This is a genomic window from Polaribacter filamentus (genome assembly GCF_002943715.1).
GTDB lineage: Bacteria > Bacteroidota > Bacteroidia > Flavobacteriales > Flavobacteriaceae > Polaribacter > Polaribacter filamentus.
In genome coordinates this window covers 2,365,172-2,422,842 of sequence record NZ_MQUA01000013.1, presented here as the reverse complement: position 1 = coordinate 2,422,842, position 57,671 = coordinate 2,365,172, and the positions used below count along the sequence as shown (strand labels likewise).

Annotated in this window: 50 protein-coding genes (2 of these 50 running past the window's edge); 33 read left to right on the top strand and 17 right to left on the bottom strand. The window is 32.0% G+C overall.

Going from position 1 to position 57,671, the window contains the following annotated elements; translation table 11 throughout:
- A protein-coding gene (locus BST83_RS13030) for a branched-chain amino acid aminotransferase (protein WP_104810161.1) crosses the window boundary here: on the bottom strand, window positions 1-943 show its 5' portion. The gene continues 113 nt to the left of window position 1, outside the view; only the first 943 of its 1,056 coding nucleotides appear in the window; the start codon lies at window positions 941-943; its stop codon lies off the left edge, out of view.
- Between the two features lie 110 nt (window positions 944-1,053).
- On the opposite strand from BST83_RS13030, the gene BST83_RS13025 reads away from it, so the two are divergent.
- From BST83_RS13025 to BST83_RS12995, 7 genes are all read left to right on the top strand, one after another.
- Window positions 1,054-1,554, top strand: coding sequence for a DUF4920 domain-containing protein (locus BST83_RS13025; RefSeq protein ID WP_104810160.1), 501 nt, complete (start codon window positions 1,054-1,056; stop codon window positions 1,552-1,554).
- A gap of 411 nt (window positions 1,555-1,965) precedes the next feature.
- On the top strand, window positions 1,966-2,664 hold the full coding sequence (mnmC2, locus tag BST83_RS13020; protein WP_104810159.1) for a tRNA (5-methylaminomethyl-2-thiouridine)(34)-methyltransferase MnmC2: 699 nt from the start codon (window positions 1,966-1,968) through the stop codon (window positions 2,662-2,664).
- Window positions 2,665-3,126: 462 nt separating this feature from the next.
- A complete protein-coding gene (gene ruvC / locus BST83_RS13015) occupies window positions 3,127-3,678 on the top strand; it encodes a crossover junction endodeoxyribonuclease RuvC (RefSeq protein WP_104810158.1) in 552 nt (183 codons plus the stop codon).
- A gap of 77 nt (window positions 3,679-3,755) precedes the next feature.
- The gene (locus BST83_RS13010; RefSeq protein ID WP_104810157.1) at window positions 3,756-4,118 is read left to right on the top strand and encodes a four helix bundle protein; all 363 of its coding nucleotides are present in this window, start codon (window positions 3,756-3,758) and stop codon (window positions 4,116-4,118) included.
- Window positions 4,119-4,224: 106 nt separating this feature from the next.
- On the top strand, window positions 4,225-5,352 hold the full coding sequence (gene hemW / locus BST83_RS13005; RefSeq protein WP_104810156.1) for a radical SAM family heme chaperone HemW: 1,128 nt from the start codon (window positions 4,225-4,227) through the stop codon (window positions 5,350-5,352).
- A gap of 105 nt (window positions 5,353-5,457) precedes the next feature.
- The gene (locus BST83_RS13000) at window positions 5,458-6,207 is read left to right on the top strand and encodes a cyclase family protein (RefSeq protein WP_104810155.1); all 750 of its coding nucleotides are present in this window, start codon (window positions 5,458-5,460) and stop codon (window positions 6,205-6,207) included.
- Between the two features lie 3 nt (window positions 6,208-6,210).
- Entirely contained in the window at window positions 6,211-7,152 is a 942-nt protein-coding gene (locus BST83_RS12995; protein ID WP_104810154.1) for an alpha/beta fold hydrolase, read from the top strand.
- Window positions 7,153-7,534: 382 nt separating this feature from the next.
- On the opposite strand, the gene BST83_RS12985 is transcribed toward BST83_RS12995, so the two are convergent.
- A complete protein-coding gene (locus tag BST83_RS12985) occupies window positions 7,535-8,515 on the bottom strand; it encodes a CorA family divalent cation transporter (RefSeq protein ID WP_104810152.1) in 981 nt (326 codons plus the stop codon).
- Window positions 8,516-8,585: 70 nt separating this feature from the next.
- Between BST83_RS12985 and BST83_RS12980 the strand changes: the two genes are divergently transcribed.
- Window positions 8,586-8,942 carry an MmcQ/YjbR family DNA-binding protein gene (locus BST83_RS12980; RefSeq protein WP_104810151.1) on the top strand — a complete coding sequence of 119 codons (357 nt, stop codon included), beginning with the start codon at window positions 8,586-8,588 and terminating at the stop codon, window positions 8,940-8,942.
- 54 nt (window positions 8,943-8,996) lie between these two features.
- On the opposite strand, the gene BST83_RS12975 is transcribed toward BST83_RS12980, so the two are convergent.
- The gene (locus tag BST83_RS12975; protein ID WP_367889165.1) at window positions 8,997-9,881 is read right to left on the bottom strand and encodes an AraC family transcriptional regulator; all 885 of its coding nucleotides are present in this window, start codon (window positions 9,879-9,881) and stop codon (window positions 8,997-8,999) included.
- Between the two features lie 112 nt (window positions 9,882-9,993).
- Here BST83_RS12975 and BST83_RS12970 point away from each other — a divergent pair, with 112 nt between their 5' ends.
- The 7 genes from BST83_RS12970 (at window position 9,994) to BST83_RS12940 (ending at window position 18,183) form a co-directional block, all read left to right on the top strand.
- Window positions 9,994-10,908 (top strand): dihydrodipicolinate synthase family protein, encoded by a 915-nt coding sequence (locus BST83_RS12970; RefSeq protein WP_104810149.1) that lies wholly within the window; start codon window positions 9,994-9,996, stop codon window positions 10,906-10,908.
- 126 nt (window positions 10,909-11,034) lie between these two features.
- Entirely contained in the window at window positions 11,035-12,615 is a 1,581-nt protein-coding gene (locus tag BST83_RS12965) for an aldehyde dehydrogenase (NADP(+)) (protein WP_104810148.1), read from the top strand.
- A 2-nt stretch (window positions 12,616-12,617) separates the two neighbouring features.
- Entirely contained in the window at window positions 12,618-14,354 is a 1,737-nt protein-coding gene (locus tag BST83_RS12960) for a DUF885 domain-containing protein (RefSeq protein WP_104810147.1), read from the top strand.
- Window positions 14,347-15,357 (top strand): 4-hydroxyproline epimerase, encoded by a 1,011-nt coding sequence (locus BST83_RS12955; protein ID WP_104810146.1) that lies wholly within the window; start codon window positions 14,347-14,349, stop codon window positions 15,355-15,357. The genes BST83_RS12960 and BST83_RS12955 overlap by 8 nt, the downstream gene beginning before the upstream one ends.
- A 72-nt stretch (window positions 15,358-15,429) precedes the next feature.
- A complete protein-coding gene (locus BST83_RS12950) occupies window positions 15,430-15,693 on the top strand; it encodes a DUF3781 domain-containing protein (protein ID WP_104810145.1) in 264 nt (87 codons plus the stop codon).
- Window positions 15,693-16,940 carry an NAD(P)/FAD-dependent oxidoreductase gene (locus tag BST83_RS12945; protein WP_104810144.1) on the top strand — a complete coding sequence of 416 codons (1,248 nt, stop codon included), beginning with the start codon at window positions 15,693-15,695 and terminating at the stop codon, window positions 16,938-16,940. The genes BST83_RS12950 and BST83_RS12945 overlap by 1 nt, the downstream gene beginning before the upstream one ends.
- A 34-nt stretch (window positions 16,941-16,974) precedes the next feature.
- Entirely contained in the window at window positions 16,975-18,183 is a 1,209-nt protein-coding gene (locus tag BST83_RS12940) for a M24 family metallopeptidase (RefSeq protein WP_104810867.1), read from the top strand.
- On the opposite strand, the gene BST83_RS12935 is transcribed toward BST83_RS12940, so the two are convergent.
- Together BST83_RS12935 and BST83_RS12930 are read right to left on the bottom strand one after the other, a co-directional pair.
- Window positions 18,180-18,653, bottom strand: a complete 474-nt coding sequence (locus BST83_RS12935; protein WP_104810143.1) for a GNAT family N-acetyltransferase — start codon at window positions 18,651-18,653, stop codon at window positions 18,180-18,182. The genes BST83_RS12940 and BST83_RS12935 overlap by 4 nt on opposite strands.
- A gap of 127 nt (window positions 18,654-18,780) precedes the next feature.
- Window positions 18,781-19,212 carry a YybH family protein gene (locus BST83_RS12930; RefSeq protein WP_104810142.1) on the bottom strand — a complete coding sequence of 144 codons (432 nt, stop codon included), beginning with the start codon at window positions 19,210-19,212 and terminating at the stop codon, window positions 18,781-18,783.
- 111 nt (window positions 19,213-19,323) lie between these two features.
- Between BST83_RS12930 and BST83_RS12925 the strand changes: the two genes are divergently transcribed.
- Entirely contained in the window at window positions 19,324-20,520 is a 1,197-nt protein-coding gene (locus BST83_RS12925; protein WP_104808119.1) for an IS4 family transposase, read from the top strand.
- A 104-nt stretch (window positions 20,521-20,624) separates the two neighbouring features.
- On the opposite strand, the gene BST83_RS12920 is transcribed toward BST83_RS12925, so the two are convergent.
- On the bottom strand, window positions 20,625-20,939 hold the full coding sequence (locus tag BST83_RS12920; RefSeq protein WP_367889195.1) for an amidohydrolase family protein: 315 nt from the start codon (window positions 20,937-20,939) through the stop codon (window positions 20,625-20,627).
- Window positions 20,940-21,623: 684 nt separating this feature from the next.
- Here BST83_RS12920 and BST83_RS12915 point away from each other — a divergent pair.
- The 4 genes from BST83_RS12915 to BST83_RS12900 all read left to right on the top strand — a co-directional run bounded on the left by BST83_RS12915 (window position 21,624) and on the right by BST83_RS12900 (window position 23,704).
- Window positions 21,624-22,106, top strand: coding sequence for a T9SS type A sorting domain-containing protein (locus tag BST83_RS12915; protein WP_104810141.1), 483 nt, complete (start codon window positions 21,624-21,626; stop codon window positions 22,104-22,106).
- Window positions 22,107-22,114: 8 nt separating this feature from the next.
- Complete coding sequence (locus BST83_RS12910) at window positions 22,115-22,414, top strand: DUF8740 domain-containing protein (protein WP_104810140.1); 300 nt, start codon at window positions 22,115-22,117, stop codon at window positions 22,412-22,414.
- On the top strand, window positions 22,390-22,968 hold the full coding sequence (locus BST83_RS12905; RefSeq protein ID WP_170062790.1) for a hypothetical protein: 579 nt from the start codon (window positions 22,390-22,392) through the stop codon (window positions 22,966-22,968). Before BST83_RS12910 ends, BST83_RS12905 begins: the two co-directional genes overlap by 25 nt.
- Window positions 22,969-23,038: 70 nt before the next feature.
- Window positions 23,039-23,704 carry an Lcl C-terminal domain-containing protein gene (locus tag BST83_RS12900; protein WP_104810138.1) on the top strand — a complete coding sequence of 222 codons (666 nt, stop codon included), beginning with the start codon at window positions 23,039-23,041 and terminating at the stop codon, window positions 23,702-23,704.
- Window positions 23,705-24,062: 358 nt separating this feature from the next.
- On the opposite strand, the gene BST83_RS12895 is transcribed toward BST83_RS12900, so the two are convergent.
- The gene (locus BST83_RS12895; protein ID WP_240614753.1) at window positions 24,063-27,071 is read right to left on the bottom strand and encodes an aminotransferase class III-fold pyridoxal phosphate-dependent enzyme; all 3,009 of its coding nucleotides are present in this window, start codon (window positions 27,069-27,071) and stop codon (window positions 24,063-24,065) included.
- 129 nt (window positions 27,072-27,200) lie between these two features.
- Here BST83_RS12895 and ade point away from each other — a divergent pair, with 129 nt between their 5' ends.
- The 10 genes from ade to BST83_RS12845 all read left to right on the top strand — a co-directional run bounded on the left by ade (window position 27,201) and on the right by BST83_RS12845 (window position 36,190).
- The gene (ade, locus tag BST83_RS12890) at window positions 27,201-28,823 is read left to right on the top strand and encodes an adenine deaminase (protein ID WP_104810866.1); all 1,623 of its coding nucleotides are present in this window, start codon (window positions 27,201-27,203) and stop codon (window positions 28,821-28,823) included.
- Window positions 28,824-28,977: 154 nt separating this feature from the next.
- A complete protein-coding gene (locus BST83_RS12885; RefSeq protein ID WP_104810136.1) occupies window positions 28,978-29,574 on the top strand; it encodes a PhnA domain-containing protein in 597 nt (198 codons plus the stop codon).
- A gap of 172 nt (window positions 29,575-29,746) precedes the next feature.
- Complete coding sequence (locus BST83_RS12880; RefSeq protein ID WP_104810135.1) at window positions 29,747-30,106, top strand: BlaI/MecI/CopY family transcriptional regulator; 360 nt, start codon at window positions 29,747-29,749, stop codon at window positions 30,104-30,106.
- A 168-nt stretch (window positions 30,107-30,274) separates the two neighbouring features.
- Window positions 30,275-31,756 carry a M56 family metallopeptidase gene (locus BST83_RS12875; protein WP_104810134.1) on the top strand — a complete coding sequence of 494 codons (1,482 nt, stop codon included), beginning with the start codon at window positions 30,275-30,277 and terminating at the stop codon, window positions 31,754-31,756.
- 118 nt (window positions 31,757-31,874) lie between these two features.
- Entirely contained in the window at window positions 31,875-32,234 is a 360-nt protein-coding gene (locus tag BST83_RS12870) for a tetratricopeptide repeat protein (RefSeq protein WP_240614752.1), read from the top strand.
- A gap of 135 nt (window positions 32,235-32,369) precedes the next feature.
- The gene (locus tag BST83_RS12865; protein ID WP_104809728.1) at window positions 32,370-33,413 is read left to right on the top strand and encodes an IS5 family transposase; all 1,044 of its coding nucleotides are present in this window, start codon (window positions 32,370-32,372) and stop codon (window positions 33,411-33,413) included.
- A 139-nt stretch (window positions 33,414-33,552) separates the two neighbouring features.
- Entirely contained in the window at window positions 33,553-34,302 is a 750-nt protein-coding gene (locus tag BST83_RS12860) for a tetratricopeptide repeat protein (RefSeq protein ID WP_104810133.1), read from the top strand.
- A 40-nt stretch (window positions 34,303-34,342) separates the two neighbouring features.
- On the top strand, window positions 34,343-34,819 hold the full coding sequence (locus BST83_RS12855; protein WP_104810132.1) for a hypothetical protein: 477 nt from the start codon (window positions 34,343-34,345) through the stop codon (window positions 34,817-34,819).
- Between the two features lie 92 nt (window positions 34,820-34,911).
- Window positions 34,912-35,454 carry a hypothetical protein gene (locus tag BST83_RS12850; protein ID WP_104810131.1) on the top strand — a complete coding sequence of 181 codons (543 nt, stop codon included), beginning with the start codon at window positions 34,912-34,914 and terminating at the stop codon, window positions 35,452-35,454.
- Between the two features lie 43 nt (window positions 35,455-35,497).
- Window positions 35,498-36,190, top strand: a complete 693-nt coding sequence (locus BST83_RS12845) for a sensor histidine kinase (protein ID WP_302849488.1) — start codon at window positions 35,498-35,500, stop codon at window positions 36,188-36,190.
- Here BST83_RS12845 and obgE read toward each other — a convergent pair.
- From obgE to secDF, 3 genes are all read right to left on the bottom strand, one after another.
- Window positions 36,187-37,176, bottom strand: coding sequence for a GTPase ObgE (obgE, locus tag BST83_RS12840; protein WP_104810129.1), 990 nt, complete (start codon window positions 37,174-37,176; stop codon window positions 36,187-36,189). The two genes, BST83_RS12845 and obgE, sit on opposite strands and share 4 nt — an antisense overlap.
- A 156-nt stretch (window positions 37,177-37,332) precedes the next feature.
- Complete coding sequence (locus tag BST83_RS12835; protein ID WP_104810128.1) at window positions 37,333-38,451, bottom strand: adenylate kinase; 1,119 nt, start codon at window positions 38,449-38,451, stop codon at window positions 37,333-37,335.
- A gap of 108 nt (window positions 38,452-38,559) precedes the next feature.
- Window positions 38,560-41,529 (bottom strand): protein translocase subunit SecDF, encoded by a 2,970-nt coding sequence (gene secDF, locus BST83_RS12830; protein WP_104810127.1) that lies wholly within the window; start codon window positions 41,527-41,529, stop codon window positions 38,560-38,562.
- A 203-nt stretch (window positions 41,530-41,732) separates the two neighbouring features.
- Between secDF and BST83_RS12825 the strand changes: the two genes are divergently transcribed.
- Entirely contained in the window at window positions 41,733-43,409 is a 1,677-nt protein-coding gene (locus BST83_RS12825) for a formate--tetrahydrofolate ligase (protein ID WP_104810126.1), read from the top strand.
- Window positions 43,410-43,514: 105 nt separating this feature from the next.
- On the opposite strand, the gene recQ is transcribed toward BST83_RS12825, so the two are convergent.
- From recQ to BST83_RS20735, 6 genes are all read right to left on the bottom strand, one after another.
- Window positions 43,515-45,626 carry a DNA helicase RecQ gene (gene recQ / locus BST83_RS12820; RefSeq protein WP_104810125.1) on the bottom strand — a complete coding sequence of 704 codons (2,112 nt, stop codon included), beginning with the start codon at window positions 45,624-45,626 and terminating at the stop codon, window positions 43,515-43,517.
- 421 nt (window positions 45,627-46,047) lie between these two features.
- Entirely contained in the window at window positions 46,048-46,974 is a 927-nt protein-coding gene (gene mdh, locus BST83_RS12815; protein ID WP_104810124.1) for a malate dehydrogenase, read from the bottom strand.
- Window positions 46,975-47,104: 130 nt separating this feature from the next.
- A complete protein-coding gene (locus BST83_RS12810; protein WP_104810123.1) occupies window positions 47,105-48,109 on the bottom strand; it encodes a DUF6588 family protein in 1,005 nt (334 codons plus the stop codon).
- Between the two features lie 111 nt (window positions 48,110-48,220).
- Entirely contained in the window at window positions 48,221-50,191 is a 1,971-nt protein-coding gene (gene gyrB / locus BST83_RS12805; protein WP_104810865.1) for a DNA topoisomerase (ATP-hydrolyzing) subunit B, read from the bottom strand.
- Window positions 50,192-50,439: 248 nt separating this feature from the next.
- The gene (locus BST83_RS20740; RefSeq protein ID WP_240614751.1) at window positions 50,440-50,685 is read right to left on the bottom strand and encodes a hypothetical protein; all 246 of its coding nucleotides are present in this window, start codon (window positions 50,683-50,685) and stop codon (window positions 50,440-50,442) included.
- Between the two features lie 251 nt (window positions 50,686-50,936).
- Window positions 50,937-51,167, bottom strand: a complete 231-nt coding sequence (locus BST83_RS20735; RefSeq protein ID WP_240614750.1) for a hypothetical protein — start codon at window positions 51,165-51,167, stop codon at window positions 50,937-50,939.
- Window positions 51,168-51,512: 345 nt separating this feature from the next.
- Between BST83_RS20735 and BST83_RS12795 the strand changes: the two genes are divergently transcribed.
- Together BST83_RS12795 and BST83_RS20730 are read left to right on the top strand one after the other, a co-directional pair.
- Window positions 51,513-54,014 (top strand): TonB-dependent receptor, encoded by a 2,502-nt coding sequence (locus BST83_RS12795; RefSeq protein WP_104810122.1) that lies wholly within the window; start codon window positions 51,513-51,515, stop codon window positions 54,012-54,014.
- Window positions 54,015-54,046: 32 nt separating this feature from the next.
- Entirely contained in the window at window positions 54,047-55,816 is a 1,770-nt protein-coding gene (locus tag BST83_RS20730; protein ID WP_240614749.1) for a glycerophosphodiester phosphodiesterase family protein, read from the top strand.
- A gap of 95 nt (window positions 55,817-55,911) precedes the next feature.
- On the opposite strand, the gene gatB/aspS is transcribed toward BST83_RS20730, so the two are convergent.
- On the bottom strand, window positions 55,912-57,671 hold the 3' portion of the coding sequence (gene gatB/aspS, locus BST83_RS12785; RefSeq protein WP_104810121.1) for a bifunctional amidotransferase subunit GatB/aspartate--tRNA ligase AspS. Its footprint extends 1,585 nt past the window's final position; only the last 1,760 of its 3,345 coding nucleotides appear in the window; its start codon lies beyond the right edge, outside the window — the gene reads right to left on this strand; its stop codon occupies window positions 55,912-55,914.

The following is a 57,671-nucleotide window of genomic DNA, read 5'->3' as shown; positions in this document are numbered from 1 at the left end:
CATTTTCTTGATATCCAAAACCAGCAATTGGTGATATTACTGCAGCAGTACCTGCACCAAACATTTCTTTTAAATTTCCGTTTTTAGCAGCTTCTACAACTTCACCAACAGAAATTTTTCTTACTTCTGTTTTAATACCAGCATCTTCTGCTATTTGTAAAATACTTTTACGCGTAATTCCGTCTAAAATTCGATCACTTGTAGGACTCGTAATTAAAGTATCGTTAATACGTACAAAAATATTCATTGCACCCGCTTCTTCAATAAATTGATGCGAGTTGTCATCTGTCCAAATAACTTGATTGTATCCTTTTTCCATAGCTAGTTGCGTTGGGTAAAACTGTGCAGCATAATTACCACCAGCCTTTGCAAAACCAACACCACCATTAGCAGCTCGAGCATATTTTTCTTCAATTAAAACCTTTACTTTTCCGGCAAAATAAGCGCCAGAAGGAGCCGTGCAAATTACTAATTTGTAAGCATCTGCAGGCGAAGCATGAAAACCACTACCCGTAGCAAACATAAAAGGTCTTATGTATAAAGAACTACCTTCATTTGTAGGAATCCAAGCGCTATCAACTTCTAATAATTTCTTTAAACCGTCCATGAAAACATCCTCAGGAATTTGAGGAATTACCAAACGCTCTGCCGACTTATTTAAACGTCTGCAGTTTTCTAAAGGTCTAAAAAGCATCATTTTACCTTCAGAATCTTTGTAGGCTTTCATTCCTTCAAAAATAGATTGTCCATAATGAAAAATCTTTGCTGAAGGATCTAAAGTTATAGGAGAATAAGGTTTGATAATTGGAGTTTGCCAAGCGCCGTCTTTATAATCACACTCTAACATGTGGTCAGAAAATACGCTTCCAAAAGGCAAATTGTTAAAATCTACTGAGTCTATCTTCGATTTTTCTATACGTTGAATTTCTATATGAGACTTCATTCTGTTTTTTAATTGTTTTTATAACACAAATGTACATAATTTATTTATCCAAAGTTTACGAGCAAGCTCAATTTTCTTACATTTGTATTTATTACTTAAAAATCAATAGAATGAAAAATTTGATTAAATTTTGTGCAATTGCGGTATTGGTATTTACAAGTTGTAAAAAGGCAAACACAGAAAAAGAAACGGTACAACAGGAAATTGTTGAATTTGATTCATTCGGAGATAAAATAACAGGCGATGCGGCAATGACGTCAGGCGAGATGATGGCAAAATTCAACAACATGAAAGTTGGCGATACTTTAAAGATAAAATTTGCTTCGAACATAAAAGAGGTGTGTACCAAAAAAGGATGTTGGATGAAACTACCTTTAAATGATACTGAAGAAGCAATGGTAACTTTTAAAGACTATGGTTTTTTTATGCCGTTAGATGCTAAAGACAGAGAAGTTATTGTTGAAGGGAAGGCTTTTATGAAAGAAACTTCGGTGGCAGAATTGCAACATTATGCAGAAGATGCCGGCAAAACAAGAGAAGAAATAGCAAAAATTACAATTCCTAAAAAAGAATTTTCTTTTGAAGCAAATGGAGTATTAATGAAAAAATAATAAAGATTTTTCTTCAAATACTTTTACTTTTATTCGTTTTTGGATGTTCTCAGAAAAAAGAAAAAAAAGTAATTATTTCAGAAAGTAAAGTATATAAACATTCAGAAATGGTTTCTTTAATGCTTAAAATGTACAAAGTTAATTTAGAGAATATAAGTCTTATTTTAGAAGGAAAAACGCCAAATGCCTTTTCACAAGAATTCATACAGCGCAACTTACAGATCCTTCGGATAGAAATTAATCTTTCGAAGTGTTTTAAGACTTGTATTTAACTACTTTTTAGCAATATTTTGAAACTAATAGAGCGCTTAAAAGTAAAACATAACAATCAATAAATAGTTATATTTATTGTCATAAAACGACCTGTATTAAGCCAATTCCTAAAATTAAAAAATTGTTGATTCAATAATTATGAAACGAGAAATCTTACTAACTTCCGATGGTTCTACAACCATCCATTTGCCAGATTGGAATGAACAATATCATTCCAAACATGGCGCAATACAAGAGGCTTATCATGTTTTTATAAAAAGCGGATTTGAGCTTTTTTGTGATTCTGATGAAAATGAAAACACACAAGAATCAATTTCTATTTTAGAAATAGGTTTCGGAACAGGATTAAATGCTTTTATCACTTTCTTGGAAGGTATAAAAAACCATAAGAAAATTGAGTATGTTGGGGTAGAAGCGTATCCCGTGGTTTCAAATGAAGTTGAAAAACTAAATTATGTTTCAGAATTAAAAGCAACAGAGCACAAAGCTATTTTTGATAAAATGCACGCAGTTGCTTGGGACGAAAAGCATCAAATTTCTACTGATTTTATGCTCACAAAAAGAAAACAATTTTTTGAAGAAATAGAAGATGAAAATAAATTTAACCTTATTTATTTTGATGCTTTTGGCGCAACGAATCAACCCGAGTTGTGGACAGAAACTATTTTTTTAAAAATGTATAAAGCTTTAAAAGAAAACGGAGTGCTTGTAACGTACGCCGCAAAAGGAAGCGTGCGAAGAGCGATGCAAACAGTCGGTTTTACGGTAGAAAGATTAGCCGGTCCTCCAGGAAAAAGAGAAATGTTACGCGCAACAAAAAAAGTTAGCATCGTTTAGTTTTCAAGGTGTAATTCTAGAGAACTTTTGCTAGCTTTACATTTGAAGTAAAAATAGTACGAATACAAATTAATTAACAATTCAAAAATCAATGGAATTTAAAAGAAAATTTGGTAAAAACAAAGAATCAAAACCTGTAAAAGGCTTATTTTTAATTATACTTCTAATCATCGCTATATTTCTTTGGTTTAATGCAGAAAGCTTTCTTACAGCATTATTTTAAAAAGTTATTTTTTTGAAGCTATTTACTGCTTAGTCTATCTTGAACTTAGACGAAAGACACTGGCTTCCTTCAAAAAAAAATAGGGAGAGTTCAAACAGATACCTTGTATAGAGCTTGACGAAAGATTCAATCATGGTTAGACTTGGTTAGCAAGTAAAAACAATCATCAATTACTACATTCCTTTACAAACCATAAGAAAAGATTAACTTTGCTGGCAATCATTATATAAAAAGCAAGTTTGACTACAGAAAAAATTATTTTAGGCATCGATCCAGGAACTACAATTATGGGTTTTGGATTGATTAAAGTTGTAGGTAAAAAGATGGAATTCATTCAGATGAACGAATTGTTGCTACAAAAATACGATGACCATTATTTAAAACTAAAGCTCATTTTTGAACGCACCATTGAATTGATTGATACCTACAATCCGGATGAGATTGCTATTGAAGCACCTTTTTTCGGTAAAAATGTACAATCGATGTTAAAGTTGGGTAGAGCGCAAGGAGTAGCGATGGCTGCAGGTTTGTCTAGAGAAATTCCCATTACCGAATATTTGCCCAAGAAGATTAAAATGGCAATTACTGGTAACGGAAATGCCAGCAAAGAACAAGTTGCCTTGATGCTAAAATCTCTTTTAAATTTAAAAACCTTACCAAAAAACTTAGATGCCACAGACGGATTAGCAGCAGCAGTTTGTCATTTTTACAATTCAGGTAACGTTGTTGGCGGAAAAAGTTATTCTGGTTGGGCAAGTTTTGTGAAACAGAATCCGAAAAAAATTAAATAATTTTTTTAATTATCATTTATCAATAAACATTTATCAATAAACATTTATCAATAAACATTTATCAATTATCAAAGGGAATGAAGTTAAAGAATAATCCATTACAAAATAAGTCTTATGACCTAGCATTGCTAATCGTTAAATTGAGTAAGAAATTAACTAAGGATAATCGAGAGTTTATACTTTCAAAACAAATTTTAAGAAGTGGAACGTCAGTTGGAGCAAATATTGTTGAAGCAAATGGCGCAATTTCTACAGCTGATTTTTCGGCTAAAATGTCAATAGCTTATAAAGAATGTTTAGAAACTAAATATTGGTTACACTTATTAAAAGATAGTGGAGATTTAGACTTAGAAAACTTTAATGAGTTATTTGAAAAAGCAGATGAAATAGGAAGAATTTTATTTGCAATTCTTAAAACTACAAGAATCAATAAGCAATAATTGATAACCGATCACTGATAATTGAAAACCGATCACTGATAATTGAAAACCGATCACTGATCACTGATAATTGAAAACCGATCACTGTTAACCGATAATTGAAAATATGTCCGGAATCTACATACATATCCCATTTTGCAAACAAGCATGTTTTTACTGCGATTTTCATTTTTCTACTTCCCTAAAAAAGAAAGAGGACATGATTGTTGCGCTCGTTAAAGAAATGGAAATTAGAAAAGGCGAGCTTGGGAACACAACTATAGAAACTATTTATTTTGGCGGAGGAACACCGAGCGTTTTATTAACCAAAGAAATTGAAACTTTAATAGCTGCCGTTTATAAAAATTTCAAGGTTGTCCAAAACCCAGAAATTACGTTAGAGGCGAATCCAGATGATTTATCCGAAGAAAAAATAATGGAACTTTCGAATTCTCCAATAAATAGGTTAAGTATTGGCATTCAGTCATTCTTTGAGAAAGATCTAAAGTTGATGAATCGTGCGCATAATTCTAAAGAGGCTAAGAAATGTTTAGAATTTGCAACTCAATATTTTGCCAATATTTCGGTGGATTTAATTTACGGAATTCCAGATTGTACAAATCAAGAATGGAGAGAAAATATACAAACAGCTTTGAGTTTTGGAGTGCCGCATATTTCTAGTTATGCGCTAACGGTTGAGCCAAAAACACCGTTGGCAAGTTTTATTAAAAAAGGAATTATCAAAAATGTGGATGAAGAAAAAGCACAAGAGCAATTTCATATTTTAATAGAAGAGTTAGAAAAAGCCAGTTTCATACACTATGAAACCTCCAACTTTGGGAAAGAAGATTTTTTTAGTCAAAATAATTCATCGTATTGGTTGGGGAAATTATATTTAGGAATCGGTCCTTCTGCACATTCGTTTGATGGAAGTCAACGAAGTTGGAATGTAAGAAATAATACGAAATACATTAATGCCATAGCGGAAAACACATTGCCAATAGAAAGAGAAACCTTGTCAAAAAAAGATCGTTATAACGAATACATTATGACAGGTTTACGCACTATTTGGGGTGTTTCTTTTGATAAAATAAGAAATGAGTTTGGTGATAAATATATCGAATATTTAGAAAATCAATCAAAAAAATACCTTCAACAAGATTTATTGTATCTTGAAAATCAAGTATTAAGAACCACTAAAAAAGGTAAGTTTTTATCAGACGGAATTGCCTCAGATTTATTCATTGTGAACTAGTTTCAGGAGTTACTTGACAGTTTTCCAAATTCTTATTGAAAGGGTTGTTTTAAAAACTTATATTTGGAAGTGTAATAAAAAGATATTGAAATAAGTTTAGCATACATGAAGGCAACCATAGAATACAACTCCAGAAAAATACAAATAGATGTTTCTCAACCCATCGATATTTCTATTGCAATAGATGTTACAAAACAACATATAAACGCATGGTATGTGGATGATCCAAAGATTTTTCCGGAAAAAGTTGATGAGTATGAAATAAGTGTTGCAAATGGTGCAGTTGTTAATTTTAACAACATCCATTTCAACCCGCATTCTCATATTACACATACAGAGTGTGTTGGTCATATTACAGAAATAGTGCATTCTGTAAATCAGCATTTAAAACATTATTTTTTTGTGGCAGAGGTAGTTACCGTTGCGCCAGAAAAGTTAAATGGCGATTTTGTCATTTCAGAAAAGCAACTAAAAACTGCTTTAAGAAACAAGAAAAGAGACGCTATCGTCATTAGAACCTTACCTAATTTAATAGAGAAAAAGAAGAAGCGATATTCGCATACAAATCCTACGTATTTGCTAGAAGAAGCGGCTATTTATTTGCGAGAAAAAGGAATTAAACATTTGTTAATTGATGTGCCTTCTGTAGATAAAGAAAATGATGGTGGAAAATTATTAGCGCATAATGCTTTCTGGAATACCGCAGGAAAAGTAAGAATGGATGCTACAATTACAGAGTTTATTTTTGTGCCAAATTCAGTCGAAGATGGTGAGTATTTATTAAACTTAATGATTGCACCTTTTGAAAATGACGCCACACCAAGTAAGCCAATTTTGTATAAAATAACGAACTAATTCATGAAGAAAATTTGTGCTAAAAAGAAGGTTCTTCTCGCAATTGTAATCATCCTTTTGGTGTTGATATACAATGGATCTTATGCAGATGTTTCTGTGGAGGATTTAAAAAAGGCATACGCAAATGAGCATTCTAAATTTATAGAAATTAACGGAATGCAAGTGCATTATAGGGATGAAGGCAAAGGTTTTCCAATTGTTTTAGTGCACGGAACAGCGTCTTCATTGCATACTTGGAATGATTGGACAACAGCACTTACTAAAGATCATAGAGTCATCCGAATGGATTTGCCTGCTTTCGGACTAACCGGCCCTAATAAAGATGCAAACTATTCTATTGAAGCATACACAAAATTTTTACAGCAGTTTTTATCAAAAATAAAGCTTGATAAATTTTATTTAGCGGGGAATTCTTTGGGCGGAAATATTGCTTGGAATTACGCTGCAGAATATCCTGAAAAAGTAGAGAAACTAATTTTGGTGGATGCCAGCGGGTTGCCAACAAACAAACCGCAGCCAGCAATTTTTAAAATGGCAAAGACACCTGTTTTAAATTCGCTTTTTTTATATGTAACTCCTAAATTTTTCATCAAAAAAAACATGGAGCAAGTATATGCCGATAAAACTAAAATTACAGATGATTTAGTTACACGTTATCATAAAATGGCATTGAGAGTTGGCAACAGACTAGCGTTTATAGATAGAGCAAAAACGGATTTTAACTTAGGAGAAAAATCAAATTTAGAGAAATTAAGAAGTATACAAACACCTACATTATTAATTTGGGGAGCAAAAGATACTTGGATTCCTTTAGACAACGGGAAACGAATGGACCGTTTTTTATCGAATTCAAAATTAGTTGTTTTAGAAAATTCTGGTCATGTACCGATGGAAGAAAACCCAAAAGAAAGCTTTGAGGTTTTAAGTAGTTTTTTAAATGATTAAAGCGAATAAGAAAAGCTTTAAACTTTTATTGATTTCAATAATTTCCTTGCTTTTATATTTTTTTATAGAAAATTCAGAAAGAATAAACTCAGCAATAGTTCAAATTCAAAATAGCCATGCTAGCCGAGGGTTTGGATATTTTATACTTTTCAATATCTTAAAATGGTTTTTGGTTATTTCGGGGATTATTTCTCTAATTATGTATCTGAAAATTATTTTCACAAGGACAAATAGCTAAAATGCTTTTTCATCATACATGCACAGGCAAGAATCCAAAGTAAGTGAATTCAATATATTTCTTTTTCAAGTAGTAATAAGTTCATAAAAATCCGTTAAAATCCGTGAAATCCGTGTCAAATAATTAAAAACAAAAAACCAATCATTAAAACCACTTCTTACGTTTAAAATACCAAACGGCCAAAACAGAAATAACAACCATAACTCCTAATAAAATATAGTACCCATTTTGCGTCTTTAGTTCAGGAATATTCTCGAAATTCATGCCGTAAATTCCAGCTAAAAAAGTTAAAGGAATAAAGATAACAGATAAGATTGTTAAGGTTTTCATCACCTCATTTAAACGGTGACCTTGAATACTGAAAATCAAATTTATTTTACTTTCTAACTCTTGCAATTCAAAATCAATATTAGCTATTAAGTTGATCGTTTGTTCTTTAGTTTCGCTAAAATATTTTACATCTACACCTTTAATTTCTACTTTTTCAAGTTTTACAATCATGTCTTTTAAACCTATTGCTGCTTTTTTAAAACTAAACAATTCTTGCTTTCTTTTTTCTACTAAAGAGGTAAATTCAGGAGTGGGCTTAATATTAGTAGCATTTAACTCAGAGGCACTAATTTCTGCATGTTTTAAGTATGTATCTTGGTAATTATCAATGATAGCTTCAATAATTAGATACAATAAATAGTCTGCTTTTTTCTTTCTAACAATTCCTTTATGACCCTCTAATCGTTCGCGAATCCAGTTAAAATAATCACCAGGCTTTTCTTGAATACTCCATAAAAAATGAGGAGAAACAATAAAAATCATTTGTTCATTATCTAAGTTTTTACCTTCAGTTTTTAATACTTTAATGGTTACAAAAAGCAAATTATCTAATACAATTACTTTGGTTGCATGTTCTTCTTCCATCAATAATTTTATCAAAAAATCGTCTAGTTTGTTTTCTAAAATAATTTTTCTAAATTCATTTTGATAGTCTAAACCATAGGTGTTTATCCATTTAGTTCCATTAAAAGGTGTTACAAAATCTATCTCTGACAATCCAGAAAATTTAGTTTTTTCGTAATTCTTATCAGAGTAATGTATAATTGTGGTAAGCTCTAAAAACTCCTGTTCCATTTTAATACTTTATTTTTGGTAATATAAAGATACTTTTTTAAATTTTAAACCTCATTTTAAAAATCGATTTATGCACATAGAACAACTTCGCGATTTTTGTATTACAAAAAAAGGAGTAACAGAACATTTTCCTTTTGATAACGTAACATTGGTTTTTAAAGTAATGAACAAAATCTTTGCCCTAACAGGACTAGACTCTTGGGAAAAAGGAGAACAAAAAATCAACTTAAAATGCAACCCTGAAAAAGCAGAAGAATTACGAGGAGAATATGAGGGAATTATCGCTGGCTGGCACATGAATAAAAAACATTGGAATACAGTACTTGTAAATTCTGCGGATGTTTCTGATGTTTTAGTTAAAGAACTTATCAATCATTCGTATGATTTGGTTGTGAGTGGATTAAAAAAAAATCAAAATCAGAATTAGAAAATTTAGAATAAGTATTACAGTCATTCTTAAAATAGTTATGATTTAGGATTCTTATATTGCATTGGATAATCGATACGAAAAAGGCGTCACATTCTTTACCTCTTTAAACTTTCTGTTAAAATTAGAAATATTATTAAATCCGCTTTTAAAAGCTATTTCTGCAATAGAAAATTCCTCTTTAGATTTTAAAATCTGACACGCATTTTCAATTCTAAGCTCTGTTAAAAAACTGATATATGTTTTATTAGTTCTCTTTTTAAAATACTTACAAAATGCATTTTTAGTCATATTTGCAATCCTTGCAATTTCTTCCAAAGTAATTTTTTGATGTGCGTTTTCTATTGTGAAATCAAAAACAGTACGCATTCTTTTCCCTTCAATATCAGAATATATTTTACTGTATACAAAGTTAGAAAGTGGTTCCGTCTCAGCATTTGAAATCATTTTTATAATTTCTAAAAACAAAATAAAACGTTCTAATTTCGTTGCTTTTTTTAATTTATAAAAAGAGTTTATAAGTTCCGTTTTATTTATTTTAACAGCCAAGCCTTGCATTGATTTTGAGAAGAAAGTAGTAATTTCTGCAAATTCACGTAGTTCAAAAAAGTGTTCCCCAAAAGAAGAGGTCGTAAAAAATAAACTCAACATTTTAGAATTTGTGCCTACATTTTTATCACTTTTAAAAGCATGTGGTAAGTTGCTGCCAATAATAAAAATATCGTTTTCGGCATAGCTAGAAATTTTATCACCAACTAATAAAGTTCCATTTCCTTTTTCAATAAAACTAATCTGAATTTCATCATGTTGATGCAATTGATCATAAAAAACAACCTCAATATCTTCTTGATAAATGAGTGCGTTATTTTCTGGTTTCGGAATTTTAAAAGGAAGTACTTTCATGTAACTTAAATTAGTTAGTAATACAAAAATATTCATAATTTATATAAATACTACTATTAAGGATACTATACTATCAAAATTGAATAATTTAATAGTATTTTAAAAGCCTGAATTTCTTTAACTTTAATCCATCAAAAAAATCATAAAAATGAAATTCAATTGGGAAGGCGTGATGCCAGCAGTAACTACAAAGTTTACAAAAGACGATAAACTTGATTTAAAAATGTTTCAAACCAACATCAAAGCACAAGTAGATGCAGGTGTACATGGTATTGTTTTAGGCGGAACTTTGGGCGAAGCAAGTACACTTTTAGAATCAGAAAAAAGACAATTAACTAAAAGCACTTTAGAAGTTGTGGCAGGTAAAATTCCGGTGCTCATGAACATTGCCGAGCAATCTACAAAAGGCGCAATTTATGCAGCACAGCAAGCGCAACAGGATGGTGCGAGCGGTTTAATGATCTTGCCACCAATGCGTTATAAATCTGGTGATAGAGAAACCGTAACCTATTTTAAAGAAGTGGCTAAAAACACAGATTTGCCAATTATGATTTACAACAATCCGGTAGATTATAAAATAGAAGTTACGCTAGATATGTTCGACGAAATGTTAGAATGTAAAAATATTCAGGCTGTAAAAGAATCAACCAGAGACACTACAAATATTACTAGAATTATCAATAAGTTTGGTACGCGGTTAAAGATTATGACAGGTGTAGATACTATTGCTTTAGAAAGTTTATTAATGGGCGCAGATGGTTGGGTTGCTGGTTTGGTGTGTGCTTTTCCGGCAGAAACAGTGGCTATTTACGAGCTTCAAAAGGCAGGAAGAATCAAAGAAGCAATCGAAATTTTTCGATGGTTTTTGCCCTTGTTAGAGTTAGATATTAATCCTAAATTAGTGCAAAATATAAAGTTGGCAGAAGTGTACACAAACATAGGAACAGAAAATGTGAGAGCGCCGCGTTTGCCACTTTTTGGTGTTGAGCGTAAAAAAGTGGTCCATATTATTGAGAGCAGTTTAAAAACGAGACCTACGTTGCCAAATTATAAAAATTTATAAAATAATTAGTTGGGTGTTCCTTAAAAAGGTCGGGCTTTACGCACTCGCTTTTTTTACGAAAAGTAAAAAAGAGCTCAAACAAATGCTGCAATCCCTAACACAAATTAGTTAAATACAAATTAATACATGACAGGAAAAAACTATATAGGCAATCAATTAGTTGCCACAGGAACAAAAACATACAAAACATTCAATCCAGAATTGAACCAAGAAAATGAAACGGTTTTTGTAGAAGCAACCTCTAAAGAAATTGAAGAAGCAGTAAATTTAGCAGCTTCAGCTTTTAAGGAATTCAGAATTATTTCTGGCGTAAAAAAAGCCGAATTTCTAAACGCAATTGCAGATGAAATCTTAGCATTAGACGATTTGTTAATTCAAACTTTTTGTTCAGAATCAGGTTTGCCAGAAGGAAGAGCAAAAGGTGAAAGAGGCAGAACAATTGGACAATTAAGAAGTTTTGCAAATTTGGTTGCAGAGGGTTCTTGGGTAGAAGCAACAATCGATGAAGCGCAACCAAACAGAGAACCAATGCCAAAATCGGATATCAGAAAAATGTTAATTCCGCTTGGCCCAGTGGTTGTTTTTGGAGCAAGTAATTTTCCGTTAGCCTATTCAACGGCAGGCGGAGATACTGCAGCAGCATTGGCTTCGGGTTGCCCAGTGCTTGTAAAATCGCATCCAATGCATGCAGGAACCGGCGAATTAGTAGCGTCTGCAATTTTAAAAGCAGCAAAAAAAACAGGAATGCCAAATGGTGTTTTTTCTAATTTAAATTCAAGCGGAATAGAAGTTGGGCAAAAGTTAGTTTCGCATCATAAAGTAAAAGCAGTTGGTTTTACAGGGAGTATCAATGGTGGTAGAGCGTTGTTAGATTTAGCGGCAAAAAGAGCAGAACCAATTCCGGTATTTGCAGAAATGGGAAGTATAAATCCGGTGATAATTTTACCAAAAGCATTAGAAAATAGATATCAAGAAATAGCAAAAACCTATGCGGGTTCTATCACTTTAGGTTCTGGGCAGTTTTGTACAAATCCGGGTTTATTATTAGGAATAAAAAGCGAAAGTTTATCCAATTTTATTGCGGAGGTATCCGAAGAAATTATCAAAATAAATCCCTCTTGCATGTTGCATCCCAATATCAAAAAAGGATACACGGCTAACAAAGAAAAAATAGTTTCACAAGATAAAGTGTCTGTGACTGCAAACTACACATCATCCATAAAAAATAATTATGCAGAACAAGCTATTGTTACCGCAGACGGAAAAACGTTTTTAGAAAATCCTACCTTACATTTAGAAGTTTTCGGACCATTTTCTATGATTGTTCAATGTGATAATGCATCGCAATTAGAAGAAGTTATTGCTAATTTAGAAGGACAATTAACAGGAACTATAATTTCTGATGAGAATGAAATTTCTGACTTTCAAAATGTAATTTCTGCATTACAAAATAGAGTAGGACGAATTATTTTTAACGGTGTGCCAACAGGAGTTGAGGTTTGCGAATCGATGGTTCATGGCGGTCCTTATCCTGCATGTACAGATAGCAGATTCACAGCAGTTGGTATCAATTCTATAAAACGTTGGGTGCGTCCTTTTAGTTATCAAGATTGGCCAAATGACTTGTTGCCAAAAGAATTGCAAAACGAAAATCCAATGTCCATTTTTAGAACAATCGATGGACAAAGAACCACTAAAAAAATATAAAAATGAAATTTTTTAAAGTTTGTGTATTCATCATTTTCTCCATGTTGGTTTCTTGTAATTCAGGCAGTCAAAAATGCAAAAATTCGTCACAAGAGCTAAAAATCTTGATACAATCGTATGAAGAAAGAGAAGCCTATGATAAAGAAAAATATCCTTTAGGAATTTATACAAGAGCGTTTTACAAAGCAGAAGCGGAATATGCGGAAAGTCAATTGCACTCTTTTGAATGCATCAAAATAGCTGAACTTTCTGAAACAGAACAAATTTCGGCCAAACTTTTAAAATTCGTTTTACAAGATCAAATAGATTACTATAAATTTGAACAATTTCTAAATCCATTATTATCAGATTCAGGTTTTCATAGCAGTTTAAATTATGAAATTAGACCTATTTATAACTATCACGATGCTAAAAGATATTTGTCTAAATTAAATTCGTTGCCAGAATTTGTAACTCAGAACTTTCTAAATTTAAGAGAAGGTTTGGCAAAAGGAGTTTCGCAACCAAAAGTTATTTTCACAGGATATGAGTCTACCTACAACGATCATATTGTACCTAATTTTAAAGAAAGTCCGTTTTACAAACCCTTTAAAAACTTACCATCCACTTTTACAAATCAACAAAAAGATTCTATTTTAACTGCGGCAAAAGAAGCGATCGAGAATACTGTAATTCCTCAATTTCAAAAAATTAAAACTTTTTTTGAAACGGAATACTTGCCAAAAACGAGAACAAGTTTAGGTGTTTCAGAAACGCCAAACGGGGTTGCTTTTTATCAAAACAGAATTAATTTTTATACCACTAGTACAACATATACGGCGGATGCTATTCATCAATTAGGTTTAAAAGAAGTTGCAAGAATTAAAGCAGAAATGCAAACAATTATTACGGATTTAAACTTTAAAGGAAGCTTTTCTGACTTTCTGAAATTTTTAAGAACAGATGAACAATTTTACGCAAAATCTCCTAGAGAATTGTTAATGATCGCCAGAGATATGGCAAAAAGAGCAGATGCACAATTGCCAAAATTCTTTAAAACCTTGCCTAGAAAACCATACGGAGTTGCGCCTGTTCCGGATGCGATTGCACCAAAATATACAAGTGGCCGTTATGTTGGCACCTCAAAAAACAGCACGGAACCCGGTTATTATTGGGTAAACACCTACGATTTGCCAAGCAGAACTTTATATACATTGCCTTCTTTAACAGTGCATGAAGCAGTTCCAGGTCATCATTTACAAGGAAGTTTGAACAACGAACTGGGTGATTTTATTCCGCAATTTAGACGTGATTTGTATTTATCAGCTTATGGCGAAGGTTGGGGTTTATATTCAGAATTTTTAGCGGATGAAATGGGAATGTATACAACGCCATATGAACAATTTGGGAAATATACTTATGAAATGTGGCGCGCTTGCAGGTTGGTGGTAGATACAGGAATTCATGCAAAAGGTTGGTCGAGAGAACAAGTTGTTGCCTATATGTCAGAAAATACGGCACTTTCTCTACATGAAATAAACACAGAAACAGATAGATATATTTCTTGGCCAGGGCAGGCTTTGTCTTATAAAATAGGGGAATTAAAAATTAGAGAATTGCGTAAAAAGGCAGAAAAAGAATTGCAACAGAATTTTGATATTAGTGCTTTTCATGAAGTTGTTTTAGAGCAAGGAACGGTTACATTGGCAATTTTAGAAGAACGAATCAACAATTATATTCAGAAAACAAAAAATGAGTAAACATACGTTTGTTTGTATTGATGCGCATACGTGCGGAAACCCTGTAAGAGTTATAAAAAGTGGAGGACCCGATTTAATAGGGAAAACCATGAACGAAAAACGACTTCATTTTTTAAAAGAATTTGACTGGATCCGCAAAGGGTTAATGTTTGAGCCAAGAGGTCATGATATGATGAGTGGTTCAATTTTGTATGAACCTCACAACCCAGAAAACGACTTTGCTATTTTATTTATAGAAACTTCGGGTTGTTTACCAATGTGCGGACACGGCACCATTGGCACAATTACCATTGCCATTGAAGAGGGTTTAATTACACCAAAAATTGCAGGAAAAATAAGAATGGAAGCGCCTGCTGGTTTAGTAGAAATTGAATACAAACAAACCAATAATAAAGTGGAATGGGTGAAATTAACCAACGTAAAAAGTTATTTGGCAGCAGAAAACTTAACGATTGATTGCCCAGAATTAGGCGAAATTACATTCGATGTTGCCTATGGTGGAAACTTTTATGCAATTGTTGATCCGCAGAAAAACTTCAGCGGAATGCAAGATTTTACGGCGTCAAAAATTATACAATTATCCCAAGTAGTAAGAGAAAAAATTAATAAAAAATATCCAAATCAATTTGTGCATCCAGAAAATGAAACTATCAAAAATGTAACTCATTTATTATGGACAGGAACTCCGATTGATGCAAGTTCCCACGGAAGAAATGCCGTTTTTTATGGTGATAAAGCAATAGATAGAAGTCCCTGTGGTACAGGAACATCAGCAAGGTTAGCACAATTGTTTGCAAAAGGAAAGTTAAAAGTGGGTGATGAATTTATTCACGAAAGTTTTATTGGAAGCAAGTTTGTGGGTTGTGTAGAAAAGGAAACAACTTTAAACAGCCAAAAAGCAATAATACCCAGCCTAAAAGGTTGGGCAAAAATATACGGACAAAACACGATTACTATTGATACAGAAGATGATCCGTATGCATTGGGTTTTCAAGTGATTTGATTTTTTAGACCTTCTAGGTTTTTAAAACAGGAAAGATTTTTGTTAAATTTAATATTGCAAATAATATATTAGATGTCGAAAATAAACAAAAGCGAAATTCCACAAAATCATTGCCATACAGAACTTGTATATCAAAGAATTAATAAAAAATTAGGCGTAAATTTCTTGAATGGAGAAATTGAAGCCTTGATCAAAAAAGTAGTATTAGAAACAACTTTAGATTGTTTTAAAAAAAAAGAGAAGAATTACTATATTTCAAGTAAGGAAACTAATAGTAGAATTACAATCAATTCAACTACTTTTAGAGTAATTACAGTTGATAAAATTATAAAATAATGTCAAAAAAAGTACTTATTATTGGCGGCGGAATTATCGGTTTATGTACGGCATATTATCTTCAAAAAGAAGGTAATGTAGTAACAGTTATTGATAAATCTGATTTTTCAAGTGGCGCTTCTTATGTAAATGCTGGTTATATTACACCGAGTCATGTTATTTCGTTGGCCGCTCCTGGCATGATTTCAAAAGGGATTAAATGGATGTTTAATTCGGAAAGTCCTTTTTATGTAAAACCACGTTTGGATATGGATTTTTTAAAATGGACGTTGGCTTTTAAGAAATCTGCGACAGCATTAAAAGTTGAGAAAGCAATACCGGTTATTAAGGATATTAATTTGCTGAGCAGAGAATTGTATCAAGAACTAAAAGCATCAAAAGAATTCGATTTCTTTCATCAGCATAAAGGATTGTTAATGTATTATCAAACTGAAAAAGCAGGAGAAGAAGAATGGAATGTTGGTAAAAAGGCAATCGATTTGGGATTAAAGGTGGAGAATCTGTCAAAAGAAGAAGTTTGTAAAATCGAAAAAAATGTAGATTTAAATATCAAAGGTGCGGTGTATTATCGTTCTGATGCTCACATGACGCCCAATGAATTTATGCCCCAGTTAAAAAGTTATTTAGAAAAAGTAGGAGTAACTATTTTAGGAAACGAAGAAGTAACAGATATTGAGGTTAAAGACGGTAACGTAGTTTCTGTAACTACTAAAAATCAGATTTTAAAAGCAGACGAATTTGTAATTGCAACAGGTTCTTGGTCTCAGAATTTGGCTAAAAAATTGAATATCAACATTCCTGTGCAAGCAGGAAAAGGCTATCGAATTAATGTTGATAGGGAAACTAATATTACAATTCCCGCAATTTTAATGGAAGCAAAAGTAGCGGTTACACCAATGAACGGATTTACGCGTTTTGCGGGAACTATGGAAATTGGTGGAATTAATCACAACATAAATCCAGTTAGAGTAAACGCAATTGCAAAAGCCGCGGCACAATATTATCCGAATTTAAAAATAAATCAGCAAGAAATAGACGACGCACAATGTGGCTTACGTCCGCTTTCTCCCGACGGATTGCCTTATATTGGAAAATCATCCAAATGTAAAAACGTAACCTTTGCAACAGCGCACGCCATGATGGGTTGGAGTTTAGGGCCTGCAACGGGTAAACTGGTTTCAGAAATAATTGCTGATAAAAAAACATCTTTAGATCTAAGCCCGTTTCATGTGGATAGAAAATTTTAAGATAAAAAACATACGAATACGTAAAAAAAACACAATGATAGGAATAGGAGGTTCTACCATAAAAGAAGAGTTAGCGGCAATTACGCCAATAGTAAACTTTGTAAAACCAATTCAGAAAGAGGAATTTCAACAACGAATTGACAAAGCATGTCAATTAATGCGAGAACAAAATGTACCCGCATTGTACTTGCATTCTGGTAAAAACTTGTTTTATTTTACAGGAATGAAATGGAATGCCAGCGAACGTATGGTTGGGGCTTTATTGTTTGCAAACGGGACGCTTGTATATATTGCTCCTGAGTTTGAAAAAGGAACAATTTTCGACTTTATGTTGATAGAAGGAGCAGTTCGTGGTTGGGAAGAACACGAATCTCCTTATGAATTATTTAGATTATTGCTAAAAGAAAATGGTCTCGATTCTGGAGAAATTTCTATGGATGAAGCTACTCCGTTTTTTGTTTTTGACGGAATTCGAAATGGTCAAAATTCATACAAATTAGTAAATGCAAAACCAATTACGGCTGGTTGTAGAATGATTAAATCGGATGCTGAAATTGCAATTATGCAACAAGCTATGAATATTACTTTAGAAGTTCAGAAAGCTGCGGCAAGAATTTTACGTGTTGGAATTTCAGCCAAAGAAGTAACTGATTTTATTAACGATGCACATGTAAAATACGGAATTCCGTCTGGTTCTTATTTTTGTATTGTATTATTTGGCGTTGATTCATCATTTCCGCACGGCGTAAAATCTCCAAAAGATTTAGCAGAAAACGAAGTTGTTTTAGTTGATACCGGTTGTGTGTTACACGATTATATTTCAGACATTACTAGAACCTATGTTTTTGGAAAAGCGAATGAAGAACAAACTCGAATTTGGAATATCGAAAAAGAAACACAACAAGCAGCATTTGATGCAGCTCAATTAGGGAATACCTGTGCAGCGATAGATGCTGCAGCAAGAGTTGTGTTAGAGTTTTACAATTTAGGGCCTGATTATAAATTACCTGGATTACCGCATAGAACTGGTCACGGAATTGGTTTAGAAATTCATGAATGGCCTTATCTAGTAAGAAATGATCATACTATTTTAGAAATAGGAATGACAATTAGCAACGAACCAATGATTTGTGTTCCTGATAAATTCGGAATACGATTGGAAGACCATATTTATATGACAAATAAAGGGCCAAAATGGTTTACAAAACCGATGCATTCGATAGAGAATCCATTCGGGATTTAAGCATCAAAATCATGTAGGTCCAAACGCATTTGAATTAGGTGTTTTTTAAACCCAGTTTTTTGATATGCTCTAATAGCGGAAGGATTTGTTTCGTACACATCTAGTCGAATTTCATTGATGTTTCTTGTTTTAGACCAAGCTAATAAAGCATCAATAATTAATTTGTTGTATCCATTTCCTCGATGTTTTTCTGGAACATACATAAATCCTAAATATGCATGCGCCTCGTGCTTTAAGTAAATTCTGTCTTTTTTTATTTTAGCATAGCCAGAAGCGACCAATTCTCCATTCAATTCTGCAACATATAAAACGGCATCTTCTGAAAGGATAAAACCTTCTAAATCATAATAGATAACTTTTCCATCTTTAATGGTCACATCCATTGGGCGTTCTGCTTCTACCAACCCATCCATAAACGTATTTAAAGTTGCTAAATCATTTTTAGTTGCAAGTCTTACGATTGGTTTCATTGTTTATTGATTTTTCACTATAAATTAGAAAGCAAAACTACAGATAAATATTCTAAAACAATCCTAAATAGAGTTGCTGTTTCATTGCGGGTTTAATTTAAAATGTAGTTTTTTTAGGTACTTTGTTTTAACAAGAAGTATCAGCAACAATTTTCCATTCACCTTTAATTTTCCTAAAAATAATCATAAATACACCGCTGGCATCTCCAACTTTACGTGTTAAATGATATGCTCCCATCACATAATAAGATTCTTTTTCAATCTTAGTAATGTCATTTATTTTAAATTCTAAGATTCCTGAATGATCAGGAGTTGGATATCTTTTCTTATAGTTCGCTAAGGTTTTATCCCAACCAAGTTTTACGCCGTTACTACCGTAAAATTTTAATGAATCCGATTTCCAATACCCTTGCATAAATCCTTCTAAATCATGTTTAGACCAAGCAATTTGTTGCGCATCCATGATGGCTAAAATGTCTTTTTTGTCTTGCTCTTTTGTTTCAATTTTACAAGAAGAAAGCACTAAAATCGCTGCGAATAAAAACATTAATTTTTTCATACTACTGATATTTTAAATCATTAGTGTCCGATAAATAATTTTAAAAGCAGGATTTCCATAGTTGGATTTCCTGCTTTATTTATATCTTGATTTTTACCACAAAATTGAGATATGAACAAAAGTACACACTTTAGCGGAACACCAATAATTAAACAGATTTTAAAATATATACCACAAGCAGATATTACTCGGACAGCCAAAATCTATAACAGTGACCGCTACTACAAAAAGTTTAAAACCTACGACCATTTAGTCACGATGCTTTATGCCACAATGAGTGGAGTTTCCTCACTTAGAGAGTTGTCGACCGTTTTATTAGCTTGTGAAGGGCGTATCAGCCATTTAAATCTAAAACATTTCCCTAAGCGAAGTACATTGTCAGATGCTAACAAGAAAAGAACCAGTGAAGTCTTTGGAGCAATTTATTCAAAATTATACAAACGCTACGCTCCATTTTTATCGGACAGCAGTCCATTAAAATCTCCTGTAAAGAATTTAAAAATTGTAGATTCTACCACAATCAGCCTATTTAGTGATATTTTAAAAGGAGTTGGTCGTAATCCTATTACAGGTAAGAAAAAAGGAGGTATAAAGATGCACACAATGATAAATGCTTTGGAAGATGTACCTTGTCTGATACGTTTTAGCAGTGCTGCTACTCACGACCACACTTTTTTAAAAGAGTTAAATTTAGAGAAAGATTCTTTTGTCGTTTTTGATAAAGCATACAATGATTATCTCCAATATTTAGAGTGGACTTTAAATGATATTTACTTTGTAACTCGCCAAAAAGACAATGCTGTCTATAAAAGCATTAAAGAATTTGATTTAGCAGACAAAACAAGTGATGCAATACTAAAAGATGAACTTATATTGATAGAAAAAGACGATAAATCTATTCAAATAAGAAGAGTTGCTTATTGGGATGCTACAAAAGAAAAGGTATATGAGTTTATCACCAATAATGCAGAAATATCTCCAGACCAAGTAGCAGATATATACAAACACAGATGGCAGATTGAAACGATGTTTAAAAGACTCAAGCAGAACTTTCCCCTTAAATATTTTCTTGGAGATAATCAAAATGCAATAGAGATTCAGATATGGTCAGCATTAATCATTCAACTCATCATGCTTGTGATACAAAGAAAAATCAAACGAAAATGGGCATATTCAAATATGGTTTCTGTGATGAGATTTCATCTGATGACCTACATTGATCTGTTTAAATTTCTCGAAAACCCAAACAAACAATGGTGGGAACTCACATCAAAACCTCCAGATATACAACTGCAACTTTTTAAATAGACACCTTGCTAACTCAAAAAGAAAAATATAGAACGTGTTTATTGGGCTCTAAAATGGGTTTAATTAAATTTTGTAGTTTTATCGGACACTAATGATTTTAAATATTAATTATGACAACTACAAGTAGGAGTCGTGAAACTATTTGTGTTTGTATTAAAAGGAAGTCCTTGGTTGTAACCACCCATTTCAAAGTAGAATTCACTTCTTTTTGTGTCATAATTTCCAACTTCGTTCATGGTGTCTACATCATATAAGCGCCCGTTTACCATCGTGTACATTACTGAGTTTGAGTTTTGAATATCTTCCAAAGGATTTTTATCCATGATAATTAAATCAGCTAATTTCCCTTTTTCTAAAGAACCAATTTCATCCGCAGCACCTATATAATCTGCACCATTTATAGTAGCAGCTTTTAAAATTTTTTCTACTACCTAAAAGTTTTACAAGCTATATTTAAAGCAACAGAAAACTTAAATTTGTGCATAAAAATAAGCATTAAAAAAAGTACAATCCAATTTTTAAGAATGAATAAAAATATTTTAGGGCAAAGCGATAGCATAAACCCTAAAACACTTTAATTTAGGATCGTTATTGTACAATAAAAAATAGGTAACATTTCTGAGTTTTTAAATGTTGTAATTTAAACAACTGTATTTTACAAATGCACTTTTCCGTAAGAAGTTCTAAATAGGCGGTAAAATGAAGCTGTTTTTTATATTAATAATGGAGAAAAAACTGAATTGTTTTGAAGATAAAAAAGCACCGCATTGGCATTTTCTTTTGATGACGTTGTGCTGTAGGCCGTCCAAACTCATTAAAATTCTTTCATTCTGTTAATCACATAATCTGTTTTTTCTGCAAGCGGAGGTAACTGTTCATATCCCAGCTCAATTCCCATAAATAAAAATTAACTTACAGTATATGAGGTGATTGTGTATTTTTTTGAATCGTTATTTTAACTCGTTTTTATGATTAATCTCATTAAAAATACACTATCCAAAAAATACACTACATTTGATTTGTAATACCCCCCTGATATTTTACGCAAATCAATCTGAATTTATTTTCAGATTCGTTTATAACTAAATTTTATATCTAGGCTTATGACGTTATTAAAAAAAATTTCCCTCGTAGCAAGTATATTACTTGTTGCACAATTAGCACACGCACAAGAAACGATTCCCGCCTCAGGAGGTGAAGCTACGGGATCTGGAGGCTCAAGCAGCTACACTATTGGCCAAGTATTTTATACCACCAACACAGCTACTACTGGTGGGGTATCTCAAGGGGTGCAACACCCGTTTGAATTTCAGACGCTGAGCAATCCAGCATTGACAACTGTAAAGGTAACCGCCGTTACCTATCCTAATCCAACGTCTGATTATGTCATACTTAAAATTTCGGATAGTACTCTTGATACCCTAAGTTATACACTTTTTGATGTTACAGGAAAAGCGATATCTAATGGGATTATTACCAATGGAGATACACAAATTGCCATGCAGCAATTAGCAATAGGTATTTACATTTTAAAAGTAAACCGACACAACCAAGAATTAAAAACTTTTAAGATTATTAAAAAATAAGATACCCTATGAAAAAACGATACACAATTTTAGCCTTCTTATTAGTTACTGCAAGCACTTTTGCACAAGCACCAGAAAAGATGAGTTACCAGGCAGTTGTGCGAGATGCTACTAATACCCTTTTAACGAATCAATCTGTAGGGATGCAGATAAGCATCTTACAAACCACCATAACAGGAGCATCAGTATATACAGAAACACACTCAGTAACGACCAACTTAAACGGCTTAGTAAGTTTAGAGATAGGTACAGGAAGTACCTCAGATAGTTTTGCCACTATAGATTGGAGTGCTGGCCCTATTTTATAAAAACAGAGACCGACCCAAGTGGAGGGATAAGTTACAGTATAACAGGCACCAGTCAATTAATGAGTGTTCCGTTTGCATTGTATGCAAAAACGTCAGGAAGTTCTGAAACGAATGCTACTAATATTGCTAACAATACAACTACAATTACAGCCAATACATTAAAAGACGGCATCACTGCAGCTCAGGCAAGTGCAATTACAGCCAATACATTAAAAGATGGCATCACTACAGCTCAGGCAAGTGCAATTACAGCCAATACATTAAAAGTTGGCATCACTGAAGATCAGGCAACAGCAATTACAGACAATACTGCAAAAGACGGCATCACTGAAGCTCAGGCAACAGCAATTGCAGACAATACGGATAAAGTAGGCATCACTGAAGCTCAGGCAAAAGCAATTACAGACAATATTGCAAAAGACGGCATCACTGCAGCTCAGGCAACAGCAATTGCAGACAATACGGATAAAGTAGGCATCACTGAAGATCAGGCAAGTGAAATTACAGCCAATACATTAAAAGTAGGATATACAGAAGCGTTGGTTTCAAGCTAATACAGCTGTAGCTGCTAATACCTTAAAAGTTGATACAGATGCTACTAGTGTAAATGCTGCTGGAGCGTTAATGGATTCAGAGCTAACTGATTTAGCAGGTATTAAAGCTGTAACAATATCTACTTTACAAGTAATACCATCTGAAGGTGCTTTTGTTGATGGAGATAAAACAAAACTGGACGGAATAGCAGCCTTAATATCAGCTTTAGAAGCTCAAGTAACGGCTTTAGAAGCCCAAATACCAACAGTAGCAATAGGAGATTTTAGAGTAGGTGGTGTTGTATTTTGGGTAGATCCTACAGATAACACCCACGGCTTGGTATGTGCTATTGAAGACCAGAGTGTGGGCATTCAGTGGTATAATGGTTCTAATACAACAACTGGAGCAACAGCCACTGCTATTGGTACAGGAAGCGCAAATACCACAGCAATCATAGCAAACCAAGGTGCTGTAGAAACAGCTTATGCAGCCGGTTTAGCAAGAGCTTATAGAGGCGGAGGATATACCGATTGGTTCTTGCCAAGTAAAGATGAGTTAAACGAAATGTATCAAAATATGGCAACGATAAATAGTACTGCAGCAGCAAATGGCGGTAGTGCTTTTTCCACTAATTACTACTGGAGTTCTACGGAGTTCGCTCTCAATTTCGCGTTGTTACAGTATTTCTACAATGGTTTTCAGAACTACAACAATAAGAACGTCACTTACTACGTGCGTGCTGTTCGGGCTTTTTAATTATTTAGTTATTTATCAATTTAAATGGTGCCGCGTAAGCGGTCGAAAAAAAAAAATACAAAACCACGATGACTTTTTTAAAGTGGTTGTGGTTTTTTTTGTTTAATAAAAATAATTACCTGTCATTACGAGGGAAGCATGACCGAAGTAATCTCATGAATTGAAACTAAAAACAGACAGATTTCCACGTCGTGCCTCCTCGCAATGACGCATCCGAAAGACATTATGAGGAAAGTATGACCGAAGTAATCTCATGAAGCCATACAAAACAAAATAAACGAATAGAAACTAATAAAAAGCCTAACAAAGCAGAAAAGCATTTGTTTTTAAAGAGCAAAAGTTGCGTTTTCTTAGGATCTCAAATTATTTGCATAAAATTTTCACTAAAGATTTTATGCAAGTAGAAAATTACTTCTTTTGCGTTTTTAATGGTAAACGTAAGCGGTGGTTTTATTTTGATTGCATTATGATCTGGACCATCTGAACTCATTAAAATGCCAAAGTATTTCATTCTGTTAATCACATAATCTGTTTTTTCTGCAAGCGGATGTAACTGTTTGTCAACCAATTCAATTCCTAGAAATAAACCTTGACCTCTAACATCACCAATTATCGGGAATTCTTCTGATAATTTTTGTAATTCTGACTTTAAATAATCACCTACTTTTAACGCGTTTTCTTGCAATTTTTCTCTTTTTACTTCACGTAAAACTTCGGTGGCAATGGCACAAGAAACAGGGTTTCCGCCAAACGTGTTAAAGAATTCCATTCCGTTTGCAAATTTTTGGGCTACTTCTTTTGTACAAGCAACCGCTGCAATAGGATGTCCGTTTCCTAATGGTTTTCCAATAGTTACAATATCCGGAACCACATCGTGGAACTGAAATCCCCAAAAAGTTTTCCCCATTCTACCAACGCCAGTTTGCACTTCATCAGAAACACACAAACCACCTGCTTTTCTTACTTTTTGATAGGCTTCTTGCAAAAATCCGCTAGGCAATGCTACTTGTCCGCCACAAGAAATAATAGGTTCGATGATAAATCCGCCAACTTTTTTGTTTTGCTGATGAATTTCGTCAATCAATAGTTGCACTTCCTGAGCATAATTTTCTCCTGAATTTTCGCCTCTAAACTTTCCTCTAAAAGCATCCGGAATCGGGAAAATATGGGTGTTTTTGGGTTTCCCTTTTCCGCCTTTTCCATCAAATTTATAAGATGAAATATGTATCGTTCCGCTGGTATTTCCATGATAGCCATGTTCGCTGGCAATAATTTCATCAGAATTTGTACATGCTTTTATCATTCTAATAGCAAGTTCATTCGCTTCACTCCCTGAGTTCACAAAATGCAAAACAGACAATTCTTTAGGCAACGTTTCTAATAGTTCTTTAGCCAGCGTTGTAATGTTCTCGTGCAAATAACGCGTATTTGTATTTAGCAATGCCATTTGATGTTGACCCGCTTTTACAACGTTAAAGTTTTCATGACCAACGTGTGCAACATTATTTACAGTATCTAAATATTTTCGTCCAAAAGCATCAATCAAATACTGATTTGCTCCTTTTACAATATGCAAAGGGTTTTTGTATTGCAGACTCAAACTTTTACCTAAATGCTTTTTTCTATCTAAAAGAATATCCGCAGAAACATCAATTAAATTTTCTTTAAATCCGTTCATTTTAAACAATAAATTGGGATCCGGACAAAGGCTTTTCCAAACTTCAATTTGATTGAAATACGCAACACCTGGAAAATCAGTTTTATAATCTAACAACGATAAAGTGATTTCAAAATGTAGGTGTGGTGCCCAATTTCCGTTTTCAGGATAATTTGCCAAAGCAGCAACTTGTGCTCCTTTTTTAATAATAGCACCAAGTGTATGTTTTAAAACACTTTTCGCAGTATTATGACCGTATAAAGTATAAAAACAAAAATCTTTTTGTTGATGTTTTAAAACCACTAAACCACCATATTCTTTATCGCCAATATCATTTTCTAAGATGACCACTTCGCCATCAAAAAGCGCGTGAACAGGCGTATTTTGTGGCAGCCAAAAATCAACTCCTATATGAATAGTTCTACTTTGATTTCCATAATTTCCTATGGTGTCATATTCGGTAGAGGTATATAAATTTCTAGGTTCTAAATAACCGCCAGCCAAAATTTTAGTAGGCACTTCTTTTTGAAGTTGTTCTATTTTAAACTGAAATAAATCTAAATTATTAAAGTCGTTTTGATGACCCACAAAGGTACTCGAAATACTTAAGTCTAAATGGTGAATTTCATTTTTATGGATCGTTGGAAATAATTCGGATAAAGAAAAAGTATGCTGTTTCGCCCAGTTTTCAAACTTTTCCTGATCTGGATGTGCATTAAATCTGCAGGCATTTCTAAAACTAAAATGTGCAAAATCGGCTGAGACTTTATGCCATTTTTTTAATAAATTCCAGGCAGGTTTTTCGCTGATTACTAAATACTCATTTTCTGGATTTTCAATTTTATTGATAGCCGATTTTGTGACAGAAATTACTAAACGCATGGCAATTAAAACATACAAAAACTCCAATTCTTTTTCTTCTAAAGCAAAAGAAGCATGATATCCTTTTACAATTGGCAAGGCAGCATCTAAAGGGTCATTCTTGTCCATAATTGCATAGGCACACGCAACGGCAAGGTCATTTATAATTTGTGTTTTTACAGCATCACCAAAATCGATAATTGCGGTTACTTTTGGATTGATGCCTATTTCTGAAACTAAAATATTATGATCGTTTGCATCATTATGAACTACAGATTTTCTAAGTTCTGAATACTTATTTTGAACGCTTTCAAACGTGTTTAAAAAGTAAGAAACCAGTTCTTTTTCTTCAGGTTTAAAAAGATGTACATATTTTTTTGTCCATACACCTTGTGCAATATCCCAATCAAAAATTCTTTCTGCTTTTGGATGATGAAATCCTTGTAACGCTTTGGTGATTTTTCCTGCTTTTACTCCCAAACTAAAACGCAAATCATTTAATTGGGGATTTACAGAAGCCCAAACTCTGCCATCAATCCAAGTTAATAAACGAACTTTTAGTGTGGTTTTAGCATCCAAAGAAATTGTTGAAATTGTTTTGTGGTTTGCATCTAAAACAATTTTTGGTGCTATTATAGCCGTGTTTTTATCCGCTAAAAAAGCTACTATACTTTGTTGAAAATCCAATTCATGCTCATCAGAATTTTCTGGTGATATTTTTAAAATGTAGGTGTTTTTATCATTAACCTGTATTTTAAAATTAGTGTCAATTTCACCGGGTAAAAGAGATGCTTTTCCTACAATAGTATAGGTTTCAAAAAGTATTTTTTCAGCTTGTTTGGTTGTCATTTGGTGTACTTGCGAATTCATGAACTAAAAATAAGATAAAGTTTAGAAATGGCATCAAATCCTTAGCATTCTTTGTAGATTTGTTAAAAATAGTCATTTTGATTAGTGGTAAAATCTAAAAAAAATATAATGATAGTTCAAGGTAACATTGTAGACATATATAACAAACGAATTTTTAAAGGAGAAGTTGAAGTAGAAAACGGGAGAATTAAAGAAATTCGGGAGTCAGATCATGCCTGTGAAAACTATATTTTACCAGGTTTTGTAGATGCACACATTCATATAGAAAGCTCTATGTTAGTTCCGTCTGAATTTGCTAAAATTGCCGTAATTCATGGTACAGTTGCCACCGTTTCTGATCCGCATGAAATTGCGAATGTTTTAGGTGTAAAAGGGGTGGAATTTATGATTGAAAACGGAAAGAAAGTTCCGTTAAAATTCAATTTTGGAGCACCAAGTTGTGTGCCTGCAACTTCTTTTGAAAGTGCAGGAGCGATTATAGATGCTGCTGATATACAATTGATGATGCAAAATCCGGATATTTTATATTTAGCAGAAATGATGAACTATCCAGGAGTTTTGTTTGATGATGATGAAGTTTTAAAAAAGATTAAACACGCAAAAAATAATAACAAACCCATTGATGGTCATGCACCAGGTTTAAGAGGCGATGATGTAACTAAATATATTTCGGCGGGCATTTCTACCGATCACGAGTGTTTTTCTTATGACGAAGCAAAAGAGAAACTAGAAAAAGGAATGAAAGTGCTTATTAGAGAAGGATCTGCTGCTAAAAACTTTAATGCTTTAATTGATTTATTGCCAGATAATTATGAAAATATGATGTTTTGTTCAGACGATAAACATCCGGATGATTTGCTGTTAGGTCACATCAATCAATTGTGTGAAAGAGCTGTTGCAAAAGGAATGGATGTTTTTAAGGTGTTGCAAATGGCATGCGTAAATCCTGTAAAACATTATAATTTAGAAGTTGGCTTGTTGCAGAAAAATGATTTTGCAGATTTTATTGTGGTTGATAATTTAGAGAAGTTCAAGGTTTTAGAAACCTATATAAATGGAGAATTGGTTTCGAAAAACGGAGAAAGTTTTGTGAAATCTGTAGATTTTGAAGTGTTAAACAATTTTAATACGGATAAGAAGTTCGTTAAAGATTTTAGATTTGATTCTTCATCAGAAAAAATAAATGTGATTGAGGTCTTAGATGGTGAGTTAGTAACCAATAAAATGGAAGCAACTTCTTTAATTGTGGATGGGAATTTAGTTTCAAACAAAGCAACAGATATTTTAAAAATGACGGTTGTAAATCGGTATAAAAACGCAAAACCATCCATCGCTTTTATTAAGAATTTCGGATTAAAAGAAGGTGCTATTGCAAGTTCTGTTGGGCACGATTCTCATAATATTATTGCAATTGGGGTTTCGGATGAAATGATTTGTAAAGCGGTGAATTTAATTATTGAAAATAGCGGCGGAATTTGTGCTGTAAACGCATCCGAAGAAAAAATAGTCTCTTTACCTGTTGCAGGAATTATGTCTGATTTATCTGCCCACGAAATAGGAAAATCTTATGCTGAATTAGATGTAATGGCAAAGAAAATGGGTAGCAAATTAAGGGCGCCTTATATGAGTTTGTCTTTTATGGCGTTATTGGTCATTCCGGCTTTAAAGTTATCGGACAAAGGATTGTTTGATGGCACTTCTTTTAAATTTACGTCTTTAGAAGTAGAATAACTTTTTAGTAAAAACAATACGTTTATAAATATGTTTAGCCCTGATTGAACGGCTTGTTTGAGCTCTTTTTTGTTTTTCACAAAAAAAGCGAGTAGTGAAAGCAGGAAATAGCTTCAAATAAAATGTTACATTTGTCAACATTAATACAAAAATAATGACTTTACAAGAAGATTTAGAAAATAGAAGTGGTACAAAATGTGAGTTATGTACAGCAACCAATAATTTGTCAGTTTATGATGTAAAACCTAGTATTACTGGTGGTGGCGGAGTTGATGGAAGTATTTTGGCTTGTGAAACTTGTGTTACTCAAATTGATACTCCAGAGGAAGTTGATGCTAATCATTGGCGTTGTTTAAATGATTCGATGTGGAGCGAATTTAGAGCTGTAAAAGTAGTTGCTTGGAGAATGTTACATCGTTTAAAAAAAGAAGGTTGGCCTGTAGATTTATTAGGGATGATATATATGGAGGATGAAGAATTGCGTTTTGCCAAAGAAACGGGAGATCATTTAGCCGAAAGTGAAAAAATTATTCATAGAGATGTAAATGGTGTTATTTTAGAAGCTGGAGATTCTGTAGTTTTAATAAAAGATTTAAAAGTAAAAGGTTCTAGCATGGTTGCAAAACAAGGAACTGCTGTGAGAAGAATTTCTTTAGATCATGAAAACGCCAATTATATTGAAGGTAAAGTTGGCCCAACTCAAATTGTAATTATTACAGATTACGTAAAGAAAATGACAGATAAAGAATAATATATCTATATTTTAAAGTAAAAAGGCTTGTAATTCAATGGATTACAAGCCTTTTTTTATGCGCTTTATTTTTTATGATTGGAAATAAAGTTATTTTTTTAACTAATAAGTTAGTTTAAACTAAATATTTAGTTATATTTGTCATGTCGAACTAAATAAGTAGTTGAAAATTATGAGCAAACAGTTAACAAAAGCCGAAGAACAAATTATGCAAGTTTTGTGGGATTTACAAGAAACCTCTGTAAAGGAAGTTGTTGATAAATTACCTGATCCAAAACCGGCATATAATACGGTTTCTACGATTATCAGAATATTAGAAACTAAAGAATTTGTGGGGCACAAACAAGAAGGTAGAGGTTATTTATATTATCCTATTATTGACAAAGAAACGTATAGCAATCAAAGTTTACATAAATTAATGAATGGTTATTTTGATGGATCTTTTAAAAGTATGGTGTCTTTTTTCGTAAAAGAAAATAATATGGATGTTGCAGAATTGGAATCAATATTAAAAGAGGTGAATAAGAAGTAGTATTCAGTTATCGGTTATCGGTTATCAATTAACAGTTATCAATTAACAGTTATCGGTTATCAATTATCAATTAACAGTTATCGGTTATCAGGGCAAGTCAGTTCGGGAGGTTTTTGAGGTTTCGACTGCGCTCAACCAGACATTCTTAAAATAATAAAAATAAAAGAGATGATCAATTACATTCTTCAAGTTATTTTATTCCAAGTTTTATTCTTGGCTATCTATGATTTCTTTCTGAGCAAAGAAACGTTTTTCACCAAAAACAGGTGGTATTTGGTAGTGACGTCAATTTTGTCTTTTTTAATTCCGTTGATAAAAGTACCAAGTTTTCAAAAAGCAGTTCCGCAAGAGTTTATGGTGTATTTACCTGAGATCTTTTTATCTCCAGAAAAAGTGATTCAGAAAGTCATAGAAAATAAAGCTTTTTACGAATCTGTAAATTATGTAGCTATTTTATTTTGGTTGGGAGTTGTTCTTTTTTCAATGCTATTTCTGATAAAATTAGGTAAGATTGTCAACTTAATTAGAAAACAGGAAGTTGTTGCGTATCCTGAATTTACATTGATTTTAATTCCAAATCAAACCAAAGCATTTTCATTTTTTAACTATATATTTTTAGGAAAAGAAATTAAAGAAACGAATAGAGGTAAAATCATTCAGCATGAATTAGTGCACAGTAAACAAAAGCATTCTTTAGATTTATTATTCTTCGAATTGCTTAAAATTATAATGTGGTTTAATCCGATGATTTATTTCTATCAACAGAGAATAACCTTGGTTCATGAATATATTTCTGATGCAATTGTTGCTAAATCAGAAAACAAAGAAACTTATATAAATAATTTACTATCCAACTTTTTTCAGGTTGAAAACATTTCGTTTATCAATCAATTTTACAAACAATCCTTCATTAAAAAAAGAATTATGATGATGACAAAAACACAATCAAAAAAAATGAATCAACTAAAATATTTAGTGTTGATTCCTGTATTAGGAAGTATGCTTTTTTACGTAGCATGTACACAATCAGAAAATGATGTACCGGCAGCTACTATTAGTGAATACCAAGGTAAAATTAAAATTCAAAATGAGTTTTATTTCATAAAACAAAATGAATTTGGTAAAACTATTGGTTTTAATAGCAAAGGAGAAGAAGTTGATGTATTGAGTTTGTTGCCAGAAAGTGTCGTGGCTTTGAACTTTGAGAACGGGAAACTGGTTACTGAATTTAGTTATGCTGATGACAAAAAGAAAACCAAAGAATTACAAGTTATTAAAGATCCTAATACAATAACAGACACCGAAGAAATCTCATTCTTGAAAATAGATAAATCACCAACTTTCCCTGGTTGTGAATCTGGAGATAAAGATTGTTTTTCAAAAATGGTCCAGAAACATTTTTCTGAGAGCTTTAATGCTAAAATGGTTAACAATCTAGGTTTGTCTGCAGGAAAGAAAAGAGTTTTTATCGGTTTTAAAATTGATACTTACGGAAATATTGTAGATGTCAATGCTAGAGCACCGCATGAAAAAATAGAAGAAGAAGTTATCAAAGTAATGAGTTCTTTACCAAAAATGATGCCTGGAGAACAAGAAGGTAAAACAGTTGCAGTAAAATATGCTATACCTTTTACTCTCGTAATAGACTAAAAAAAATGTTTATGAAAAAGAGTTTTTAATTGTATTATTATTTGTAATTGTAAAAGTCGAAGCGCAAACTTCGACTTTTACTATTGCAGACAGTTTGTTTGAAAAAGGCAGGTACAAATTGGCTTTACAAGAATTAGATAAAAATAAACCTACATTTTTATCAAACTATAAAAAAGCAATGATTTATGAATCTATTGATGATTTTAAAAAATCTGCTGAATTTTTAGAAAAAGCAACTGTTTTTAAAGGTGATGAAAAAGTAAAATTGAAGTTGGCAAAAACGTATCAACGTCTAAAAATAAGCAATAAAGCTGTTAAAATTTACGAAGAAATTGTAGCCAAAGATTCTTTAAATCTCGTGTTAAAATATCAATTGGGTAAATTGTATTTAAATACCAAAGACGCAGATAAAGCAGTAAGGATTTTTAAATATTTAATTGATAACGATGCATTAAACGCAATTATTCCTATCAATTAGCATTGGCCTATGCTCTTAAAAATGATAGAGATCAAGACCGTTGCAAGGAAGTACCTAATAAAAAGCACAAAAATAACACGTAATTATTTATGTTAAATATTTGATTGTAAGTATATTAAGTTGTAAATTTAGTGTATGAAAATACAAAAACAACCAACTTTAGCCGATAGCATTTGTGATTTACGAGCAAGAAAAATTAAAAAGACATTTTTCACCCAAATAAACACCCTTATCGATTGGGATACGATCTCTATCCTAATAAATAATGATTATTTAAAAGGAAAAAGTGCCACTGGCAAGCCTTCTTATGATGGGACATTACTTTTTAAAATGTGTCTTTTACAAAGTTGGTATGGTTTAAGCGATTATGAAGTTGAAGACCGAATAAATGACAGTCTTTCCTTTAGTTATTTTTGTGGGATGACCATTGAACAGGTTGCTCCAGATCATAGTACTTTAAGTAGGTTTAGAACCGCATTAACCAAAACACAAACCTTCGAAAAATTATTTACCTCCATAAACAAACAGCTAGAAGCACATAATATCATTGTAAAAACAGGTTTAATAATAGACGCTAGTGTAATAGATACGCCACTTAGACCAAAAGGAAAAACAAATTTTAAGGTAACCGAAGACCGCTGTGCAGACCAAGTAGAAGTACACAAAGAATATCCAGATAGTGTCGATAAAGAGGGTACTTGGTTAAAGAAAAGAGGAAAGTACCATTTTGGGTTTAAAAAGCATCATGTAACGGATAACGAAGGACTCGTTCTAGGAGTACTAACCACAACTGCCAGCAAAAATGAGATTGCAAATTTGGAGGAAGTTCTAGAAACTGTAAATGTAGCATTACCAAAAGGCATCCCTCTAAAGGCAGATAAAGGGTACCAATCAAAGAAAAATGTTGCGATTTTAAAGAAGCGTAATTTAAAGAATCATATCCTTAAAAAGGCGGTAAAAAATAAACCGTTAACAAAATGGGAAACTAGATTCAATAAATTAATAGGAAAAACAAGGTTTAAAGTAGAACGTACTTTTGGAGGAATAAAATTATGGTTTAAAGGTGGAATTGCAAGATATAGAGGGATGAAAAAAATGCATACACAAAATTTGATGGAGGCAATGTGCTATAATTTATATCGAAGTCCAGGGATATTTGCGTCTAATTGTAAAAATTAAGGAAAAATGAAGCCTAAAAAAGGCATTTACTCACTTAAAATAGAAAAAAAATAGCATAATCGATGTTGTAGCTAAAAAAAAAGGGAACTCTAAAAAGTAAAATTAATTAAGTTCGCTTTTTGCAACGGTCTTAGATCGAATGATTAACAGTTTTATTGATACCTATAAAAAAGATACACTTCATTTAAAAGCTATTGAAAATTTAGCCTCTAGTTTTAAAAAGCTAAATGATATTGATTCAACCCAATTATTTGTAGAAAAAGGATTGGTTATAGATAAAGATGATATCAACTTAAACAGGTTAAAAATCAACCAATTATTTAGAGATGAGAAATATAAAGAAGCAATTCCGTTTTTATTAAATTTAGATTCAATCGATAAAAAAGACACCTATAGCATGTCTATGTTAGGCAGAACCTATTATAATTTAGACAGTTTAGAAAAGGTGAAAGAGTATTTTAAAAAGGTTTCTAGAGTAGATCGTGAAGACTTTAAGGCACGCACATATCTAGGGCATGTTGCGCTCAAAGAAAAAGATTATAAAGCTGCAACGGTGAATTACATGATGGCAACTTATATAGGAAAAGAAAAAAGAGACGAAGAATATTATGGTTTGGCAACTGTTTATTACGAAAAAAAAGAGCCACTTTTAGCAATGAATAATTTTGAAAAAGCATATGCCGAAAATTCTAATAATTATAAAGCGTTGTTTCAATTAGCGAAACTTACTGATGATTATTACGAAGATAAAAAAATGGACTACAAATTGTATAAAAAATATATGAGATATCAGTATAATAAAGATGAACAGATGTCAAATTTTGTGGAGCGCAGAATAAAAGACATTAAAAATGAGTATTTTATGAAAGGTGAAAATTTGGAAGATTAAACCCAATAAAATTTAGTAAATTCACATTTTTAATAGAATTATGATTTTTCGTGCTTTTATTTTTTTTGTTTTAGTAGTTTTTTGCGTTTCGTGCGATAAATTTTCATTTTCAAAAAATAAAGATTTACAAGATTTAGATACCATTGTAGATTTTACTTCGGTAGATTTCTCTCCTTCGTTTAAAATCTGTGATGCTATAATCGATAAAGATGAAATAGCTATTTGTTTTAGAAATACAATTCATCAAAAGATTGGAGCGGAGCTGCAACAACATTCTTTAACAATTAAGGACTCTATTGATGAACTTATTTATGTGGATGTCTTAATCAACTCAAAAGGAGAAATTATTTTTGATGAAACTTCTACATCAGAAAACATAAAAGAACAGCTGCCAAAATTAGACAGTATACTTAAAGAAAGTGTAAAGAATTTACCTAAAATTCATCCAGCAATTAAAAGAGGAATTCCTGTGACTACAAAATATAGATTACCAATCAGAATTTTGTTTAAAGATTAACTTACAAGCTTCATAAAAAAAAGTACATTTACAAATGTCATTTTTATAACCTCAAATAAAAATAATAGCAACTCAATTTTGTTATACTACGGATGAATAATTTTCAAAAAAAAATACAGGAGCTTGGAGAAGTTGAAGATTTTGAAGTCAAAAATAATAGCTTACTACTTTTTTTAATAGGACCTAGTCTTTTCATTTTCTCTTACTTTATAAATAATTTTGGCGATGATAATTTAAGAATTAAGGGCGCTAGAGAATTTTTTGCTTTGTTATTTCTAATCGTAAGTATTTTACCACATATTTTTAAAAAAAGAATAAAACCTTTTTTTGGATGGATGGTTTTTTTATTGATGCTGTCCTTTACTCATTATTTAATAATTAACCTAGCGATTAATAATTTTAGCGTTCAGTTTTTATTAGGATTCTATGTTTTTGTTTTTGGATCAATTTTATTGTTTAATAATAGAACATTTATAAGCGCTTTTTTAATTACTATATTTATTCACCTTTTGCAAAAATTGACGATAGCAGATATTGACGTTTTGCTCTATAAAGCCGTATTGAGCTCGTTTACTTTATTATTTATGTTCTCTTTTATTAGTTTAATCGGCTCAACAATATTTAGAAAAAAATAAGACGAATTAATAGAATTTTATATGAAAAAACAAAAGAAAAACAATAGATTTAGCAAAGAAAGCAAAAGATTTAGAGGGAAAAAACTTAGACTTAGAGGAATTTGCCTTTGTGGTTTCTCATGATTTAAAAACTCCTTTAAGTAATATTCTGGCATTATCTTCTTGGTTAAAAGAAAGTGTAGAAAATAAGGATGGGGATGCTATAAAAACGAATGCAGAGCTCATAGATAAGCAAGTAACCCAAATGGATTTAATTATCCAAGGTGTTTTAAATTACTCTTTACAGAATGATGTTTCCAGTAATTATGAGGAAATAAATTTGGATATACTAGTGAATGATTTAGCTATTTTATTTACAAATAAAAACTGTATAATTACGGTAAAAAGCAAACTACCAATTATAGAAATTAACAAAACGAAAATACTTCAAGTTTTTCAAAATTTAATTCAAAATGGAATTAAATATAACAATAAAGAGCTTTTCGAAATTGAAATTGATTATAAGTTAGAACAAAATTTACATACCTTTTCTGTAAAAGATAATGGCATTGGAATTGAGAAAAAATATCATAAGAAAATCTTTGAATTATTTCAAAGATTAGACGTAAATGGAATGGAAAATGCTGGTATTGGATTGTCTTTGGTAAAGAAAATAATTAGTCGAAATAATGGTGAAATTTATTTAGAAAGTGAAGTAAATGTTGGCAGCACTTTTTATTTTACTTTACCAGCTTAATTTAATATTTTCCAAAGTTTATCTTTCAACTCTTGCAATCCAGTTTCTGCAACTGACGATATAAATAGTGTTTCAACTCCTTTAGGTAAATCTAGTTTTATTTCTTCCTTTAGCTCATCATCTAGCATATCCGTTTTAGAAATTGCCAATAAACGTTCTTTATCCAATAATTCGGGATTGTATTTTTTTAGTTCATTTAACAAAACATCATACTCTTTGTTGATGTCATCGCTATCTGCAGGAATTAAGAATAACAGCGCAGAATTACGTTCAATATGTCTTAAAAAACGATGTCCTAAACCTTTTCCATCAGCAGCACCTTCTATAATTCCTGGAATATCAGCAATTACAAATGTTTGATGATTTCTGTGTTCAACGATTCCTAAATTGGGTTTTAAAGTTGTAAAAGCATAATCTGCAATTTTAGGTTTTGCAGAGGTTAAAACAGATAATAAGGTAGATTTACCTGCGTTTGGGAAACCAACTAAGCCAACATCCGCTAATAATTTTAATTCAATTCTAAACCAACCATCTAAACCATCTATACCTGGTTGCGCATATCTTGGCGTTTGATTTGTTGATGTTCTAAAATTCCAGTTTCCAAGTCCGCCTTTCCCACCTTCTAATAAAACAACTTCTTTTTTATCTTCAGTAATTTCTAAGATAACTTCATTTGTATCTGCATCTTTAATAATAGTTCCTAATGGTACATCAACAAAAATATCTTCTGCGTCATGACCACTACTTCTACTTTTACTTCCTGCTCCACCCCCTTCAGCTCTAAAGTGACGTTTAAATTTTAGGTGAAAAAGTGTCCACATATTCTTGTCTCCACGTAAAATAATATGACCACCACGACCACCATCGCCACCATCTGGGCCACCTTTAGTAATAAATTTTTCTCTGTGAAGATGCACAGAACCTTGTCCACCTTTTCCAGAAGATGCGTATATTTTTATGTAATCAACAAAATTTCCTTCTGTCATTATTTCTTAATTTTAAACGTCAGATTTAAGATTTCTAACAAACACGTGCTGTTTTCCTTTTAATTTCAAATCGTCTGTCATTATTTCTGTAATTTTTTAATTGTGTTTTAAGTAGTAACTATTTAAATGTTTGCACAGGTAAACAATTATACAGTTTTACAATGTATTGAAAACTTCAGACAAACGCGTTGTAATTTCATTAATATTACCAACACCATTTATTCCGTAATAATTTCCTTGTGCCTGATAAAAGTCTTTTAAAACAGCGGTTTTTGTATTGTATTCGTTAAAACGATTTCTAATTTTGCTTTCATCAGTATCATCTGTTCTTCCACTAGTTTTACCTCTTTCTAACAAACGCGCAACTAATAAATCTTCAGGAACCTCTAATGCGACCATTCCATTTATTTGTTCGCCTTTTTCAGCTAAGAATTCATCCAAAGCTATTGCTTGAGATTCGGTTCTTGGAAAACCATCAAAAATAAAACCATTGGCATCTACATTTTTTTCTACTTCTGCTTTTAACATGTTTATGGTAACTTCATCAGGCACTAAATCCCCTTTATCCATAAAACTCTTTGCTAACTGACCTAATTCCGTTTGATTTTTAATATTGAATCTAAAAACGTCTCCAGTAGAAATATGTACTAAATTATATTTCTCTTTTAGTAAAGTTGCTTGCGTTCCTTTTCCTGCTCCTGGAGGACCAAATAATACAATATTTTTCATTTTAGGTTGTGTTGTTAGTTGGTATATTGCCGGGTAGTTTCTGCCTAAATTATTATAATCTAAGCCATAACCAACAATAAATTTATCCTCTATACTTTTGCCGATATAATTTATTGGTAGTTCTTTTTTAAAAACATCTGGTTTAAAGAAAAGGGTAGCAACTTTTAGTTGCTTTACATTTTTGTTTCTAAAGATATTATATATTTCTTGCAACGTTGCACCAGTGTCTATAATGTCTTCTAAAATAATAACAGTTCTGCCTGTTAAATCTTCATTAATACCTACTAAGTGTTTTATATTTTCTGTAGTTGATGTTCCTTCATAAGAAGCTAGTTTTACAAATGAAACTTCGCAATTTCCTTTAAATTCTCTAATAAAGTCTGCGGCAAAAAGGAAACATCCGTTTAAAATACCCACAAAAATGGGCACTTCATCTTTTGGTAGATCTGCTTTTACTTCCAGTGCTAGTTCTTTTATAATCGCAGAAATTTCTTCCTTATTGATAAAAGGTTTAAAGTATAAATCGTGAAGTTTTATAATTTTCATAGCAGTGTAAATATCGTGGCTCTATTTGTAATGAAAAAACCGCTTTCTTTTGCTGAACATATCTCTGTGTCAGAAAAGAAAACGGTTTTAATTTATGTTAAAATTAAATTAGTTGTCTTTATCTTCTTTCTTTGTCATATCATACATAATTGGCGTTGCAACAAATATAGAAGAATACGTTCCTACTACAATACCAACAATTAATGCAAACATAAATCCTTTAATAGAGTCTCCTCCAAATAAGAAGATTGCTAACATTACTAATAATGTTGTTAAAGAAGTATTTATAGTTCTTCCTAAAGTACGATTTATGGCGTCATTAATTAATACATTATGTTTTCCACGACGTTCGTTTGTGAACTCTCTAATCCTGTCAAAAATAATAACGGTGTCATTTAAGGAGTACCCGACGACCGTAAGTATTGCTGCAATAAAAGATTGATCTATTTCCATATCAAAAGGCATAATGTTATATGCAATTGAAAATACACCTAATACAATTAGTACATCATGAAATACAGCTGCAACAGCACCCACACTAAAGGATATTTTTCTAAATCTTAGCAAGATGTACAAGAAAACTACTAGTAATGAACCTAAAACTGCATATAAAGCAGATTTTTTAATATCATCTGCAATTGTTGGTTCTACTTTTATGTAGCTCATTATGCCGCTTCCAGCTTTTTCAAAACCAGGTTTAAAGTTTTCATAAGTAGTTGTTCCTAAATATGATTTTAAGCCTGTAAATAATGCATTTTGAACTTGTTCATCAACTTCTTGACCTTCTTCTTCAATTTTATAAACCGTTGTTATTTTTAGTTGATTGTCATTACCATATGTTTTTACTTCTGGAGCTGTACCAAAAGCCCCTTTTAAAGTTGAAGCAACTTCTGTAGCACTCATTGGTTGATCAAAACGAACTACGTAAGAACGACCACCTTTAAAATCTACACCTTGTTTTAATCCGATAGAAAAAATAGAAATTAGACTTATAATGATAAGTGTTCCAGAAATCACGTAAGCAACTTTACGTTTCTTGATGTACTGGATGTCTATATTTTCGAACCAACCTTTAGAAATAGAGGTATTAAATGTTAGATTATTTGATTTAGCAACTGCTCTGTCTATTAAAATACGTGTAATAAATACAGCAGTAAATAAAGAAGTAGCGATACCAATCATTAAGGTTAAAGCAAATCCTTTTATTGGTCCTGTCCCAAAAATATATAAAATAATACCTGTTAATAAGGTTGTAATATTTGCATCAATAATTGCAGATAATGCTCCTTTAATAGAGAAACCTTCTTCTACAGATTGTTTTAATCCTTTTTTAGAAGATAAAGCTTCTTTAATTCTTTCAAAAATAATTACGTTGGCATCCACACACATACCAATTGTTAAAATGATACCTGCAATTCCGGGTAATGTCAACACCGCATTAAACGATGCTAGAATTCCGAATATAAATAAGATGTTTACAGATAAAGCTACATCGGCATAAATACCTGCTTTTCCGTAATATAGAATCATCCAAAGTAATACTAAGAAAATAGCAATACCAAAAGATATGAAACTTGCGTCGATTGCTTCTTGACCTAAAGATGGCCCAACAACTTCAATTTGAATAATTCTTGCAGCAGCAGGTAATTTACCCGCTTTTAAAACAGTTGCAATATCTTCTGCTTCTTCAATAGTCATGCTTCCGCCAGAAATAGAAGTTCTTCCACCAGTAATAGCTTGGTTTACAGAAGGTGCAGTGTACACATAATCATCTAAAACAACAGCTACAAAGTTACCAATATTATCACCAGTCATTTTAGCCCATTGCTTAGTTCCTGAACTATTCATGGTCATACTAACTTCTGGTTTGTTTAATTGGTCAAACATTTGAGAAGCATCTAAAATAACATCGCCTTCAATAGTTGGTTTGTCATTTCTATTCCCTTTAATTGCATACAAGCCAATTAATTCTGTACCGTCATCACCTTTTATAGATTTGTAGTCCCATAAAAATTTAGTGTATCTTAATTCGGTTGGTAATAAAGCTATTATTTCCTTTTTCTTTAATAAGTCGTTTACAAATGCTGTGTCTAAAACTCTAGCCTGCGCTACTAAAGAGCTTAACTGTTGTTGAGATTGTGCAACATTAGGAAATAAGTATGTAAATAGGTTTTTTTGAACTTTCGTAGAATCTGCAGTTTCCCCTAATAAATCGTCAATATTATCTTTTTTAACAGAATCTTTTTCTATTGCTAAAACAGAATCATCTTTTAATAAATCAGCAACTTTAGCATTCGCAGCAAAGAAAAAGTTTTGTACTTCTGCATTGGTATGAACTTCCCAAAACTGTAATTCAGCTTTGCTTGTAATTAGTTTTGTAACACGCTCAATATCTTTAGCTCCTGGTAATTCAATTTGTATTCTTCCAGAATTTCCAATCCTTTGAATATTTGGTTGCGTAACTCCAAACTTATCAATTCTACTTCTTAGTACTTCAAAAGCAGTACCAATTGAGCTATTAATTTCTTGTTGTAAAGTTTCTTTTACGGTAGCATTTGCTTCATCAAAAGAAATCTTTTCGCTTAACGCCTTTGTCCCAAAAATAGAAGGATCACTTAGTTTCGTAGCTCCTGCAGTTTTTTCAAATTCTTCAAAAAACAAGTCTAAATAAGTAGCATTACTACTCTTTTGTCTTTCATCAGCAGCATTTAAAGCATTGTTGAAAACAACATTTTTAGAATCGTTCGCTAAGCTTTTTAAAACTTCCTTTACAGAAACCTGTAAAATAGCGTTCACACCACCTTTTAAATCAAGACCAAGATTCATTTCTTTGTCTTTCACATCATTGTAGCTGTATTTAGCAAAGCCTAAATCTAAAATATTGTCATTTGCAACACTATCTAGATATTTTCTTTCGAAAGCAGCCTTTTGTCTTGCGTCATTACCCGTTACTTTACGAGCAGCATATACCACTGACTCATCTTCAACTTTAGTAGCTAAAAATGTAAATGATAATTGATATAAACTCACTAATCCAAAAAGGATTGCGAATAATTTAATAAGTCCTTTGTTTTGCATGTTATTTGGTTTATGTCGACTTTATTTTTTTTAAAACGTGCAAATATAGTATTTCAAAGTACCCCAAGCAATTTTTTGGCACATTTATATTGTTGTTTTTTCGGATGATTTTCTACGTACTCATTTTGGTGATTTTGAGAAGTCCTAAAATTGACTATATTTATTCTTTAAACTGATACAATAATTATCACTAACTTATACATATGATGCACTTATCTGATATTGCAATTGCACAAGCCAAAAAACTTCAGCACATAAAAAACATAGCTAAAAAATTAAATGTTGATGAAGAAGATTTAGAAATGTTTGGAAAGTTTAAAGCAAAGCTGCCTTTGTCTTTGATTGATGATGAAAAAGTTAAAAACAATAATTTGGTATTAGTAACTGCTTTAACGCCAACTCCCGCAGGAGAGGGGAAAACTACAGTTTCCATAGGTTTAACAGAAGGATTAAATAAAATTGGAAAACAGGCTACCGTAGTTTTGAGAGAGCCTTCTTTAGGACCTGTTTTTGGAATAAAAGGTGGGGCAGCAGGGGGTGGATATTCGCAAGTGGTGCCAATGGAAGATATCAATTTGCATTTTACGGGTGATTTTAATGCTGTTGAAAAAGCGAATAATTTTTTAGCTGCTTTAATCGATAATAACATCCAAAGTAAAGCCAATCACTTACATATTGATCCAAGAACGATTCTTTGGAAGCGTGTGATTGACATGAATGATAGGTCTTTACGAGATATTACTATTGGTCTTGGCGGAACATCAAATGGAGTGCCAAGACAAGACGGATTTAATATTACGGCAGCTTCTGAAGTGATGGCTATTTTATGCATGGCTTCTAATTTGGATAATTTAAAAGAACGCTTAGGAAATATTTTTATCGGTTTTACTTTTGATAATAAACCTGTTTTTGCACGTGATTTAAAAGCAGAAAATGCGATGGCTATTTTGTTAAAAGATGCTATAAAACCTAATTTGGTGCAAACTTTAGAAGAAAACCCTGCAATTATTCATGGCGGTCCATTTGCAAATATTGCCCAAGGAACCAACACCATTATTGCTACTAAAATGGGATTATCGTTGTCTAATTATGTGGTTACCGAAGCTGGTTTTGGAGCCGATTTAGGCGCGGAAAAATTCTTGAATATCAAATCTCAGTTTGCGAAGTTAAATCCTAAATGTGTAGTTCTAGTTGCAACGATAAGAGCTTTACGTCACCATGGAGGAGCAAAAAGTGAAGCATATAATACGCCCGATTTAGTAAAAGTTACTGACGGATTTAAGAATCTTGAAAAACATATAGAGAATATCAGAAAATTTAATATTGAACCCGTAGTTGCTATCAATTCTTTTGTTTCTGATTCTGATGAAGAAGTTGCTTTTGTGATTGAAAAATGCGCCAGTTTAGGAGTTGAAGCAGTTTTATCTGAAGGTTGGGCAAAAGGGGGCGAAGGAACAAGAGCTTTAGCTAAAGCGGTTGTGCATGTGGTTGAAAATAAAGCGACGCAATACAAACCTTTGTATAACTGGAAATCTCCTGTAACGGATAAAATAGAAATAATAGCTAAAGAAATGTACGGTGCAAAAATTGTAGAATATAGCAAATTAGCCCAATTGAATTTAAGAAGAATTAATAGACTAGGCTTCAATGATTTTGCAATTTGTATGGCTAAAACTCAAAAATCTTTCTCAGATGATGAAACGTTAATTGGAAGACCAGAGGGTTTTACCGTAACGGTTCGAGAAATTGAAATAGCTGCAGGCGCGCAATTTATCATTCCTATTTTAGGGAAAATGATGCGAATGCCCGGGTTGCCAGAACATCCGGCATCAGAAAACATGACGATTGATAATAATGGTGTAATTTCTGGATTGTCTTAATAAAAATAAAACCTCAAAAGTTTTTAAAATCTTTGAGGTTTATAAATTTTTTAGGATGTTTAACGTTTTAAATAAAATCTAAAAGAAGTCATTTACGAAACTTTTTTATCCATTTTTCAAAATTAAAGTAACACTCAATCTTATTTCCCAGTAGGAAACTTCTTCGTTTAGTTTGTCATAAATTGGTTTCAATTCCATTTTTTGATTTAATGTATTAAAAGCAACCCGAACTTTTTCGACTGTTTCTTTGGTTATATATTTTTCCAGTTCAACTTCTTTTCCTTCCATGCATAATTGAGATAAATGAGAGAAAATCGTGGTAATTGACAAGCTTCTTTTTTCGGCAATTTCTGTAGGATTTAATCCGTCTTTATAAAAATCAAAAGTTTTTTGTGTTGTAGGTGTTTTTCTGGGTTTCGCTACACTTTTGAATTCTCGAATTACACTCATAAATTCTGCACCATACTTTTCCATTTTGTTCATTCCAACTCCTGAAATAGCTAAAAATTCGTTTTCAGTTGTAGGAAGTTCACTTGCCATTAATTTTAATGTTTTGTCATTAAAAATGATATATGCTGGCATTTTTTCTTCTTTTGAAATGCGGTATCTTATTTTTTTGAGTGCTGTAAATAGGTCTTTATTTGGTTCGCCTTCTGTGGTTGTTTTTGCTACTTTTTGAGTTTTCTTCCTTTCGTCAGAACTTAAAGGAGTTGTCAATCTAACTGTTTTTTCACCTTTTAAAACTTCCCAACCAATAGGGGATATTTTTAAGGCGGAATTTTCGCTATACATTATTTCTATGAATCCTTGGTTTGCCATTTGAATCACGTAATCTCGCCAATCAAAAAAAGAAACATCCTTTCCTATTCCGTATGTTTTTAGATTAAAATATTGTTTTGAATGAATGTCTGCATTATTGCTTCCTCTTAAAACATTAATTAACATGGTAATTCCATCTTTTTCACCCATTCTTACAATTCCAGAAAGTGCTTTTTGTGTTAAAATAGTGCCTTCAAAATCTTTAGGAGGATTTTCGCAAACGTCACAATTGCCACAGTTTTCAGTAAGATGCTCTCCAAAATAAGACAATAATATTTTTCTTCTACACGATTTGGCCTCTGTAAATTGAAGCATTCTGTTTAATTTTTCCTTTTGCATAAGGCTATTTGCGCCACTGTCTGCAAATTGACTATACAACACGAAATCTCTCATGTTATAGTATAAAATAGTTTCTGAAGGCAATCCATCTCTTCCTGCTCTTCCTATTTCTTGGTAATAGCCTTCTAAGTTTTTGGGTAAATTATAATGAATTACAAAACGAACATTCGATTTATCTATCCCCATTCCAAAAGCAATCGTAGCAACAATTATTTTGGTGTCATCATTTATGAAATCTGTTTGTGTATTTTCTCTTTCCTCATGATTCATTCCTGCATGATAAAATGCTACCGAATGCCCTTCTTGCTTCAAATAATTCGCTACTTCTTCTGTGTTTTTTCTACTTAAACAATAAATAATACCGCTTTCATTTTTTCTTCTTGCTATAAAATTGACAATTTCTTCTAACTTTTTCTTTTTTTGAACCTGTCCTCGTACTTCTATACTTAAGTTTTTTCGGTCAAAAGAAGAAATAAATAATTTAGAGTTTTTTAAGCCTAATTGTTCCTCAATATCTTTACGGGCAGATTTGTCTGCGGTTGCGGTTAATGCCATAAAAGGCACATTTGGTATCGAATTTCTAAATACTTTTAATTGTGTATATTCAGGTCTAAAATCATGGCCCCACATACTTACGCAATGTGCTTCATCAATTGCGACTAATTTTATATTTAGTTCTTTTAACCAAGTGTTGCTAACGGATATTAATTTTTCTGGGGATAAATATAGTAATCGTAATTCCCCATTAATAGCGCTGTTAATTACTTCGTTTTCTTCTTGTGGAGATATAGAACTGTTAAAAAAGTCTGCTTTTATTCCGTTTGATTTTAGCGCTTGTACTTGGTCTTTCATTAATGAAATAAGTGGAGAAACTACAATGGTAATTCCATCATAAACCAGTGCAGGAATTTGGAAACACATCGATTTCCCTCCGCCAGTAGGCATTAATACAAAACTGTCTTTTCCGTCTATTGCTCTATTGATAATTTCCTCTTGTAACGGACGAAAGTTATCATAACCGTACACGTTTTTTAAAAGGGTATGTATTTGTTTTTTCATTTGGTTAGCAATTAATTTACAAACATACGTACTTTACCTGCTTGGCATTATGATTTACAAGAAAAAAGTTACTCATCTTGCTAAAAATTAGTAAATTGATTTAGTCTTAAATAATTACCAATGAGAAGGTTAAGGGTAAAATTATGAAAACATATTAGAAGCAATTATTCAAAGTCTTTTGAGGAATTTAAAACTATAATATTGTTAAAAATAGTTACACTACAACAATTCAATATATTAATAAGTTTGTTTAAATAAAAATATCAATAATATTAAAATCAGTATGCTTTAAAAAGCACAGCCCATTTAGGCAAGCTAAAAGTAAAAGTATGTTATGTTTTTAAAAACCATTTTTAAATTAAAAAAAGCCCCAAAGATGTTTCTTTGAGGCTTTTAGGTGATTTGATAAACTTTATATTTTTTACAATTCTAACAAAGCATTTGTAGCAGAAACTCCTTTTGCAGAAGCTACCATTTGTGCTTTTTCATCAGCTGATAAATTGATTTCTACGATGCTTTCAACTCCATTTTTGCCTAAAACAACAGGAGCTCCAATACATAAATCATTTAAACCATATTCGCCTTCTACTAAAACAGAACAAGGGAAAATTTTCTTTTGATCACAAGCTATTGCTTGCACTAAAGCGCTTACTGCAGCGCCAGGGGCATACCAAGCAGAAGTGCCTAATAAACCAGTTAAGGTAGCACCACCAACTTTTGTTTCTTGTAAAACTTGTTCTAATCTTTCTTTAGAAATAAATTCAGAAACAGGAACAGAATTTCTTGTAGCTAAACGAGTTAAAGGCACCATTCCAGTATCAGAATGACCACCAATTACCATGCCGTCTACATCAGAAATAGGTGCTCCTAAAGCTTCTGCTAATCTATATTTAAAACGAGCAGAATCTAACGCGCCACCCATTCCAATAATTCTATTTTTAGGGATTCCTGTAGTTTTATGAACTAAATAGGTCATTGTATCCATAGGGTTAGATACTACAATAATAATTGTGTCTGGAGAATGTTTAATTAAGTTAGAAGAAACTGTTTTTACAATTCCTGCATTAATACCAATTAATTCTTCACGAGTCATTCCTGGTTTTCTAGGAATTCCAGAAGTAATTACACAAATGTTCGAATTCGCAGTTTTTGCATAATCATTTGTACTTCCTGTAATTTTTGTATCAAAACCATTTAAAGAGGCGGTTTGCATTAAGTCCATTGCTTTCCCTTCTGCGTACCCTTCTTTTATGTCTAATAAAACGACTTCAGAAGCAAAATCTTTAATAGCAATGTATTCTGCACAACTTGCACCTACTGCACCTGCACCAACAACTGTAACTTTCATATTTTTATTTTTTAATTATGTTGATAAAATTCGTTGAACAAAAGTACGAATTTTAGAAATAATAGTACTGGTAAAAATTAAAAAAGACACTTATACTAAGTGTCCTTTTTTGTGATTTTTTTTTAATTTTCTATCTAAAGCTAAACGCAATACCTAGGTTAGCCGTATTGTACTCCTGTAAGGTGTAACTTCCAAAAAGTTTAAAAAAGCCTAAACTTAATCGTAAGCCAGCAGTTGTTCTCATACTGCCTGCATTAAATTCAGAATCAATAGGGTCTGTTATTGTTTTTGTAAGTGGGCCGTAACTTAAATCATAATCTCCGGTCATTTTAAGCGTAGAGTTTCCTGAACCATACCCAATTCCTCCATAAATGTTTATGATAGGAAAGTTTAATGATGCTATTGCTTGAACAGTGTAAGCATTTAGTTTAAACTCCGCTAATCCATTTTGAACAGCAACAGCTCCAGTACTGTTAATGTTATAATCAACTGTCATTGTTGTGTATGCCGCAAGTAAAGATACATGCAAAGGTGTTTTACCTATTGGTCCAAACCAATCTGTAATCTCTTTTTTTAATCCTACACCTAAAAGACTTGCTTCAACATCATCAGAGCCATAACCTGACTTTGGAGCGAATCTTAAACTAACTTCAAAATTAGCTGGTAAGCCCATGCTAAACTGCATTGCGGGCGCAGGAACAGCACTTATAGGAAGGCTTTCTTTAACTCCGCCTGGCGCATTAAATGTTGTGCTATATGTGACATTATTTTCTACAAAATTAACAGTAGTTAAAGGGTTGTTGTTTTCCGAACCTGCAACTGAAGCAGCAGTAATGGAGCCTGCGTTGATCGATGTTAATCCTGATAAGCTAAATATTTCGTCTTTTCCTGGCACTATGGATGCATTTGCACCAATAGTAAAGTCAAATCCAAATGTCTTATGAACTTTTGCGGTATGGTACCAGCCATTATTCATGCTAAAAATCAAGCCTTTCATGGCTGGATTTATATAGGCTTCAATTAATTTAGACCTATCATTATTATCTGCTAAAAGGTATCCTTCAAAGCCATCTTGGGCTTTCGTTTTAAACGATAGGGCAAATATCACTATAAAAATTAGAATATACTTTTTCATTTTGTGATCGATTTTGATTAATATTTTAAACTTGGTATTGTTAGCTAAGATATAAAAAAAAAACACACTCCTATTTTTAGAGTGTGTTATCTTAATATGATTTTTAATAAACTAGATATCTATTTTAGCATATTTTGCATTTTTTTCAATAAAAGCTCTACGTGGCGGAACTTCATCTCCCATTAACATAGAGAAAACTCTATCCGCTTCCGTTGCGCTATCAATAACAACTTTACGTAATGTTCTAAATTCTGGGTTCATTGTAGTATCCCAAAGTTGGTCTGCATTCATTTCTCCAAGACCCTTGTAACGTTGAATACTAGCAGAGCCTCCCATTTGATGCACAAGCACATCGCGTTGATGATCATCCCAAGCATATTCTCTTTTTTGTCCTTTTTTAACTAAATATAAAGGCGGTGTTGCAATATAAATATAACCTTGCTCTACCATTTCCCTCATATATCTAAAAAAGAATGTTAAAATTAAAGTTGCAATATGTGATCCATCTACATCGGCATCACACATAATAACTACTTTATGATATCTAACTTTTGATAGGTTTAAAGCTCTGGGGTCTTCTTCTGTTCCTATAGAAACGCCCAATGCAGTAAACATATTTTTGATTTCTTCGTTTTCAAAAACTTTATGCTGCATCGCTTTTTCAACATTCAAAATCTTCCCACGAAGTGGTAAAATTGCTTGAAAATTTCTATCACGACCTTGTTTTGCTGTTCCACCTGCCGAATCTCCCTCAACAAGGAAAATTTCGCATTGTGCAGGATCAGTTTCCGAGCAGTCAGATAATTTACCAGGTAAACCACCAATGCTCATTACCGTTTTACGCTGCACCATTTCACGTGCTTTTCTTGCAGCGTGTCTTGCAGTTGCAGCCAAAATTACTTTTTGAACTATAATTTTTGCATCATTAGGGTTTTCCTCTAGATAATCAGTTAACATTTCTGATACTGCTTGGGACACTGCAGAAGTTACATCTCTGTTTCCTAATTTTGTTTTTGTTTGCCCTTCAAATTGTGGTTCTTGAACTTTTACAGAAATAATTGCTGTTAAGCCTTCTCTAAAGTCATCACCTGCTATTTCGAATTTTACATTTTTTAATAATCCAGAGTCATCTGCATATTTTTTTAACGTACTTGTTAAGCCACGTCTAAAACCAGCTAAGTGAGTTCCTCCTTCATGCGTATTAATATTATTTACATAAGAATGTAAATTTTCTGCATACGAAGTGTTGTAAACCATGGCAACTTCAACAGGAATACCATTTTTTTCACCTTCCATAGAAATTATAGTGGAAGTTAATTGTTCACGAGTAGAATCTAAATATCGTATAAATTCTGGTAAACCTTCGGTACTGTGAAAAACTTCTGTTGGAAAATTACCTTCATCATCCGTTTCACGTTTATCTGTTAATGTAATTGTAATTCCTTTATTCAAATACGATAATTCGCGCATACGAGATGCTAAAGTATCATAGTTAAATTCAGTTGTTTGCGTAAAAATAGATTTGTCAGGTAAAAAAGTAACAACGGTTCCATTAAAATCAGTTTCTCCAATAGTTTTTACTGGATATAATGCTTTTCCTTTAGAATATTCTTGTTGCCAAAGTTTACCATCTTTATGAACAGTTGCTGTTAAATGTTCTGATAATGCGTTAACACAACTTACACCAACACCATGTAAACCACCAGAAACTTTATAAGAATCTTTATCGAATTTACCACCAGCACCAATTTTTGTCATTACAACTTGTAATGCAGAAACCCCTTCTTTTTCATGAATTCCCACAGGAATTCCACGACCATTATCTCTAGTGGTTACAGAATTGTCTTCATTAATGGTAACGTTAATCGTATCACAATAACCACCCATTGCTTCATCAATAGAGTTGTCTACAACTTCATAAACTAAATGGTGTAAACCTCTAACACCAACATCTCCAATATACATGGATGGACGCATTCTTACATGCTCCATTCCTTCTAATGCCTGAATACTCGAGGCATCATAACTATGTTTTTTTCTTCGCTCATTATAAAAGTGACTTGTTAATTTTTTTAGGTTGATGTAATCCGTCTTAAAAAACGATTTTATTAAACTCAAATTTACGATTTTATCATCTTTTTTAAAGCATTTTTAGCGATTTTGTTTTAAAATTATCAACATTTGTTAAAAACGATAAAGTCTCTTAAATGACTTAAAAACGATTTTATTTTTAATTTATAAAATTTTAAGTTGGCTTGAGGTTTGATGAAATCAAAAAATGGCTTAGATGTGAAATTTTGCAATTAAGTTTTACTTAGATTATTCTTGAATTATTCTTTTTTTGATTGATTTAGAGATGAAAAATCAATACCTTTCAAATTAAAAGGAAGTGCAAATTTTACAAAAATAAGTGTAGTTATTGATGGAAATAATCCTTTAAATACAGAATAATAAAACTCATTCCATTCAGAAATGTTTGGGCTAGATATTTCTGTAAATAGTAATTCTCCATAAGGTTGTGATGTGCAGAAAAGTGTCATCAGAAAATTAAATCCTAAATAAAACCTTAAAGGCATAAATATTGATTTGGTTTTGTTAAATGTGTATGCCCAAACATAGCCTGTAAAACCAGTTATTATAAAAATTTAAATTAAAGGAATAATAGGTCCATTTATCATTCCGTAAGAAAACCAATGGTAAATTCCGAATGTAATTGCTGATAAAAAAAACCTTTTTGTACGCCAATTTTTTAATCAAAATATAAAGAAGTGCGCCTCTAAAAGCTAAATCTTCTGTGAGTGCAGATTTTAAATGATATATAAATGAGTCAAAAAACAAGTTGTAATTTAACTCGCTTTTTCATTTTCCAATCAACAGAAAGAAGAACACTTTCTATGTAAATAGTTAAAAGTGTTATCAGAATAATAAATAAAAACCCAACTATAAACTCAACAAAACGTTTGCCATTTGGATTGATTCCTAAAACATCAATGCTTTCATTTTCAATAAAATGTAAAAGAAGCCAAGAAACCACTATAATTACTAATAATCCTAACAAAATAAATAAGATTTAAAAAGGTTAAATTGATTTTCAATTTAAAACAAAAAGCCTCACTTTCGTAAGGTTTTAAAAATTATATTATGAAGTTCATGAAATTTTTATTAAGTTCTTGTGATTTTCGTATTCATTTTTTTACTTTTTTATCTGATAAAGGAAAAGGGGGTTAAATTAACAACTCCTAGTTAAAAGGTATTAAATAAACTATTACTATTATGTGAAATTTTTATAAAAAACATCCGTATTTGCTTAAATAATTAACGCTTCAATTATGTTAAGCTAACAAGCTTTTAATATCACAAGCATAAATTTGAATTCTATAACAACCCTTTAAATTCAAAAATAATGCACTTTAAATTTTTATTTACAATATCTATATTTTTTAGTATAATCAATATTAATGCCCAAAATACTGGTGCATTAAAAGGTACAGTTTTAACAGAACAAGGTGAGCCAATTATGGGAGCTAGTATTTTGGTAAAAGGTTTATCTATGGGAACAACTTCTGATATTAAAGGAGCGTTTTTGTTAGAAAGAATACCTAACAATACGTACGTAATTCAAGTATCATATATAGGTTACAATACAATTACAAAACAAGTAGTAATTACAAAATCAGAAACTATTCAGAACTTTATATTAAAAGAAAGTTCTTACATGTTAGAAGGCGTTGTAGTAACATCGCAAAAAAGAGAGCAAAAAAATAAAGATGTTCCTATTGCAATTACTTCTTACGGAACAGATTTTTTAGAAAATCAAGGAACTTTTGAATATGATGCTTTGTCTGAATATGTACCAGGTTTTCAAGTACAAATTCAAAGTGTTAATAATCCAGGGATCGTAGTTAGAGGAATTACAAGTGATAGTGGGGATTCTAGAGTAGAGCCAAGAGTTTCTATTTTTCAAGACGGAGTTTCAATTAGTAAGTCTAGAGGTTCTGTTGTAGAGTTATACGATATAGAACGTGTAGAAGTTCTAAAAGGACCACAAGGAACTTTATTTGGCAGGGGTGCTCAAATTGGGGCAATGCACATTATTCAAAATAAAGCAAAAAACGAAATATCGGGTTCTGTAAAATTAGGATACGGTAATTTTAATCAGTTTTTAGCAACAGGACATTACAACGCTCCTTTAGTAGATAATAAATTATTTTTTAGAGCCGCTGCAATTTATAATGGAAGAGATGGTTTTATTGAAAATATATCTGGTGGAGATTTAAACGGAAAAGAAACTTTAGCTTTTAGAACGTCATTTAAATACTTGCTAAATGACGATACAAGTTTAGATGTAATTGCAAATTGGCAACAAGACACACCTCCAGGAACTTCTTTTAAAAGTGGAACTTATGCGCCTTTAGGTGGCGATACAAATCCAAATACCTTTGCTGATTTAGAAAGAGGTGAAGATTTAGGTTTAGACCGAACTGTTTGGGGTGTAACAGCAATTTTAAAACACGGCTTTAATGATGTTTGGGATTTAACTTCTACAACTGCCTATAGAGAATTTGATTCTAACGAGGCTTTTGATGCAGATGGAACAGTTGCGCCAGCTTTATTTTTTAATGAAATATCAAAAGGAAAACAATTTAGCCAAGAATTTAGATTCAATTTTGATACTGATGATAAATTTAGAGGTTTTTTTGGAGCTAATTTCTTTTATGAAGATGGTTCGCAAAGTGTGCCCTGGGAATATAATGAGAGAAGTGTAGCAATGTTACTTTTAAATCCTACTTTTCTGCTATCTAATGGAGTAGCAGTTTTAGCGCCTTCTATACCAAATGATCCAAGTACATTTGGTCCAATTGCAGGAGCACCTTTAAATTCATTTAATAAAGAAACTTTTACAAATTTTGGGGAAAATTATTCTGGCGATATTTTTGCAGATGCTTCTTATGATGTTACAGATAAATTATCATTTACATTAGGCTTAAGAGCAACATTAGAAAATATTAATGCTTCTTATGAGGTTATAGATACAGAAGTACCGTCTGTTTTAGGGTATTTGTCAGGTAATTATCCAAATACATTATTTGCACCAACAAATGGTAAAATAGAAGCTAGTGATAGCTTTTTATCAGCAGTGGGGCGTTTTGCAGTAAATTTTGCAGTAAATGAAGAAATTACATTATTTGGAACAACTTCTAGAGGAAGAAGACCTAACGTAATCAATGTTACAGCAACAGAAACTAATATTTTATCTGATGAAATTGTTTGGTCTTATGAAGTAGGTGCAAAATCATTATTCTTAAATAATAGTTTACAATTCGATATAAATGCTTACATGTATGACTATTCAAACTTTCAAACATCGGTAGCTAAATTAGAGGATGGAGTTTTAACAAATATTACACAGGATAGTGGTAATTCAAGTTCTTTTGGTTTTGAAGTAGCTTTGCAATATGCTTTTTCAAAAACTTCAAGCTTTTTTGCTAATTATGGTTATATAGATGCTTCTTTTGATGATGAAGATTCTGATGGGAACCCACAAGAATTAGCGGGAAATACATTTAGATTAACACCCGAAAATTCATTTTCAGCTGGTTTTAATATCAATTTAGAGATCCATAAAAATTTAGGTTATTTCTTCAGACCTACATATACTTATAAGTCTAAAGTGTTTTTTGAAGAAACAAATTTACCTGAGATTTCGCAAGATGGATATGGTTTGTTAAACTTTAGAACAGGTCTTATTGTTAACAAAAATTATGAAATTAACTTTTATATGACTAATGTTTTAGACGAAGAATTTATTGTTGACGCAGGGAATACCGGCGGTGCTTTTGGCATACCAACCTTTATTGCCGGAGCTCCTAGATTTTTTGGATTACAAGTAAAAGCAAAATTTTAACAACACTTAAATAAATAAAAAAGCTATTTATTATGCAAAAAACATTTTTAACTGCGCTATTATTAATCGCCTTTAATTTTGAAGTTATAGGTCAAGAAGTAAAAACGATAACGACAATTGAGAGTATTGTAAATACGAAAGAAATTAGTAACAAAAACATCAAGCCAAATAATCAAGCAAAAATTATTTGGGCAGAGAATTACAAGCAAAAACAAACTGATATTGCATTTGTATATTTACATGGTTTTGGAGCGAGTAGTAGAGAAGGTGAGCCAATTATGAGTCAGCTTTCTGAAAAATACAATGCCAATATATACATGTCTCGTTTAAAAGAACATGGCATGAGTAGAGAAGATAATTTTAAAAACTTAACGCCAGAAAATTATATAGAAACTGCAAAAGAAGCATTGTTAATAGGTAAAATAATTGGTAAAAAAATAATTTTAGTAAGTACTTCTACAGGAGGTTCTTTAAGTTTAAAATTAGCATCAGAAGATAGTAACGATATTTTAGGATTAATTTTGTATTCTCCTTTTATAGATCTTATAAACCCTGCATTTAAAATAATTGTTACACCAGAAGGTAAAGCTGGTTTTGTAAAAATGAATGAAGGAAGTGAAATTATGAAACAAGAAAGACCAGAAGAAGAAGCTAAATATTGGTCTACAATTTATCATATAGATGGTTACAAAGCTTTGATAAATATGGTCACTAAAAATATGAATCCAACTACTTTTTCTAAAATTAAAATTCCGGCATTTGTTGGGTATTATTATAAAAATGAAAAAGAACAAGATCAGGTGGTTTCTGTGCCCGCAATTTTAAAAATGTTTGATGGTTTAGGAACTCCTACTGATAAAAAAGTAAGAGTTGCTTTTCCAGAAGCGGGGAATCATGTAATTGCTTGCGATTTAAGGTCTAAAGATTGGAAAAATGTATACAATCAAACAGTTGCTTTTATTGATGAAGTAATTTTAGAGAAAACAAAACAATATAGTTTCGATTTACAAGGTCATAGAGGAGCAAGAGGTTTATCGCCAGAAAATACCATTCAAGCTTTTGAAAAAGCATTAGATTTAGGTGTAAATACATTAGAATTAGATGTTGTTATCAGTAAAGATAATAAAGTAGTTGTTTCTCACGAACCTTGGTTAAATGAAGAAGTTACTTTAGATGCAAAAGGAAGAAAAATTACAAAAAAGGACGCTTTGGCTTTTAATATTTATAAAAATAAATACAAAAAGATAAAGAGTTACGATGTTGGTTCTATTGGAAATCCGAAGTTTTTAGAACAAAAAAAAGAGAAAGCTTACAAACCATTATTATCTGAACTGATTACTTTCGCTGAGGCTAAAAATGATCAAATTCGTTACAATGTAGAAATTAAAAGTACGCCAAAAGACGAAAAAAACGGATTTCAACCTTCTGTTGCAGAATTCTCTGATCTTGTAATAGAGCAATTAAAAAATGCGAAATTATCATTAGAAAAAATAACGGTACAAAGTTTTGACCCTAGAGTTTTAGGATACATTCATAAAACGTACCCAGCATTTACCTTGGCATTTTTAACATATAAAAATGATTTTGAAACGAATATGAAAATGTTAAGTTTTAAGCCAAAAATTTACAGTCCTTATTTTATTTTATTGAATAAAGAGGAGGTAAAAAGGATTCAAAGTAAAAAGATGAAAGTAATTCCATGGACCGTTAATAAAAAGAACGACATAGTAAATTTACTTAAAATGGGAGTTGATGGTATTATTACAGATTATCCAAATATTGCAATTCCTTTAAGAAAGTAATTTGTTATTTTAAAAGGAGTAATGTTTTGTTTTAAGAATAAAAAAATCCTGCTTTTTAGCAGGATTTTTGTGTTTATAAAATTTATGAAAATTAATTATTTTCTCATAATTTTCACATTCATTTCCTCTACTTTTTTATCGGATAAGATAGAAGGTGCATTAAATAATAAGTCTTCAGAGGAACCTGTTTTAGGGAACGCCATCACTTCTCTAATAGAGGCTTTCTTTTCTAAAATCATCATTAAACGATCAATTCCCCAGGCAATTCCTCCGTGAGGTGGCGCGCCATATTGAAAAGCTTTGTGCATTGTTCCCACGCTTTTTAGCATTTCCTCTTTATTGTAACCCATATTTTTATAGGTTGCTTCTAAAATTTCTGCTTTGTGCGCACGAACAGATCCGCCGCCAATTTCATAACCGTTTAAGATTAAATCGTATTGTTGCGCAATGATGGTTCCTATTTCGTCATCATTGTTGTTCATGTGTTTTTCCAAATCGTAAATTGCTGGCATAGAAAACGGATTGTGAGTAAACGTCCATCGTCCTTCCTCCGTTCTTTCAAACATTGGGAAATCAACGACCCACGCAGGTCTTAATTCCTTGGGATTGATGAGTTTTAAAATGCGTCCCATTTCTTGACGTACCGCATCTAGCGCTTTATTTGCAGTTGCATAATCTGCAGCTGAGAAAAATACAATATCACCAATTTGAGCATTCGTAGCTTTTATAATATTCGCTGCAATTTCTTCACCTAAAAACTTAATAATGGGCGATTGCAACTCATTTTCATTGACAATAATATACGCCAAACCGCCTAAGCCATTTTGCTGCGCAATGGCAGTTAAGTTTTCAATTTGACCTTTAGACATTCTTGTATTGCCTTGTTCTTTCGCAGAAACTTTAATACATTTTACAATTCCGCCATCATCAATAGGTTTACTAAAAACTTGAAAAGTAGTGTCTTTTACAATGTCTGTAATATCTTGCATTTGCAACCCGTAACGTAAATCTGGTCTATCACAACCATATTTATCCATTGCATCTTTGTAAGTAACGATTTCAAACGGATGTAAAATCCATTTTTTTCCATAGATTTTATGAACAACCTCGTTAAACATTTTGGTGTTTAAATCGATAATTTGCTGCATACTTGCAAATGCCATTTCAATATCTAATTGTGTAAATTCTGGTTGACGATCTCCACGTGAATCTTCATCTCTAAAACAACGTGCAATTTGAAAATATTTCTCAAAGCCGCCCACCATTAGCATCTGCTTAAATTGCTGCGGCGCTTGTGGTAACGTATAAAAAGCACCCGCTTGTTTTCTAGTAGGAACAATAAATTCTCTTGCGCCTTCATCAGTTCCTGCAGTTAAAATTGGCGTTTCAATTTCTAAGAATTCTTCTTCGTCTAAAATATCACGCAATAATTTTATAACTTTATGACGATTCACAATTGCTTTGCGAACGTCATCATTTCTATGGTCTAAAAATTTATACTGAAAACGAATATTTTCATTCGATTTTGTTGCTTTTTTAATTTCAAACGGAAGTGTTTTCGATAAGTTTAAGATTTCTAAAACGGATGTTTCTAATTCAATTTTACCAGTTCTTAAACCAGCATTATAATCATCCTCTTTTCGCTGAACGACAATTCCAGTAACCGTAATTACAGTTTCTGGTTTTAATTTTACCAATTCATCTAAATTAGGAAACGTTTCTCTACTTAAACGCACTTGAAAAACTTGATTGCTTGAATCGCGTAAATCAATAAAAATTAATTCACCGTGATCACGAACACTTGCTACCCAACCTGCTAAAGTAACTTCCTCCTTAATAGCAGCTTCTGATAATT

Coding starts and splice junctions, on each gene's coding strand:
- BST83_RS13025 (WP_104810160.1), top strand. CDS start 1,054: ATGAAAAATTTGATTAAATTTTGTGCAATTGCGGTATTGGTATTTACA.
- mnmC2 (WP_104810159.1), top strand. CDS start 1,966: ATGAAACGAGAAATCTTACTAACTTCCGATGGTTCTACAACCATCCAT.
- BST83_RS13010 (WP_104810157.1), top strand. CDS start 3,756: ATGAAGTTAAAGAATAATCCATTACAAAATAAGTCTTATGACCTAGCA.
- hemW (WP_104810156.1), top strand. CDS start 4,225: ATGTCCGGAATCTACATACATATCCCATTTTGCAAACAAGCATGTTTT.
- BST83_RS13000 (WP_104810155.1), top strand. CDS start 5,458: ATGAAGGCAACCATAGAATACAACTCCAGAAAAATACAAATAGATGTT.
- BST83_RS12995 (WP_104810154.1), top strand. CDS start 6,211: ATGAAGAAAATTTGTGCTAAAAAGAAGGTTCTTCTCGCAATTGTAATC.
- BST83_RS12985 (WP_104810152.1), bottom strand. CDS start 8,515: ATGGAACAGGAGTTTTTAGAGCTTACCACAATTATACATTACTCTGAT.
- BST83_RS12980 (WP_104810151.1), top strand. CDS start 8,586: ATGCACATAGAACAACTTCGCGATTTTTGTATTACAAAAAAAGGAGTA.
- BST83_RS12975 (WP_367889165.1), bottom strand. CDS start 9,881: ATGAATATTTTTGTATTACTAACTAATTTAAGTTACATGAAAGTACTT.
- BST83_RS12970 (WP_104810149.1), top strand. CDS start 9,994: ATGAAATTCAATTGGGAAGGCGTGATGCCAGCAGTAACTACAAAGTTT.
- BST83_RS12965 (WP_104810148.1), top strand. CDS start 11,035: ATGACAGGAAAAAACTATATAGGCAATCAATTAGTTGCCACAGGAACA.
- BST83_RS12960 (WP_104810147.1), top strand. CDS start 12,618: ATGAAATTTTTTAAAGTTTGTGTATTCATCATTTTCTCCATGTTGGTT.
- BST83_RS12955 (WP_104810146.1), top strand. CDS start 14,347: ATGAGTAAACATACGTTTGTTTGTATTGATGCGCATACGTGCGGAAAC.
- BST83_RS12950 (WP_104810145.1), top strand. CDS start 15,430: ATGTCGAAAATAAACAAAAGCGAAATTCCACAAAATCATTGCCATACA.
- BST83_RS12945 (WP_104810144.1), top strand. CDS start 15,693: ATGTCAAAAAAAGTACTTATTATTGGCGGCGGAATTATCGGTTTATGT.
- BST83_RS12940 (WP_104810867.1), top strand. CDS start 16,975: ATGATAGGAATAGGAGGTTCTACCATAAAAGAAGAGTTAGCGGCAATT.
- BST83_RS12935 (WP_104810143.1), bottom strand. CDS start 18,653: ATGAAACCAATCGTAAGACTTGCAACTAAAAATGATTTAGCAACTTTA.
- BST83_RS12930 (WP_104810142.1), bottom strand. CDS start 19,212: ATGAAAAAATTAATGTTTTTATTCGCAGCGATTTTAGTGCTTTCTTCT.
- BST83_RS12925 (WP_104808119.1), top strand. CDS start 19,324: ATGAACAAAAGTACACACTTTAGCGGAACACCAATAATTAAACAGATT.
- BST83_RS12915 (WP_104810141.1), top strand. CDS start 21,624: ATGACGTTATTAAAAAAAATTTCCCTCGTAGCAAGTATATTACTTGTT.
- BST83_RS12910 (WP_104810140.1), top strand. CDS start 22,115: ATGAAAAAACGATACACAATTTTAGCCTTCTTATTAGTTACTGCAAGC.
- BST83_RS12900 (WP_104810138.1), top strand. CDS start 23,039: ATGGATTCAGAGCTAACTGATTTAGCAGGTATTAAAGCTGTAACAATA.
- BST83_RS12895 (WP_240614753.1), bottom strand. CDS start 27,071: ATGACAACCAAACAAGCTGAAAAAATACTTTTTGAAACCTATACTATT.
- ade (WP_104810866.1), top strand. CDS start 27,201: ATGATAGTTCAAGGTAACATTGTAGACATATATAACAAACGAATTTTT.
- BST83_RS12885 (WP_104810136.1), top strand. CDS start 28,978: ATGACTTTACAAGAAGATTTAGAAAATAGAAGTGGTACAAAATGTGAG.
- BST83_RS12880 (WP_104810135.1), top strand. CDS start 29,747: ATGAGCAAACAGTTAACAAAAGCCGAAGAACAAATTATGCAAGTTTTG.
- BST83_RS12875 (WP_104810134.1), top strand. CDS start 30,275: ATGATCAATTACATTCTTCAAGTTATTTTATTCCAAGTTTTATTCTTG.
- BST83_RS12865 (WP_104809728.1), top strand. CDS start 32,370: ATGAAAATACAAAAACAACCAACTTTAGCCGATAGCATTTGTGATTTA.
- BST83_RS12860 (WP_104810133.1), top strand. CDS start 33,553: ATGATTAACAGTTTTATTGATACCTATAAAAAAGATACACTTCATTTA.
- BST83_RS12855 (WP_104810132.1), top strand. CDS start 34,343: ATGATTTTTCGTGCTTTTATTTTTTTTGTTTTAGTAGTTTTTTGCGTT.
- BST83_RS12850 (WP_104810131.1), top strand. CDS start 34,912: ATGAATAATTTTCAAAAAAAAATACAGGAGCTTGGAGAAGTTGAAGAT.
- obgE (WP_104810129.1), bottom strand. CDS start 37,176: ATGACAGAAGGAAATTTTGTTGATTACATAAAAATATACGCATCTTCT.
- BST83_RS12835 (WP_104810128.1), bottom strand. CDS start 38,451: ATGAAAATTATAAAACTTCACGATTTATACTTTAAACCTTTTATCAAT.
- secDF (WP_104810127.1), bottom strand. CDS start 41,529: ATGCAAAACAAAGGACTTATTAAATTATTCGCAATCCTTTTTGGATTA.
- BST83_RS12825 (WP_104810126.1), top strand. CDS start 41,733: ATGATGCACTTATCTGATATTGCAATTGCACAAGCCAAAAAACTTCAG.
- recQ (WP_104810125.1), bottom strand. CDS start 45,626: ATGAAAAAACAAATACATACCCTTTTAAAAAACGTGTACGGTTATGAT.
- mdh (WP_104810124.1), bottom strand. CDS start 46,974: ATGAAAGTTACAGTTGTTGGTGCAGGTGCAGTAGGTGCAAGTTGTGCA.
- BST83_RS12810 (WP_104810123.1), bottom strand. CDS start 48,109: ATGAAAAAGTATATTCTAATTTTTATAGTGATATTTGCCCTATCGTTT.
- BST83_RS20740 (WP_240614751.1), bottom strand. CDS start 50,685: ATGCCTTTAAGGTTTTATTTAGGATTTAATTTTCTGATGACACTTTTC.
- BST83_RS12795 (WP_104810122.1), top strand. CDS start 51,513: ATGCACTTTAAATTTTTATTTACAATATCTATATTTTTTAGTATAATC.
- BST83_RS20730 (WP_240614749.1), top strand. CDS start 54,047: ATGCAAAAAACATTTTTAACTGCGCTATTATTAATCGCCTTTAATTTT.